Annotated in this window: 49 protein-coding genes (2 of these 49 running past the window's edge); 38 read left to right on the forward strand and 11 right to left on the reverse strand. The window is 41.0% G+C overall.

Annotation, left to right across the window (positions count from 1 at the left end; translation table 11 throughout):
- From H9647_RS26205 to H9647_RS18155, 3 genes are all read left to right on the forward strand, one after another.
- On the forward strand, nt 1-2,208 hold the final stretch of the coding sequence (locus H9647_RS26205; protein WP_318245334.1) for a rhamnogalacturonan lyase family protein. The gene continues 2,922 nt to the left of window position 1, outside the view; the window shows 2,208 of its 5,130 coding nt (coding positions 2,923-5,130); the start codon falls outside the window, past its left edge; the stop codon is at nt 2,206-2,208.
- 253 nt (nt 2,209-2,461) lie between these two features.
- Nucleotides 2,462-4,540: a catalase gene (locus H9647_RS18150; RefSeq protein WP_191802579.1), complete on the forward strand. Its 2,079-nt coding sequence runs from the start codon at nt 2,462-2,464 to the stop codon at nt 4,538-4,540.
- Between the two features lie 184 nt (nt 4,541-4,724).
- A complete protein-coding gene (locus H9647_RS18155) occupies nt 4,725-5,813 on the forward strand; it encodes a mechanosensitive ion channel family protein (RefSeq protein WP_225229390.1) in 1,089 nt (362 codons plus the stop codon).
- A 108-nt stretch (nt 5,814-5,921) separates the two neighbouring features.
- On the opposite strand, the gene pepT is transcribed toward H9647_RS18155, so the two are convergent.
- Complete coding sequence (gene pepT / locus H9647_RS18160) at nt 5,922-7,157, reverse strand: peptidase T (protein WP_191802581.1); 1,236 nt, start codon at nt 7,155-7,157, stop codon at nt 5,922-5,924.
- A 195-nt stretch (nt 7,158-7,352) separates the two neighbouring features.
- Here pepT and H9647_RS18165 point away from each other — a divergent pair, with 195 nt between their 5' ends.
- Nucleotides 7,353-7,766: an SRPBCC family protein gene (locus tag H9647_RS18165; protein ID WP_191802583.1), complete on the forward strand. Its 414-nt coding sequence runs from the start codon at nt 7,353-7,355 to the stop codon at nt 7,764-7,766.
- A 68-nt stretch (nt 7,767-7,834) separates the two neighbouring features.
- Here the strand turns inward: H9647_RS18165 and H9647_RS18170 are convergent, their stop codons facing one another.
- From H9647_RS18170 to H9647_RS18180, 3 genes are read right to left on the reverse strand one after another with little or no spacing between them, the layout of a single operon-like run.
- Complete coding sequence (locus H9647_RS18170) at nt 7,835-8,818, reverse strand: DNA-3-methyladenine glycosylase 2 (protein ID WP_191802585.1); 984 nt, start codon at nt 8,816-8,818, stop codon at nt 7,835-7,837.
- Nucleotides 8,778-9,326, reverse strand: coding sequence for a methylated-DNA--[protein]-cysteine S-methyltransferase (locus tag H9647_RS18175; protein ID WP_191802587.1), 549 nt, complete (start codon nt 9,324-9,326; stop codon nt 8,778-8,780). Before H9647_RS18175 ends, H9647_RS18170 begins: the two co-directional genes overlap by 41 nt.
- Nucleotides 9,323-9,901 carry a bifunctional transcriptional activator/DNA repair enzyme AdaA gene (locus H9647_RS18180; RefSeq protein WP_191802589.1) on the reverse strand — a complete coding sequence of 193 codons (579 nt, stop codon included), beginning with the start codon at nt 9,899-9,901 and terminating at the stop codon, nt 9,323-9,325. Before H9647_RS18180 ends, H9647_RS18175 begins: the two co-directional genes overlap by 4 nt.
- A 256-nt stretch (nt 9,902-10,157) precedes the next feature.
- On the opposite strand from H9647_RS18180, the gene H9647_RS18185 reads away from it, so the two are divergent.
- Nucleotides 10,158-11,210, forward strand: coding sequence for an LCP family protein (locus tag H9647_RS18185; protein ID WP_191802591.1), 1,053 nt, complete (start codon nt 10,158-10,160; stop codon nt 11,208-11,210).
- Between the two features lie 54 nt (nt 11,211-11,264).
- Here the strand turns inward: H9647_RS18185 and H9647_RS18190 are convergent, their stop codons facing one another.
- The gene (locus tag H9647_RS18190) at nt 11,265-12,761 is read right to left on the reverse strand and encodes an alpha-amylase (RefSeq protein ID WP_191802720.1); all 1,497 of its coding nucleotides are present in this window, start codon (nt 12,759-12,761) and stop codon (nt 11,265-11,267) included.
- A 327-nt stretch (nt 12,762-13,088) separates the two neighbouring features.
- Between H9647_RS18190 and H9647_RS18195 the strand changes: the two genes are divergently transcribed.
- Nucleotides 13,089-14,492, forward strand: coding sequence for an MATE family efflux transporter (locus tag H9647_RS18195; protein ID WP_191802594.1), 1,404 nt, complete (start codon nt 13,089-13,091; stop codon nt 14,490-14,492).
- Nucleotides 14,493-14,823: 331 nt separating this feature from the next.
- The gene (locus H9647_RS18200) at nt 14,824-16,002 is read left to right on the forward strand and encodes an acyltransferase (RefSeq protein ID WP_191802596.1); all 1,179 of its coding nucleotides are present in this window, start codon (nt 14,824-14,826) and stop codon (nt 16,000-16,002) included.
- Nucleotides 16,003-16,091: 89 nt separating this feature from the next.
- On the opposite strand, the gene H9647_RS18205 is transcribed toward H9647_RS18200, so the two are convergent.
- Genes H9647_RS18205 through H9647_RS18215 form a run of 3 tightly spaced genes read right to left on the reverse strand, consistent with a single transcriptional unit; the run spans nt 16,092 to nt 18,026 of the window.
- Nucleotides 16,092-16,766 (reverse strand): hypothetical protein, encoded by a 675-nt coding sequence (locus H9647_RS18205; RefSeq protein WP_191802598.1) that lies wholly within the window; start codon nt 16,764-16,766, stop codon nt 16,092-16,094.
- A 2-nt stretch (nt 16,767-16,768) separates the two neighbouring features.
- Nucleotides 16,769-17,659 carry an ABC transporter ATP-binding protein gene (locus tag H9647_RS18210; RefSeq protein ID WP_191802600.1) on the reverse strand — a complete coding sequence of 297 codons (891 nt, stop codon included), beginning with the start codon at nt 17,657-17,659 and terminating at the stop codon, nt 16,769-16,771.
- Nucleotide 17,660: 1 nt separating this feature from the next.
- A complete protein-coding gene (locus tag H9647_RS18215) occupies nt 17,661-18,026 on the reverse strand; it encodes a GntR family transcriptional regulator (RefSeq protein WP_191802602.1) in 366 nt (121 codons plus the stop codon).
- A 367-nt stretch (nt 18,027-18,393) separates the two neighbouring features.
- Between H9647_RS18215 and H9647_RS18220 the strand changes: the two genes are divergently transcribed.
- Nucleotides 18,394-18,555, forward strand: coding sequence for a hypothetical protein (locus H9647_RS18220; RefSeq protein ID WP_191802604.1), 162 nt, complete (start codon nt 18,394-18,396; stop codon nt 18,553-18,555).
- A gap of 156 nt (nt 18,556-18,711) precedes the next feature.
- On the forward strand, nt 18,712-19,323 hold the full coding sequence (locus H9647_RS18225) for a TVP38/TMEM64 family protein (protein WP_191802606.1): 612 nt from the start codon (nt 18,712-18,714) through the stop codon (nt 19,321-19,323).
- A 16-nt stretch (nt 19,324-19,339) separates the two neighbouring features.
- Here the strand turns inward: H9647_RS18225 and H9647_RS18230 are convergent, their stop codons facing one another.
- Entirely contained in the window at nt 19,340-19,864 is a 525-nt protein-coding gene (locus H9647_RS18230; RefSeq protein WP_191802608.1) for a cupin domain-containing protein, read from the reverse strand.
- Nucleotides 19,865-20,091: 227 nt separating this feature from the next.
- Here H9647_RS18230 and H9647_RS18235 point away from each other — a divergent pair, with 227 nt between their 5' ends.
- From H9647_RS18235 to H9647_RS18330, 20 genes are all read left to right on the forward strand, one after another.
- Nucleotides 20,092-20,556 carry a DIP1984 family protein gene (locus H9647_RS18235; RefSeq protein ID WP_191802610.1) on the forward strand — a complete coding sequence of 155 codons (465 nt, stop codon included), beginning with the start codon at nt 20,092-20,094 and terminating at the stop codon, nt 20,554-20,556.
- A 770-nt stretch (nt 20,557-21,326) separates the two neighbouring features.
- Nucleotides 21,327-21,764 (forward strand): DUF1641 domain-containing protein, encoded by a 438-nt coding sequence (locus H9647_RS18240; protein ID WP_191802611.1) that lies wholly within the window; start codon nt 21,327-21,329, stop codon nt 21,762-21,764.
- 37 nt (nt 21,765-21,801) lie between these two features.
- Nucleotides 21,802-22,983 carry an NAD(P)/FAD-dependent oxidoreductase gene (locus H9647_RS18245; protein WP_191802613.1) on the forward strand — a complete coding sequence of 394 codons (1,182 nt, stop codon included), beginning with the start codon at nt 21,802-21,804 and terminating at the stop codon, nt 22,981-22,983.
- A 186-nt stretch (nt 22,984-23,169) separates the two neighbouring features.
- Complete coding sequence (locus H9647_RS18250; RefSeq protein ID WP_191802616.1) at nt 23,170-23,814, forward strand: SDR family oxidoreductase; 645 nt, start codon at nt 23,170-23,172, stop codon at nt 23,812-23,814.
- A 30-nt stretch (nt 23,815-23,844) separates the two neighbouring features.
- Entirely contained in the window at nt 23,845-24,564 is a 720-nt protein-coding gene (locus H9647_RS18255) for a response regulator transcription factor (RefSeq protein WP_191802617.1), read from the forward strand.
- Nucleotides 24,561-25,925 (forward strand): sensor histidine kinase, encoded by a 1,365-nt coding sequence (locus H9647_RS18260; RefSeq protein ID WP_191802619.1) that lies wholly within the window; start codon nt 24,561-24,563, stop codon nt 25,923-25,925. The genes H9647_RS18255 and H9647_RS18260 overlap by 4 nt, the downstream gene beginning before the upstream one ends.
- A 99-nt stretch (nt 25,926-26,024) precedes the next feature.
- On the forward strand, nt 26,025-26,750 hold the full coding sequence (locus H9647_RS18265) for a PepSY domain-containing protein (protein ID WP_191802621.1): 726 nt from the start codon (nt 26,025-26,027) through the stop codon (nt 26,748-26,750).
- A 135-nt stretch (nt 26,751-26,885) separates the two neighbouring features.
- Nucleotides 26,886-27,461 carry a PepSY domain-containing protein gene (locus tag H9647_RS18270; protein WP_191802623.1) on the forward strand — a complete coding sequence of 192 codons (576 nt, stop codon included), beginning with the start codon at nt 26,886-26,888 and terminating at the stop codon, nt 27,459-27,461.
- A 260-nt stretch (nt 27,462-27,721) separates the two neighbouring features.
- Nucleotides 27,722-28,237 carry a DUF2179 domain-containing protein gene (locus H9647_RS18275; RefSeq protein WP_191802625.1) on the forward strand — a complete coding sequence of 172 codons (516 nt, stop codon included), beginning with the start codon at nt 27,722-27,724 and terminating at the stop codon, nt 28,235-28,237.
- Between the two features lie 384 nt (nt 28,238-28,621).
- Nucleotides 28,622-28,825, forward strand: a complete 204-nt coding sequence (locus H9647_RS18280; protein WP_191802627.1) for a cold-shock protein — start codon at nt 28,622-28,624, stop codon at nt 28,823-28,825.
- Nucleotides 28,826-28,945: 120 nt separating this feature from the next.
- The gene (locus H9647_RS18285) at nt 28,946-29,161 is read left to right on the forward strand and encodes a cold-shock protein (RefSeq protein WP_160032569.1); all 216 of its coding nucleotides are present in this window, start codon (nt 28,946-28,948) and stop codon (nt 29,159-29,161) included.
- A gap of 137 nt (nt 29,162-29,298) precedes the next feature.
- Nucleotides 29,299-30,297 (forward strand): glycosyltransferase, encoded by a 999-nt coding sequence (locus H9647_RS18290; RefSeq protein WP_191802629.1) that lies wholly within the window; start codon nt 29,299-29,301, stop codon nt 30,295-30,297.
- A gap of 97 nt (nt 30,298-30,394) precedes the next feature.
- On the forward strand, nt 30,395-30,556 hold the full coding sequence (locus H9647_RS18295) for a hypothetical protein (RefSeq protein ID WP_191802631.1): 162 nt from the start codon (nt 30,395-30,397) through the stop codon (nt 30,554-30,556).
- 91 nt (nt 30,557-30,647) lie between these two features.
- Nucleotides 30,648-32,282, forward strand: a complete 1,635-nt coding sequence (gene abc-f / locus H9647_RS18300; RefSeq protein ID WP_191802633.1) for a ribosomal protection-like ABC-F family protein — start codon at nt 30,648-30,650, stop codon at nt 32,280-32,282.
- Nucleotides 32,283-32,758: 476 nt separating this feature from the next.
- Nucleotides 32,759-34,393 carry a hypothetical protein gene (locus H9647_RS18305; protein WP_191802635.1) on the forward strand — a complete coding sequence of 545 codons (1,635 nt, stop codon included), beginning with the start codon at nt 32,759-32,761 and terminating at the stop codon, nt 34,391-34,393.
- Nucleotides 34,390-36,351, forward strand: coding sequence for a hypothetical protein (locus H9647_RS18310; protein ID WP_191802637.1), 1,962 nt, complete (start codon nt 34,390-34,392; stop codon nt 36,349-36,351). Before H9647_RS18305 ends, H9647_RS18310 begins: the two co-directional genes overlap by 4 nt.
- Nucleotides 36,348-37,415 (forward strand): hypothetical protein, encoded by a 1,068-nt coding sequence (locus tag H9647_RS18315; protein ID WP_191802639.1) that lies wholly within the window; start codon nt 36,348-36,350, stop codon nt 37,413-37,415. Before H9647_RS18310 ends, H9647_RS18315 begins: the two co-directional genes overlap by 4 nt.
- The gene (locus tag H9647_RS18320) at nt 37,402-42,672 is read left to right on the forward strand and encodes a DEAD/DEAH box helicase (RefSeq protein ID WP_191802641.1); all 5,271 of its coding nucleotides are present in this window, start codon (nt 37,402-37,404) and stop codon (nt 42,670-42,672) included. Before H9647_RS18315 ends, H9647_RS18320 begins: the two co-directional genes overlap by 14 nt.
- A 196-nt stretch (nt 42,673-42,868) precedes the next feature.
- A complete protein-coding gene (locus H9647_RS18325; protein WP_191802643.1) occupies nt 42,869-45,073 on the forward strand; it encodes an MrcB family domain-containing protein in 2,205 nt (734 codons plus the stop codon).
- A complete protein-coding gene (locus tag H9647_RS18330; protein ID WP_191802645.1) occupies nt 45,045-47,462 on the forward strand; it encodes a restriction endonuclease-like protein in 2,418 nt (805 codons plus the stop codon). The genes H9647_RS18325 and H9647_RS18330 overlap by 29 nt, the downstream gene beginning before the upstream one ends.
- 139 nt (nt 47,463-47,601) lie before the next feature.
- On the opposite strand, the gene H9647_RS18335 is transcribed toward H9647_RS18330, so the two are convergent.
- Nucleotides 47,602-48,522 carry a DUF6612 family protein gene (locus H9647_RS18335; protein WP_191802647.1) on the reverse strand — a complete coding sequence of 307 codons (921 nt, stop codon included), beginning with the start codon at nt 48,520-48,522 and terminating at the stop codon, nt 47,602-47,604.
- A gap of 159 nt (nt 48,523-48,681) precedes the next feature.
- Nucleotides 48,682-49,131 (reverse strand): DinB family protein, encoded by a 450-nt coding sequence (locus H9647_RS18340; RefSeq protein WP_191802649.1) that lies wholly within the window; start codon nt 49,129-49,131, stop codon nt 48,682-48,684.
- Between the two features lie 221 nt (nt 49,132-49,352).
- Between H9647_RS18340 and H9647_RS18345 the strand changes: the two genes are divergently transcribed.
- From H9647_RS18345 to H9647_RS18385, 9 genes are all read left to right on the forward strand, one after another.
- The gene (locus H9647_RS18345; RefSeq protein ID WP_191802651.1) at nt 49,353-50,300 is read left to right on the forward strand and encodes a nucleoside hydrolase; all 948 of its coding nucleotides are present in this window, start codon (nt 49,353-49,355) and stop codon (nt 50,298-50,300) included.
- A gap of 148 nt (nt 50,301-50,448) precedes the next feature.
- Nucleotides 50,449-50,916, forward strand: coding sequence for a signal peptidase II (gene lspA, locus H9647_RS18350; protein WP_191802653.1), 468 nt, complete (start codon nt 50,449-50,451; stop codon nt 50,914-50,916).
- Nucleotides 50,917-51,050: 134 nt separating this feature from the next.
- Nucleotides 51,051-51,974, forward strand: coding sequence for a prenyltransferase (locus H9647_RS18355; protein ID WP_191802655.1), 924 nt, complete (start codon nt 51,051-51,053; stop codon nt 51,972-51,974).
- Nucleotides 51,975-52,231: 257 nt separating this feature from the next.
- Nucleotides 52,232-53,467, forward strand: a complete 1,236-nt coding sequence (locus H9647_RS18360) for an ABC transporter substrate-binding protein (RefSeq protein ID WP_404822639.1) — start codon at nt 52,232-52,234, stop codon at nt 53,465-53,467.
- 79 nt (nt 53,468-53,546) lie between these two features.
- Nucleotides 53,547-54,413 (forward strand): carbohydrate ABC transporter permease, encoded by an 867-nt coding sequence (locus tag H9647_RS18365; RefSeq protein ID WP_191802657.1) that lies wholly within the window; start codon nt 53,547-53,549, stop codon nt 54,411-54,413.
- On the forward strand, nt 54,413-55,243 hold the full coding sequence (locus tag H9647_RS18370) for a carbohydrate ABC transporter permease (RefSeq protein ID WP_191802659.1): 831 nt from the start codon (nt 54,413-54,415) through the stop codon (nt 55,241-55,243). Before H9647_RS18365 ends, H9647_RS18370 begins: the two co-directional genes overlap by 1 nt.
- Before the next feature lie 336 nt (nt 55,244-55,579).
- On the forward strand, nt 55,580-56,479 hold the full coding sequence (gene trhO, locus H9647_RS18375) for an oxygen-dependent tRNA uridine(34) hydroxylase TrhO (RefSeq protein WP_191802661.1): 900 nt from the start codon (nt 55,580-55,582) through the stop codon (nt 56,477-56,479).
- A 21-nt stretch (nt 56,480-56,500) separates the two neighbouring features.
- Nucleotides 56,501-57,127 carry a helix-turn-helix transcriptional regulator gene (locus tag H9647_RS18380; protein ID WP_191802662.1) on the forward strand — a complete coding sequence of 209 codons (627 nt, stop codon included), beginning with the start codon at nt 56,501-56,503 and terminating at the stop codon, nt 57,125-57,127.
- Nucleotides 57,128-57,439: 312 nt separating this feature from the next.
- Nucleotides 57,440-57,671 carry the 5' portion of an ABC transporter substrate-binding protein gene (locus H9647_RS18385; protein WP_191802665.1) on the forward strand. The gene runs 818 nt beyond the window's last position, so the window shows 232 of its 1,050 coding nt (coding positions 1-232); the start codon lies at nt 57,440-57,442; the stop codon falls past the right edge of the window.

The following is a 57,671-nucleotide window of genomic DNA, read 5'->3' on the forward strand; positions in this document are numbered from 1 at the left end:
ACAGGGGGTACGGACAAATCGAAATACGTGATTGAACCGATTGTAGGTGGAGTAAAACAAGAAGCTACGGAGACATTCTCCGTATGGCAACAACAATATAAATCCATTCCTCTAGATAAACCAGCAGATGGTTATACCAAGGATGGCCAGCCTTATTCTTATTATGCGGGAGATGCGAGTACAGGTGATCTCGACGGGGATGGCCAGTATGAAATCGTTATGATGTGGTCGCCAACCAACAGCAAAGATAATTCACAATCAGGTTATACAGGCGAAGTGTATTTGGATGCTTATAAAATGGACGGAACAAAACTATGGCGTATCAAAATGGGTCCTAACATTCGTGCAGGGGCACATTACACTCAGTTTTTAGTCTACGATTTTGATGGAGATGGAAAAGCGGAAGTTGCTATGAAGACAGCAGACGGTACCAAAGACGGAGCTGGTGTAGTTATCGGAGATGGCACACTGGATCATCGCAATAGCTCTGGATACGTTTTGCTTGGGAATGAATTCCTCACTGTATTCGAAGGACCAACGGGTAAGGCACTGAGTACCGTTCCTTATGACCCACCTCGCGGTGATGTAAGTTCGTGGGGAGATGGATACGGCAACCGTGTTGATCGGTTCCTTGCGACCGTTGCTTATCTGGATGGAGAACATCCAAGCCTTGTTTTCTCAAGAGGTTATTATACAAGAACAGTACTTGCTGCTTATGATTTCAGAGGCGGGGAACTGACCAAACGCTGGCGTTTTGACACGAATGATGAGGGTCTTAGCAGCTATGCAGGACAGGGAAATCATAATCTATCCGTCGGTGACGTAGATAACGATGGCAAAGATGAAATCCTGTTTGGTGCAATCGCAATTGATGATGACGGTACTCCGCTTCACAATACAAGACTCGGTCACGGTGATGCTATGCATTTTGGTGATCTCGATCCTAAGCGTGAAGGTCTTGAAATATTTAGTGTTCATGAAGACAGAAATGCGAAATACGGCATGGAAGTACGCGACGCAAATACAGGTGATATTCTATGGGGAGTACCTATGGGAATTGACGTAGGCAGAGGGATGTCAGCTGATATTGACCCGAATTATCCGGGAGAAGAAGTATGGTCTGCTACAATCACCAATGCAGAGCATATTCCGCTAAGCGGATTGTATTCTATTAAAGGAGAAAAAATAACATCTAAAATCCCTTCATCCACAAACTTTGGTATCTGGTGGGATGGCGATCTGCTCAGAGAGCTGCAAGATGATATCAGGATCGATAAGTGGGATTACAAAAACCAAAAAACGATCAATTTACTCACAGCCACTGGCGCTGCGTCGAACAACTCCACGAAAGCCAATCCAAGTTTACAAGCGGATCTGCTGGGAGACTGGCGTGAAGAAGTTATCTGGCGTTCTCAGGACAGCACAGAGCTTCGGATTTATACAACAACGGATGAATCGAACTATCGTATTCGTACGTTAATGCATGATCCAATCTACCGCTTAGGTGTTGCATGGCAGAATGTTGCCTATAATCAGCCTCCACATACGGGCTTCTATTTAGGAGCAGGAATGGAGATGCCTGCGGCTCCAAACATTCGTTATACAGGCGCTGAAGATAATGGATCAGCAAAAGGAAAGCCAGGACTTCCTGTACTATCCGATAATAACGGACACAATAATGGTCTTTTGGACGGAGAATACACGCTTTCTATGAATATGTGGTGGGGTGAGAATGGAACAAGATATAAACTGTATGAGAACGGGAAACTGATTTATACAGAGCTTTTATCTGACCATACACCTCAGGCACAAAGTGTTCATGTTCCACTAGCAGGAAGAGATAATGGTACGTATGTGTACACGGTAGAACTGATAAACGCACATGGAACAACACAAAGTGCTCCTCACACCGTAACGGTAAAAGATGCTGCTCCGAATAAGCCTAGTATATCAAGCGATAACTGGGATCAAGACGGCGAATACCGGATCACGATGAATATGTGGTGGGGAACCAATGGTACCCTCTATAAGCTGTATGAGAATGGTGAACTAGTAGATACGCAGGAATTAGCAGCAACGACACCTGATGCACAGACAGCCTACACTGAGATAACAGGCAAGGCAGCAGGCGTATACGAATATGAGATTGAACTGTCTAACCCTCATGGGCAGGTAAGAAGTGAAGTCATCCGTGTTGAAGTGAAATAAAATAGTACTAGAGTAAGAGAAGCCGGGCGAAGGATTGTTATTCAATCCACGACCGGCTTCTTTATTTATTTTGTGAAAATAATAGGGCAAAATGTGCTTTTCTTGCGAGGTAGGGATCAGATTTGATTCTGAGGAAGCGTTTAACCCATTGTGCTGAAGGGTACTTACACTAAGATGCTAAATTACTGTTTTTTTTCGGTAGATTCGTTGTTAGTTACTGATAAGAAGATGAATCCAAGAGGAGTGATAAAGAATGAGTGAGAAAGATATGAACTTGAAAAAAGACGCGAAAGACGAGCAACTCGATTCTTTCCGAGTGGATAATGACGGTCAAAAACTAACGACCAACCAAGGACTTAAGGTGTCCGAAGATGAGTTTTCTCTGAAAGCGGGAGAGCGTGGACCCACGTTAATGGAAGATTTTCATTTCCGTGAAAAAATGACGCATTTTGACCATGAGCGTATTCCAGAACGTGTCGTGCATGCTCGTGGATTCGGTGCCCATGGATACTTTGAGGTCTATGAACCGCTTACTGAACTCACCAAAGCAGGTTTTCTACAAGACCCGAATGTAAAGACTCCTGTCTTTGTGCGTTTCTCAACGGTAGCAGGTTCTCGCGGATCGGCAGATACGGTTCGAGATGTGCGCGGCTTCTCTACGAAATTTTATACCGAAGAGGGTATCGTTGATATTGTGGGTAACAACATGCCTGTATTTTTCATTCAAGATGCGATTAAATTCCCGGACTTTATCCATGCGGTAAAACCAGAACCTCATAATGAAATTCCGCAGGCTGCTTCTGCTCATGATACGTTTTGGGATTTCATAGCGAATAACCCAGAGACAGCTCATATGATGATGTGGCATCTGTCTGATCGTGCTTTGCCGCGTAGTTTTCGGATGATGGAGGGTTTTGGTGTACATACATTTAGACTTGTTAATGCAGAAGGAAAAGCGCATTTTGTGAAGTTTCACTGGAAACCAGTGCTTGGCGTTCACTCCCTTGTCTGGGATGAGACTCAGAAGATTGCCGGAAAAGACCCTGACTTCCATCGCCGCGATCTATGGGATGCGATTGAAACCGGCAATTATCCAGAATTCGAGTTCGGACTTCAAGTCATTAAAGAAGAGGACGAGTTTAATTTCGATTTTGATATCCTTGATCCAACTAAATTATGGCCGGAAGAACTCGTTCCTGTTCGTAAAGTAGGTAAAATGACGCTGAATCGCAATACTGATAATTTCTTCAGTGAGACGGAGCAGGTGGCATTCCATCCTGGGCATGTCGTGCCAGGTATCGATTTTTCTAATGATCCATTGCTTCAAGGACGTTTATTCTCATATACAGATACGCAGCTTACGAGACTTGGCGGTCCGAACTTTGCTGAGATTCCGATTAACCGTCCCATTGCTCCCGTACACAATAACCAACGTGACGGTATGCATCGCATGACAATCAACCGCGGTCCGGTCAGTTATCACCGTAATGGAATGGCCGGCAATAGTCCTTCTACCTCTACACCTAGCGAAGGCGGTTATGAGCATTACACAGAGAGAGTCGATGGCCGAAAAGTACAGGCAAGAAGCGAAAGCTTCAAAGACTTCTACAGCCAGGCAAAATTGTTCTGGAATAGCATGTCAGACGTAGAGAAGAAACATATTACAAGTGCGTTCCAATTTGAGCTTGGAAAAGTTCAGCGCAAGGAAGTGCGTCAATCCGTAGTAAATCTATTGATGAATATCGACACCACCCTTGCAGCGAGTGTTGCGCTGAAGATCGGCGTACAACTTCCGGAAGCAGGAGAGGAAACGAAGAATCCTACTCCATCTGATTCTCCGGCACTCAGTATGATGAATACCATTTTCTCTGCGAAGACTCGGAAAATTGCCATCATTGCAGGAGAAGGTTTCGATCAGGCAACAACCGAGGTTATAAAAGCGCTGAAGAAAGCAGGAGCGATGCCAGAGGTGGTTAGTGACCGACTCGGCCCAATCAGCGGACAAGGTGGACAAAGCATCGAGGCACTGCACACATTCCTCACCAGCGATTCTTTACTATTTGACGCCATTTATATTGCAGGTGGAAAAGAGGGTGTTAATCTGATTGCCTCTGAACCTGATGCAAAAGACTTTGTGCGCGAAGCATACAAGCACTTCAAACCAATTGGCGCAGTGAACGAAGGGGCAGCTTTCCTTCAGCAGTCGCTAGCGATAGAAGACCTGCGTGTACCAGGAATTGTGACCGCTCGGTCTACGGAAGAGCTTTCCGGTTTTGATAACAAATTTGTGGAAGCTGTAGCTGCGCATCGTTTCTGGGATCGCAAAATGTAAGTTGAATGTGACCAATATACATCTATTCTAGACAAGCGGAATAGCTGCTTCTGCAGCGACCCTGCTTGTCTTTTTATTTATATGTAAATATAGCTATATAGATGTGATGGGGGATGTCTTTTGTTACAATAGGTCCAGTATTCTCTTATGACAACGATGAACAAGCAGCAAAGGTGGGAATGTTTTGGACTTTTTTAGTGGGATCAATGAGTTGTTCGGTGAGATTAAATGGATTAGACTTGCGATATCTCTGCTCTTTTTATTCGTATTTACGATATTTAATAAGTGGACTTCGACGAAGTTATTTCATCTATTAAAACGAATATTCAGTCAAAAATGGGATAGTATTTATCAATTACTTCATGGACCAGCCAGAGCTTTAATGACGCTGGTTGGGATTTCAGGAGCAGTCCGTTTTTATTTTGCCGATGGTGGAGCAAGTTGGCCGCTATTTCAGGGACTTGTCCGTACTGGATTTATTATCATTATTGGGTGGGCCTTTTATAATTTATCAGGACGCTCTTCCCGCTTTTTTGCAGGAATGACCAGTAAACTTGGTGTCGAGGAATCAGATATGATTATTCCTTTCTTGTCCAAGGTTTTACGGTTTATGGTAATCGCTCTGACGATTACGATCATCATGGGAGAGTGGGGTTACAGTGTGAACGGCTTGGTTGCCGGGCTGGGTCTCGGAAGTCTTGCGGTTGCCTTGGCAGCTCAGGATACGCTAAGCAATCTCATTGCCGGTATTATTATCGTCACGGAAAAGCCTTTCTCCAAGGGAGATTGGATACGTACAGATGCGGTAGAAGGCATGGTTGAAGATATTTCTTTTCGCAGTTCTAAAATAAGAACGTTCGCGGATTCCATTGTCATTATCCCGAACAATATTTTGGCTAAAGCGGCCATTACGAACTGGAGTCGGATGGGAAAAAGACGGGTTACTTTTGATCTAGGCGTCGCTATTGATACAGATCGCGTCCAGTTGGCGAACGCAGTGAACCGGCTGCGGGAATACATCGAGAACCATGAAGGTATCGATCATGATTTGTACATGGTTCGGCTTAAAGAGATGACCAAAGACCAAATCACGATTCTATTTTACTTTTTTACGTATACAACCATATGGGTGGAACACATGAAAGTGCTTGAATCTATCAACTTTGAAATCTTGCGCATCCTGGAAGAAGAAGGCGTTAAACTTGCGGTACCAGCGCAGCGTCTTTTCTTAGAGAATCATGCGATTTTTGAGAAAGAGGCAGCAGATATCTAAGAATGCATACAGGAAATACTTCCTTTGATGAAGCAAAAAACATAAAAGGACGATGAATTACCTTAATCAGGTAATCCACTGCCCTTTTTTTAAATCCATCAATTCCGTTTATTCTCCGCGCTGCTCAAACAGCTGAACAATACCAATAATGACCTGAGTGGCCTTCTCCATATGATCTACGGATACATATTCATAACGTCCATGAAAGTTCTCTCCGCCTGTAAAAATATTCGGTGTCGGCAGTCCCATATAGGATAACTGAGAACCGTCGGTTCCCCCGCGAATCGGTACAATATGAGGTTCAATATCGAGCTGTTTCATGGCTTCCCCAGCAATATCTACAATAAATTTCACCGGTTCGATTTTTTCGCGCATATTGAAATACTGGTCACGGATCTGGAGCTGAATTCGCTCCTCGCCATAGGCAGCCTGAAGGATTCTAGCGATTTGCTCCAGATTTGCTTTCCGTGCTTCAAATTGGTCTCGATCGAAATCACGAATAATATAATTCAGTTCGGTTTCTTCCACATCTCCTTTAACAGAAGACAAGTGGTAGAATCCTTCATAGCCGTCCGTAAACTCCGGTGCTTCTTGAATAGGGAGTCTTGCGTGAAACTCCATTGCGATTTTGGCGGAGTTCACCATTTTATTTTTCGCAGTACCTGGATGGACGTTTTTACCTTTGAAAATAATCTTGGCAGCTGCGGCATTAAAGCTCTCATACTCCAGTTCACCAAGCGGCCCTCCATCAACGGTGTAGGCATATTTTGCACCAAATGCCCCTACATCAAAACGCTCCGGCCCACGACCGATCTCTTCATCGGGTGTAAAGGCAACCCGGATCTTCCCGTGTTTAATCTCTGGGTGAGTTATTAGGTATTCCATGGCAGTCATGATTTCAGCAATCCCTGCTTTGTTATCTGCTCCGAGAAGAGTTGTTCCATCGGTTGTGATTAGCGTATGACCTTTATAGCTCGCGAGCTCAGGAAAATCTTCTAGAGACATAACAATCTGTTGTTCTTCGTTCAGCGTAATATCTCCGCCATCATACTGCTCTATAATTTGAGGATTTACGTTCTTTCCTGTAAAGTCAGTGGCCGTATCCAGATGAGCAAGAAACCCGATTACAGGAACATCATGGTCGGTGTTGGAAGGAAGTGTTGCCATCACATAACCGTTATCATCCATATGGATCTCTTGCATGCCGATGGAGTGCAGCTCTTCTACTAGTTTGCGTCCGAGTTCGAGCTGTCCTGGAGTCGTGGGGCAAGTCTCGCTGTTCTCATCCGACTGGGTGTCCACACGTACATAGCCCGTTAGTCTTTTAATTAAGTCCTCTTTCACGTTTCATCAGCTCCTATGTCGTTCTTTTATAGATGTAGTTTATCACGAACCCTACCCTCATGCATAAATCTGGAAAAGGGGTTGCACAATATTAGAAAACCACCTGAGATCCCATAGACGTGTAACCAAAAGGTGCTATAATTGCCGCATTCTTTACTAGTAAACGATGAAACCTACTTATAGAAGGAGCGACTTATGACAACATCATTGCCCGAAATTAAAAAAACCATTCTACTGAATGCACCTGTGGAGAAGGTGTGGAAACAGATCTCTACAGCAGAGGGAATTGCACAGTGGTTTATGCCAAGTACCTTTGAACCTGTGCTTGGACATGAATTTATTCTTGAAGCAGGACCTTTTGGTAAATCCCAATGTAAAGTAACAGAGTTAGATCCGCCGAATACGCTGAGTTTTACTTGGGATAAAGATTGGTTACTCACTTTCAAGTTAGAAGAAAAAGAAGGGCAGACCGAGTTTACTTTAATCCATGACGGCTGGAAATCCGGGGAGAAAACTTCATTCGGAGAAGATCACAGTCTGGTTCGTGATCGTATGGATCAAGGCTGGAGCGGCATTGTGAACAAGCTTGCTTCCATAGTCCAAGCATAAGAATGTAAACCAAGCCACAGATAACAAGAAGAGCGCAGCAGGTAAATCTCGCTGCGCTCTTCTTGTATTTACGATAACGTAAGGCTTCGCCATAAATAGAATACAGCATAGGCTTCATAACCTTTCCAGGCTTCGAAAATGTCTCTAATCTCAGCAGGAGAGGGCTTAGCGGACAGGCCGAGTTGTTTTTTTAGAGCTGCATGCAGTCCAGCGTCTCCTATGGGAAATGCAGCTGGATTACGCAAGCAGCGCATCATAACATAATGTGCACTCCATGGACCAATCCCTCTAATGCGAAGCAGGGTCTCTTCCGCTGCCTCATATCCGGAAGCCAGCAGCGTTTCTTTTTGTAATTCTCCACGTACGACCCGCCCGGCGATATCCACCATATATTCTGCCTTCTTGGTAGTGAATTGCAGTTCTCTAAGAGTAGCTAGGGTGTTACTACCTAGTAATGCCGACGGCGAAGGGAAACGGTAATAGGTTCTTCCATTACACTCATAAGTCTCTCCAAAATTCTCAACGAGCCGTTTCTTTAGCGTATAGGCAAAAGTAAGGTTAATCTGCTGTCCAATGACAGCCCAGCACAGAGCTTCAAAAAGATCAGGAACCCCGATAATTCGGAGTCCATTCAAAGATTGAACCAGTGGACCGAGCAGGGGGTCGTCCTCAGCCAGTTGATAGAAAGGAACAAGATCTCTCCGAAGATCAAACCATTCCTTTATATAAAGAAAGATGAGATTCCAATCTTCTGCAGAGACAGGTTCTGCACATAGGCAGCGGATACATAGAGCATGGGATAATGCCTCATAACGAATTTCTACAGGAATATGCCTACCCTGTATATCTAGTGATTTGTAGATTCGTTCCTCTTCCACTTCATGCAGGCATTCGAGTGTAGAACGGTTTAGGTAATAGAGAACTTCCGAGTAATTAAAAGGTTCAGGCAACATAAGTTTTCTTTCTGTTTCTATGTGATTTGCTGATATCCCCGCCACTATATGGGGATCGTTAGAATTCAAAACGGGCATGTCCTTTTCGGGTGTAGTCATGATATCCCTCCAGTGTAAGAAGTGCTTCCTTGAAATGGAGTCCTCCGCGGAACCCCGTGAGGTTCTTGTTCTTACCGATAACCCGGTGGCAAGGAACTAGCATGGGAACGGGATTTGCTCCATTCGCTGTGCCGACAGCACGTACCGCCTGCGCTCTCCCAACATGATTTGCTATATCGGAATAGCTGCGTGTTTCTCCATATGGAATCTGCTGTAGTGCATTCCATACTTCCATTTGAAAAGCAGTGCCGCGAAGATCAAGGGGTACAGAGAACTGAAACCTTTCTCCACTCAAATACTCTGTAAGCTGTTTTGTATAAGGTTTAAGCTGCTGTTCATCCTGCATCAGGGAAGCGCCTAGGATGTGGCGATAAACCCAGGACTCGAATACCTCCCAGTTCTCTGAGGGCCAGGTGATTTTACAGATTCCTTGTTCGGTTGCAGCTAGATACAAAAATTTGTTTTGTAACAAAGCATGCTGAACCTTCGTCCTATAGACAAGGGTCACGGTGTATCCCTTCTTTCGCTCGATTGTCGATAATGCTGTGGTGTATGACCGATTTCTTTTTGAAAGACAGCAATGAAGTGAGAGGTGCTTTTATACCCGATAAGGCCAGCAATTTCTCGAATTTCCATGTCGCTTCTTAGGAGTTCTTCTTTTGCTTTTTCCATTCGTACTTTCTGTAAATATGCTGCGGGGGTGAGCCCGGTTACTCTTTTACATACTCTTTGTAGATGATAGGGGCTAACTTTGATCGCATCTGCCAAGCGGTTTAAGCTCACAGACTCTGAGTAATGGTGATCGATATAGGATGTGACGCGCTCCGAGATCTCTTTATCCGGATTGTGCAGTTCTTTGATGTCTGGCTGACATCGTTTGCAGGCACGATAACCGTCTCGCTCTGCTGCTTTTGCAGCCGAGTAAATTGTTACATTTTCCGGTTTTGGCGTCCTAGAGCGGCAAGAAGGGCGGCAATAGATGCCCGTTGTCCGAATCGCTGTATAGTAAATTCCGTCGTATCGATCACTGCGCTCTAATACAGCCTGATACACCTTTTCAAAAAGTTCACTTTGTCCCCGCATCTACTCTCCGCCTCCGTTTCATTTTTTATTATAGGCTTCCTTGGCTGATAGAGCAGTATTTTGGAATAGGAAAGCAAGATTTCGACATTGTTACCAAAATGAGATACCTTATTATGGAAACTTGTAGTATAGTAATTGCGTTATCCCTTTGTAAGCAGAATTGTACATATCCTTATTTGTATAAATGTAATGAAAGCCTGAAATTATAGTTCGCATTTGTCGAAAAAAAGAAAAAGAGAGCAGAGAGGAGAAACGCATGAGTGACCAGGAAGAATACCCGCTGACGCGGAGTAAACGACATCAGACCAAAAAAAAGAAAAAACCGAAATCAAAGAAGCCGCTTATTATTATAGCGATTATTCTCTTGCTTATAGGAACGATGGGGTTTGCATTTCGTAAAGAACTCGTTCCCATTGCGTTTAAGCTATTTTTAGAAGATAGGGTAAAAGACCGAATCGATAGTGCTTACGAACCGATTAAGGTGACGGGGCCGGCTGGAAATGAAGAAAATCAGGACAAGCTGACAAAACCATTCAGCATGTTGCTGCTTGGTGTAGATGAAAGGGAAGGGGATGTCGGAAGATCAGATACAATGATCTATGCGGTATTCCGCCCGGAAGAGCACCGAATGTTATTAATGTCGATCCCTCGCGATTCGTATGTTCCGATTGTAGGAAGAGACAAGAGAAATAAAATCAATGCAGCTTATGCCTTCGGGGGAACGAAGATGAGCGTAGAGACCGTAGAACAACTGTTGCAAACGGATGTTGATTATTATGCAAAAGTGAATTTTCAAGCGCTAGTGGAAGTAGTCGATGCACTTGGCGGAGTGGAACTGCCGATTACCGAAGTTATTGAGAACAAACAAAAGATCCACATAAAGCTCAGAATTGAGCCGAACAAACCAATCTATGACGGTGCAGATGCCTTGAATTATGTACGATATCGTGAGGATTCGGATTATAAGCGAACAGAGCGCCAGCGGATCTTTATTAAGCAAGCGACAGAGCGTGCTTTATCGCTAGGTAATATTACAAAAATCCCGCAGTTAATGGAAATTGCGAGTTCGAATATGAAGACAGACATGACCTCCGATTTTATTATCGATCTGGCAGAATCCTTGTATGATAAAGGATCCGTACCTCAGATGAGCAGTTACATGCTGAAGGGTGAGGGTGAGAATAACCAGTATGGCTGGTATTACATGCTAAGTGATCAAGGATTAGCAGAGGCGCAAGAAATCGTAGATAATTGGATGGATGAAAATACAGCAGCGACAGATCTGATTGATCCTGAGCTCAAAGAATAATAAAAGAAAGAGGCAGGCCTGCAAATACAGGTCTGCCTCTTTCTCTGCATCATTTTAAACTTCTGATGCTTGTTTCTGCTCATCTTCTTCCTGATCTTGAACCTGTTCCACCCAGACAGAGACACTTCCGCCCTTGACGATAAAGTTGGCACAGCCATCTTCTTCAATCGTAAGCTTCTGCTCTTGGTTTCCTGTAATGTCATACCAAGTTTGTCCGGCGCGTTCTTTACCGACACACATCCGTTTTTCTCCATTTTCTCCGTTACCGATAATTACGGCACAACCGGAGTGAGGGATTTCATCTACACCGCATCTCACCCAGCCAATGGTATTCGGATGGTCGAAGTAATCGACCTGATCACCGTAGGCATGATGGTATCTTGCAGCTAGCAGAGGGTCAATAGCTGCTTGCTTCGGAGGAATTGGATTGTCTCCACCAATGCCATAGTAATCTCCGTAAAATACACATGGATATCCGCCCTGACGGAGCAAGATCAGCGCATATGCACTTGGCTTAAACCAGTCGTCGATCCAGGATTCGAGCGCTTCTCCCGGCTGAGAATCATGATTATCAACAAAAGTAACCGCATGGGTAGGGTGGGTTTGAACAAGCGTATCATTGAAGATCGTTGTTAGATCAAATGCTTTTCCCGCAAGAGAAGCTTCATGAAGCTTGTAATGGAGTGACACATCAAACAGATCAATTTGATAATCGACAGTGTCGAGGAAATTTTGGCAGGAAGCAAGATCCGGCTTCCAGAATTCACCGACAATATAAAAATCTTGTCCACGTTTTTTAATCATTTCTTTGGCAAACTGTTTGATAAAATCATGATTAATGTGTTTGATCGCATCTAGACGGAATCCATTACACTGGAGGGTATCAATCATCCATTTTCCCCAGTTAATCATCTCTTCGCGAACTTCTGGTTTCCTATAGTCGATATTAGTGAACATCAGGTAATCGTAATTACCAAATTCATTATCTACGTTATCATCCCAGCCTTCTTTATTTGAGGCCATTCGGAAAATGCCGGTTCGTCCTTCCGATGCGTCGTAGTCCGTTCCATTAAAGTGGGTATGATTCCATTTAAATGAGGAATAAGTATTTCCACGGCCAGGGAAATCAAATTTCGTCCATCCCTCAATTTCAAACGGTTTCGAGATGTCCTTTGTACGATTGTTTGGATCGACTTCAATGACCTGGAACCGTTCGGTCTCATCTGCACCTGCTTTATGGTTCATAACAAGGTCTACGTATACGGCAATTCCATTTTGAGTACAGATACCCATGGCTTCTAGAAGTTCCTCTTTAGATCCGTATTTCGTTTTTACCGTGCCTTTTTGGTCAAATTCCCCTAAATCATAGAGATCATATATCCCGTAGCCTGTATCCTCGGGGGAACTGCCTTTGGTAACAGGAGGGATCCAAACGGAATCAATTCCTTTTTTCTTTAACTCAGGAGCTCTTTCAGATAAACGTTTCCAGTGTGCTCCATCTGCATTTACATGCCATTCAAAGAATTGCATCATGGTATGATTGCGTTTCATCATACGGCCGCCCCCTCTCATTAGTTATCATTTTCTTACTACAGTACACCGTAAAGTAAGTGGTCTGTTTGATGTCAGACTGCCGCAATCTATAAGTGCTTTTATTCAGAAATAACCACCCCGGGGCAGAACTAAACCAAAACTAGAAAATATATATGGCAGGAGACAAGGTGAGAGGACTAGTTATCTTCTTTCACGAGGGTTTAAAAAAGATGGTAAATTATCGTGCATATATGAAAATTTTATGCTAAGATACGGTTTGTTTCAGAAAACTTTACGTAATTTTATGAAAATATAAACATTTACTACTTAGCTGAAGGTGAATCTATGACAACAGTAGCCGACGGGCGTGTTCTTAAGACAGAAAATCTTAATCTTTTTTCATTAACTTGGCCCATCTTTTTAGAAATTATGTTATTTATGCTGATGGGTACTGTGGATACCTTTATGATTAGTGCCGTATCCGATGAGGCTGTATCTGCGGTAGGGACATCCAATCAAATTGTATCCATCGCTATCCTTATTCTTGAAGTGATTGGGAATGGAGCCGCCATTGTAGTAGCTCAGTATATCGGTTCGAGAAAATTGGCGGAAGCATCTCGCGTATCTGCTGTAGCCATTACACTTAACCTATGTGTCGGGCTCATCATTAGTGTTATTTTTGTATTTAGCGGCCGTCATATTTTACAACTCATGAATCTTCATGGCGAAATCCTAGAACTCGGGAATACGTACATAACGATTGTCGGCGGGGGCATTTTCTTACAAGCTTTGATTAATATTATGTCCGCGATTATTCGTACTTATGGTTTTACCAAGCAGACCATGCTTGTCTCCCTTGTAATGAATCTCATTCATTTAGTTGGTAACTATGCACTCATTTTTGGTCATTTTGGATTCAGTCCGATGGGTGTAAAAGGAGCAGCTATCTCGACCGTAGTCAGCAGACTGGTCTGTGTTGCGATCTTTGTTTGGTTACTTTATAAAGTAATGGCCGTAAGGATTGAATGGAGACATTACTTCACAATCTCCAAGGAGTATGTAAATAAAATACTGAATATCGGTATTCCCTCCGCCTTTGAACAAATTACGTATCAAATGTGTCAGCTCGTTTTTCTGTATTATGTGACTTATCTCGGAACAGAATCACTTGCTACACGGCAGTATGCAGCCCAGATTTCTAATTATATCTACCTATTTAGTATGGCTGTATCGCTGGGAACATCGATTCTGACAGGTCGATTCGTCGGCGCAGGAAAGCAAGATGAAGCCTACGCGAGAGTGAAGAAAAGTGTGAAAATTGGGCTTATATCTACGATAACAGTGGATATTATTATTATTCTGCTTCGGGAGCCGCTGATCGGGATCTTTACGGATAATGCAGAAATCATCAGATTAGGATCTCAAGTACTCTTGTTCAGTATCGTGCTGGAAACGGCAAGAACGTGTAATATGATTATGATTAACTCCTTGCGTGCAGCAGGGGATGCTCGTTTTCCAGTGTATATGGGGCTGATCTCAATGGTAGGCGTAAGCCTTCCGCTCGGCTATTGGTTTGTCTTCCATCTAAATATGGGACTGCTGGGTGTATGGGTAGCGAATGCAGTCGATGAATGGATTCGTGCCTTCATTATGCATTACCGCTGGAAAAATGGTGCTTGGCGCCGTTACGCACTCGTGGAGCAGCCAGCTTCAAAAGATTCAGAACCTGCTGTGCCAGCTGCATTATAAACTTCGTCATCTCTAGTTAGCTTCCACCAGGATCGTCCGTATTATACAGCTGCTCAGCGTATGTTTTTGCCGCCGTAAAGGCGGCTTTTTCATGTCAAAATACACTGAGTTACGGAATTAAAAACTCCATTATTATTCATTTATAGGTTATATTTGGAATAAATGTTATCGTAATTTGTCCAATTCCTTAAATATTTCTGTTATTATTATTAAGTTAAGGGATTTTTAATGTAAATTGTTTTCAGAAGTTTTACTATAGATAAAGTGATTTTGAGCCGATCGAATGGAACGACTCTATTGATCAATAAACTAAACCCAAGGAGTTAATATAATGAGTCAAACGATGACAGCTGAAAAAAGGGAACGTCTGCCCGAGCTAAATCTTGTACGATGCATAGCGATTCTTGGCGTACTAAGTGTGCACTCGACTTCGTTTGCTACCGTAGATATGGTGAATTCGGGGATGTACTGGCTATATAACTTTTTCAACATTTTCATGAAGTTTGGTACACCGACGTTTATTTTCTTAAGTAGTTTTGTGTTGTTTTATAATTACTATACTAGACCGCTAGATAAGAAACTGGTTCTTGGTTTTTATAAGAAGAGATTGCTTTACATTTTAATTCCTTACTTTATGTTCTCATTGTTTTATTTTCTGATTTTACATGTAGTGTACTACCCGGATCGTTCGCTGATCGATACCATCGTAAGTTTTACAACCAAGTTGTTTACAGGTAAAGCGTACACTCATTTATATTTTGTATTTATTAATATGCAGTTTTATATTATGTTCCCGCTGGTACTCGCTTTCTTCAAAAAAGTACCTTCTCTCGTCAAATGGGCAGTTCCGATCGGACTTGCCATTCAGTGGGGATTTATTCTTATGAATAAATACGGTGTAATCAGCGTAGAGAATAAAGGTAGCTGGTCTTTATCGTATTTTGCCTATTTCATGCTCGGCGCATGTCTGGGTGTGTACTTCCCTAAGATTAAAGAGTGGATTGTAATCAAGAGAAGATACGCTACACCAGGAAAGATTACAGCATGGGCACTATTATGGATTGTATGGATCTGTGCAGGCCTGGCACATGTGTATATCTGGTACTTGAACCGTAAAGGAATTGCTGTCTATGATTCGCTTTGGTATGAATTCCTGTGGAATCTGCATACCTTCTCTGCAGCGCTGGTGTTATTCCAGATTGCCTTCCTGCTATACGGCAACGGTAAGAGTGCTCTGGTACGTACGATGTCTAAAATCGGTGGATTGTCCTTCGGGATCTATCTAATTCACCCATTCTTCTTGCTTGTTTATCGTGAATTCCCGCCGCAAACCGGAATTTCGATCCTTCATCACTTATGGTATGTTGGTGGATTCCTGCTTGCGTTGATCGGATCATATATTGTGGTTGGTTTGGCATCTCACTTCTCTAAATCTTGGATTCTGTTCGGTAACCTGCCTAAACCGCAGCGAGGAGCCGGGGAACCCAAAAAACCAAATCTACCTGCGTAAGTGAAATCATACGTTATCTTTATCTGATGATATGACTAGACAAAAGAAGCATTCCCGTTTATGCCGGGGATGCTTCTTTTTTGTGTAGGTTAGATCGTGGATTTTCGCAGCCACATATAACATAGGAAAGCATACAGCAAAGTAAGAGGAGCGAGGAACCAAAGAATATCGGTCTGGTAGGTTATGACCCATCTGCCGAATTCGCCCCAATATTTCCAGTACGTCATTAGAACACTGCCTGTTCCAAGAAGGATGACGGCGAGCAGGAGGAGGCTTGTTAAGACCAGTTTGCCGTATCTTCTCGCTATACTCGATAGCAAAAAACCGAATAGAAACAGATGGGATATGACAACAAAGTTCAGCAGGGCGAGATGCAGGAAGGAGAGACTGCTCAGAAAAGGGATATCAAAGAAGTGCAGCCCTGTACCCCAGCCTGAAGTAAGCTGTTCTAATTCTCTAAGGAGGGTAAGTGCAATGGAATCGATCAGGCTGAAGAGAAGAAACAAACTGATTGTACCTAAGAAGTAATCTTTACGTCGAATACCGAAACTGAGTGAAAATGAAAAATTCATGGGAATTACGGCAATTCCAACACTCATCACGAACCCATAAATGGACATCAGACCGCCGGTCGTAAATGATCCAATCGATATACTGACGATCAAATTAACTACAAAACTGCTCATAAGCACAATGAGGGGAACAATAAGCCATAACCAATAATCTACAAGATGGGTACGTATTACTGTTTTGATCGCTGGCATCCTTATTTCACCTCTTCTCGGTTCGTTTGTTTGGTCAAGTACACCATGAGCTGTTGTAAAGAGACGGGAGCAAGTTTGAGGTTGTTTAATTCTGCTTGTTTGTGGAAGTCTTTTTGGTTGGGGGTTCGAACGACAGCACTACACATGGAGCCCAGCACTTCTTGATGAAGCACTTCTTTTCCTGTAATGAAGTGATCTACATCAGACTGCTTGCCGCTAATATGAAAAGCAGATCCTCGAAATTGTTCCGCTTCTTCATTTAGCAGAAGCTTACCCTCATGAAGTACAATCACCTGTTCGAGCATGGCACTAATCTCATCAATAAGATGTGTCGATAAAACAATGGTGCGCGGATATTCCATATAATCTTGAATTAACTGGTCATAGAATAATTGTCTGGCCACGGCATCAAGCCCAAGATAAGGTTCATCAAAGATCGTAAGCGGAGCTCGGCTGGCAAGACCGATAATGATGCCGACAGAAGAAAGCATGCCTCTTGATAGTTTTTTGACTCTTCGATTTGCGGGCAGGTTGAACTGTAAGACTAGGGAGTCAGCAAGTAGAGCATTCCAGTTAGGATAAAGAGAAGAGGCTAACGAGAGTACATCACGTACTCGAAACGTATCCGGATACTTTTGACTTTCCTTAATAAAACAAATCTGCCGAAGGACCTCCTTATTCTCATATGGTGCTTCGCCGAACACTTTAAGTTCTCCTGACGTGGGGAAGAGCTGGGCCGATATAAGATGAAGCAGTGTTGTTTTGCCTGCTCCATTACGCCCAAGCAGTCCGTAAATTTTGTTCTCCTGAATGGTGAGGTTAAGATCCTGTAGGGCATGAAATGTTTTTCCATAGCTTTTGGTCAAGCCATTTAACTCAATTACATCTGCCATTCTACTTCTCCTCCCTGTGTATCATTTCAGATAGTTCGGCTTTGCTGATCCCTAGCTTCTGCGCTTCTTGCACCATCCGGATAATGAACTGTTCATAGAACTGCTCACGGCGCTTCTGGGTAAGAACAGCCGGTGCTCCTTCTGCTACAAACATGCCAATCCCTCTCTTCTTATACAGAATTCCTTGATCGACCAGGAGATTCACACCTTTGGCCGCTGTTGCCGGATTAATCTGATAAAAGGATGCAAATTGATTCGTGGAAGGGACCTGGGATTCTTCGGGCAGCCTTCCTTCGAGGATGTCATCTTCAATTCGTTCTGCAATCTGTAAAAAGATTGGGCGGTCATCATCCATCTGCATACCCATACATTATCACCACCAAGTTGGTTAGTTACTTATGTAATTAACCATACAACCAAACAAAGGATTAGTCAACAATATATGGTAAAAATAGACGAATGCACGAAACCTTTTTTCATTTGAAGCGTTTATTATTTTAGTGGGGAAAAGGGTGTCATATTTCGGTAACGAGCTGAATATAATAGAAGTCCGGACCAAGGAGAGGTTTATTTCCGTTTCGTGAGACTCGCAGGAGGTTAATAGGAAGAGGGCAAGGTAAGAAGCCAAATATTCGAGCAGTACCTCACATCCATGTTTAGCATAACAGGGACATGGACTACATTAGAATGATCTCATTCTTGGTTAATAATATATGATTAAAGGTGATTTTATAATGAAGTGTCAAGCTTGTGGAAAAGCAGTAAAAGACGTTTTGGAACATGTGGAACATATTCTCCATGAATGTGGAAAAGTTGCAGGATCTTCTCCCAATCTGTCGTCTGTACCGCCAGATGCGCTGCACCAGTCAATGAAGTTTTCAGAATCAATATCATAGAATAATCTAAAGAACCTGCCTCGTGATCATGGATGGCAGGTTCTTCTTATAGTCTCACCTAATATCAATGAACTCTTCATACAATGATGAAGTTGGTCAGATATACTGTGAGTAGGTAAAGGCAATACAATTCAAATGCAAGGAATGAGGCGCTGCATGGAAGGGTTCACTGTATCCGAATTCATCTCCTTTTTTACCGAAGACAATATAGTTAGACTGCTAGAAAAATTTCGGGCACTGGGTCCCTTACCCGGGATTTTTCTAGCGTTTATGAAATCATTTATTCCGCCTCTGCCTACGCTGCTCATTGTGGGGGCGAATGGACTTGTGTATGGATGGGCAGGATTCTTATACTCCTGGATCGGACTTGTAGGAGGAAGTTTCGTTACCTTTATGGTCATACGGAAGCTCGCAGGGACAAGATGGGCAAGTCACTGGGCAGAGAGACCAAAAGTTCAGAAAAGTCTGATCTGGATCCGGCGTAATGCATTCAGTTATGTTTTTTTACTCGGCATGTTTCCGGTAGGGCCATTTGTCCTTGTGAATATGGCAGCGGGTATTTCTCAGATGCGCCCGCGCTCTTTTTTACTTGCTGCCACACTCGGCAAAGGGATTATGGTGTTTTATGTGACCTTTATCGGTACGAATCTAGTCACTATTATGGAACAGCCCCTAATTTTAGTCGGTATTCTTATGTTCATAGGATGCACGATTTGGATCAGCAGAAAGATCGAACGATATTATACAGGGCCTTCCAAAATACAGTGAGTTGTAGAAGCTCATGTTAATTCGGTTTTTCTTCCTTTTTCCAGTGGACGAGCAGCGGACCCTCGGCACCTAGCAGGGGATCTTGATCTGGGAGGGGAACACGAGCGATTTCATGGAGTACCTCTGGTCGCTCCCCTTTGCCTCCCTTGTGGGTATTGTAGGACATTCCATCTGGATAGGCGCCTACCAACCGAAAATCGAGACTTGACTCCAGCTTTTTATGACCTGTTCCCGCAGGAAGGACCAGAATATCGCCGGCAGATGCAGTTAGAATAATCCCCTTTTCTCCACCAATGTGGAGTTTGACCGATCCTTTGATGACGCCGAGTACTTCATGGGAGTTGCTATGATAGTGATGGTACGGGAATACACTGCCTGTCCAGCTGTTTCGCCAGTTATGCTTGTTGAAAATCTCCTCCGTATTCTGCTCTTCACCGCGTAATGCTCCTGGATAGAGAATGACAGGCAGATCAGGGTTGTTGGGAATCATCCCGTCATCTTTAAAGTAATATACACTGGTCTCTAAATGGGTCGTTTTCATAATAAACCCCCTCCTTTGGTAGAAATAAAGCCATGAAATAAGGCCATCTGTGCCTCTTATCATGGCTTGCATTTTTAATATTCCAAAAATTACTATTAATTGTTATGTACCACACCTGAAGAAGTGTTAAACAGGAGATAACCCGAGTAAATGTAAGAGATTGGATATCGGTAAACCAATGAGTTACAATAAGAATACCTTTAATATGTGGAGGCTTAACTACGATTATGAAACTTGCCGAAGCACTCATTCTACGTTCCGATCTACAAAAGAAAATCCAGGAACTTCGATTTCGTTTGCGTAATGTGATTAAGATTCAGGAAGGCGAAGAGGCAGCCGAGAATCCGTCTGATCTTTTTCGTGAAGTGAATGGAGTACTTGAGCAGTTCGAATCCCTTGTTCAGAAAATTAACAGAACCAATTCACAAACGGAATACGGAGAGGGAATGACGATTACCGATGCGCTTGCACGCCGGGAGAAGCTCCAATTGAAACGAAGTGTTCTCAGTGATGTCATGGATACGGCGTCTATTCGTTATGACCGGTCCAGCAGGACAGAGATTAAATTTATAACAACCGTTGATATCAGCGCACTGCAGAAACAAGTAGATGAACTTGCTAAAGAACATCGCACACTTGATACGCGTATTCAAGAACTCAACTGGACAACCGAACTTATAGAATCGTCATAAAATACGATCAGAACAAATTGCAGCAGAGAAGTCCTAGTGTTGGTAGTCAGAATGAAAAAAAGCGAGCATAAGCCTCCCAGCGGGTCAAGTCTGGATCTCATAAAATGGTGAAGGGAACCGGGCGCCCTATAATTACAATTTAGCCCACGCACCATTTACAACCGTACGAGTTAATGTTATTACTTACTACCATATGCTGATTTTTTCAACTGGCGAGGGCTGGGTGTGGGGACTATAGGACTTCCCACTGCTATTCTGTAAGTTAAAAAAGGAAAGTCATTTCAAAAAAACGGGAATGGTAAAATTATACTTTTATAATAAGTAGATGTAGTTAGCTATGGTATTAACTAGTACTGTATATAGTAGAAAAGGGGAGAATAAGTGCCTTTTTCAAGCCTAAAAGCAAAAATTCATTGTATTGACAAAAATAGAGGTTTTGTTACAATGTTCACAAGGTATTCACAAGTATAATTAGATTTAACTCGTGTTTATGTGTAATAAGTGTAATATTAGGGTATAGGTTCGTAATTGGCCTGTTCGGATAAATTTGTGATTGCGATGGAATAAACAACTATTCATCTTTGCAAAAGATCCATGAAGTACATCACATGTGTAGGGTAAAGCTGCCTGTGCCGCTTGAAAGGCCGCGGCTTTTTCTAATGTGTGAAATTTGTTACATTACAATGTACACTCACGGATCGTTCATTTGATTATCAGGTAGGGTCAAGCAAGCGGGCTTTTTAACCCAAAGTAAAGGAGGACGTTCTCTTATGTCACAACCGACTCAACAAGAGGTACCAGTAAACGGTGCAGCTCCTGCACAAAATCAGGATGTACTTGATCAATTGATGAAGCCGGAGGTTCAAGAGTCTCTTACTGTTCTTGTGGAGAATCTACCTAAACTGGCTGAAATGGTAACTGCTATGACAAAAGCTTATGACTTCGCTCAAGGCTTGGCAACAGATAAAGTCTTCGTTAACGACATGAAAGTCGCTCTTGGAGAATTTACAACGCCTGTTGTAGAAAAAGCAAAAGGGGTAGCATCCGCGGCTATTGAAGCTGGAGACCGTGCTCATGCGGAACAGTCTTCTGTTGGTCTTTTCGGTATGCTCAAAATGTTGAAAGATCCTAACGTACAACAATCTCTTCGTTTTGCTCAAGCATTTCTTAATGTGCTCAACGAACGTCAAGGGCAAAAACAAGACTAAAAAGTTATTGATACGAAAGTAAGAACGGAGGATGGATATGTCGAAGCAAATTTTGATCCTGGGCGGCGGCTACGGCGGCTTGCTTAGCGCGCTATCAGCACGTCAATACTTGTCCGCTGAAGAAGCAACCATTACGGTTGTAAACCGCTTCCCAACTCACCAAATTATTACTGAATTACATCGTCTTGCTGCAGGTTCCATCGAAGAAAAAGCAGTTGCACTTCCACTGGAGAAACTTCTTCGTGGTAAAGACGTAAATCTTAAAATTGACACGGTATCTGAGATTAAACCAGATGAGAACAAAGTTGTTATGAAGAGCGGAACAATCTACAGCTATGACTTCCTTGTCGTTGCTCTAGGTAGTGAAACTGCATTCTTCGGTATCCCAGGACTTCAAGAGTACAGCTTTACTCTGAAATCCGTAAGTGATGCTAACAAAATCCGTGCACACGTGGAAGCTTGCCTGGATAATTACAAAAAAACCGGAAACAAAGCAGACGCAACAATCGTTGTCGGCGGCGGCGGTTTGACAGGTATCGAGCTTGTTGGCGAATATGCTGACATTCTGGATCATGTATGTAAACAAAAAGGAATCAAACGTGAAGAAGTACAACTCTACAATGTAGAAGCAGGTCCTTCTATTCTTGCAGGATTCCCGCCAGAGCTTGTTGAGCGTGCTCAAACAAGTCTTGAAAAACGCGGTGTGAAATTCATCGTTGGTGTGGCAATCACAGAAATGCAGCAACACACAGTAATGTTGAAAGATGGAAGTTCCATCGAAACCAGCACACTGATCTGGACAGGCGGAGTACAAGGTAACGCAGTGGTAGCTAACTGTGGTATCGAAGTAAACCGTGGCCGTGCAACCGTAAAAGAAACACTACACTCTACTTCCCACGAGAATGTATTCATCGCGGGTGATAGTGCAGTCGTGATTCCTAGCGAAGGTGCTCGTCCTTATCCTCCAACAGCTCAGCTTGCTTGGCAAATGGGTGAAACCATTGGACATAACCTTGCTGCTACCATCAAAGGCGGCGATTTTGAAGTCTTTACTCCAGTCTTCTCCGGTACGCTGGGAAGCTTGGGACGTAAAGATGCGATTGCTATGCTGGGCGGAAGCCAGACTCGACTGAAAGGCTTGCCTGCAACGCTTATGAAAGAAGCAAGTAACATCCGTTATCTAAAACATATCGATGGTTTGTTCGCTCTTGCGTACTAATCTATTTCGATAGAAGAATAGGAAGGCAGACGCCCATCATGGGTTGTCTGCCTTCTTTTTTCATCTTATAAGGAGGGATCACCCTGCACTTCATCATGAGCAGACTTGTTATATATCTTGCCTGAAGGGTAAATGAAGGGAGAGAATGGATGTTATGAATTTCACTTTTGAAAGGAGAAATGAAAGATGAATATTTTAGTAATTGGGGCAAACGGACAGATCGGGAAACAGGTTATCTCCAAGCTCAAGGATGACAAAGAGCATACGGTTAGAGCGATGGTTCGTAAAAAGGAGCAGGCTGACGCCTTTGATAAGGCGGGTGTAGAGCCTGTACTTGCAAATCTGGAAGGAACCGTGGATGAGCTTGCACACGCGATGAAAGGCAGTGATGCAATCGTGTTTACGGCAGGATCCGGCGGAGACACTGGTTTAGATAAGACCCTGCTTATCGATCTTGATGGAGCTGTTAAAACGATGGAGGCTGCAGAGCAGGCAGGAATCTCAAGATATATTATGGTAAGTGCTCTGCATGCAGAAGATCGGACGCGTTGGTCAGATCAAATTAAACCATACTACGCAGCCAAACATTATGCAGATAAGCTATTGGAAGAGTCATCATTGCAATATACGATTTTGCGCCCAGGCGGGCTGTTGAATGAACCGGGTCGTGGTAAAATAACAACAGATACGGAACATGGAGAGAAAAGCATTCCGCGTGAAGATGTGGCATCCGTAATTGTAGCTGTATTAAATGCAGAGAATACTTATAGAAAAGCGATTCCTCTTGTGTCTGGAGAGCATTCGATTCAAGAAGTTGTGCAAAATATATAATGTTGCTTTGAGTAAAGCGGAGGAGGAGCTATGAAACCATCCATTCTCATAGTGGAAGACGAAGAGAAGATTGCTAGGGTGTTAGAAATTGAATTGGAGTATGAAGATTATGAGGTCTCCAAGGCAATGAGTGGTACGGAAGGGCTGGAAGCTTTTCAAAATGGTGATTTTGATCTTGTATTACTTGATATCATGTTACCGGGTCTTAGCGGGATCGAAGTCTTGCGGCGGATACGCAGTCATGACGAACACATCCCTGTCATTCTGCTGACAGCTAAGGGTTCCGTAGAAGATAAGGTCTCCGGCCTTGATCTTGGGGCGACAGATTATGTCACAAAACCTTTTCAGATTGAAGAGCTGCTTGCCCGGATCCGTGCCGCCCTCCGTTTACATAGTAAAGTTCAGAAATCAAGCATGACGGGAACAGAAGAACCAAATCAGAACCAGGAAGTATGGCTATCCGCCGGTGACCTGAAGATTAATGAAAAAACTAGAGAGGTACTGCGAGCCGAAGATGGAATAGAGCTTACTCCGCGGGAGTTTGATCTGCTGGTTTATTTACTTCGTAATCAGCGGCAAGTCCTGAACCGGGAGCAGATTCTCGAGGCAGTATGGGGGTATGATTACATGGGTGACACCAATGTGGTAGATGTTTATATCCGATATCTTCGTAAGAAAATAGATCATGGACGTTCCCCGCTGATCCATACGGTTCGCGGTGTAGGTTACGTTCTCAGGACCGAGACATGAAGCTGCGTACAACCATCTATGTATATACTTCGGTACTTTTTATTGTCTTGCTGCTGCTAATTAATGGATTTATCTATTTCATGTTTGACCGAATGTCGACAGATACCCAGATGAAAAGAGCAGAAGCAGAAGCGAACTCGATCTCAACGGGTGTGCGTAATGCAGCTGATATCGTAGCTCCGGATGATTTGCTGCGTTCCTTTGTTCCAGCAGAAGGGATGCTTAGGATGGTGAGAATGACAGGCGATAACCCGCCTGCGGTTACTTCGCTCTCGGAACAGCGCCTGGCTCAGACCACCCCTACTTTTTATCCTAATAAACATACCGAAGTATTAAAAATAGACAATGTACGTTATGTCTTTGTATCCATGCCCGTCATATGGGCCGATGGAGAAGTGGTAAACCTTCAAGTGACAGAAAGCCTCGCAAGTGTAGATAACAATCTGAAGGTGCTCCAGGTTGTACTGATTTCAGTCAGCCTGGTTGCCCTACTAGCTGTACTTGTTTCAAGCAGGCTGCTTGGAAGCATTATTATACGGCCGATATCGAGTATGACGCAGACGATGAAGATCATTGAGGATGGCGGCGGATTCAAAACCCTTGATCTGCAGAACCAGTCCAAAGACGAGCTATATGAAATGGGTGAGACTTTTAACCGGATGATGGGCAGACTTGAGCGAAATTATGAGAAACAAGAACAATTTGTTTCGAATGCTTCTCATGAACTCAAGACACCGCTGACGGTGATTGAGAGCTATGCCAGCCTACTAAAAAGGAGAGGCATGTCGCGCCCAGACCTCTTTGAAGAATCTGTCGAAGCGATTCATTCGGAAGCAATTCGGATGCGAGAGATGACAGAACAATTGCTGATGATGGCTAGACAAACAGAGTCCGGAAGCATCAACTTAGAGAAGCACGATCTAACCAGCATGGTAACCGATATGGCCCGTTCATATGGGACAGCGTATCAGAGGGAAATAAAGGTCGAAACTGCGTCATCTGAACCTTGCATTGCTTCTACCGATATCAACAAGGCGAAGCAATTGCTCGTTATTTTACTGGATAATGCCAGAAAATATAGCGAGGACTCCATCCTTATCCGTGTTCAGCCTGACGCGAGTTACATTACTATAAGTGTAACGGATTATGGGCCAGGGATTCCTGCCGATGAACTTCCCAAAGTATTTGACCGTTTTTATCGGGTAGATCAGGCAAGGTCCCGCAAACAGGGCGGAACGGGTCTTGGTTTGTCACTAGCGAGTGAGATTGCCGCACAGATTAAGGCAGAAATTCGTTTAGAAAGTACCTACGGTAAAGGCACCACTGCTTATATCCAATTTCCAACAAGTCATCTTGCCTAAATAGAAGGGTAAGATGATTTGTTTTTCTCAGAGAATTCTCATAGTTAAGCGCTATACTGAAACCAAGTGTGAAGTGTAAACAGGAAGGAGCTTTTTACAATGGATATCAAGAAAAAGCTTGGATATGCGGGGGGCGGAGCCGCCGTTTTAATCGGACTGATTCTTTTATTTGTTCAGCCATGGAATCATGCGGATTCGGTTCTGTCAGCCGAGGCAGTGGAAGAGACGGTGATAAGCCAATATCCAGGTACAGTGGAGAAGAGTTCACTTGAGAATGGGGAATACCATTTACGAATAAGTACGGATACAGGAACGTATGAGTTTACCGTGGATAGCAGCAATGGAAGCATATTATCTATTCAGCAAATTAGTAAATCAGGGGAGAAAGAACGTGCCATTCTTAGCCGGGATACAGTGAAAGAGAAGTTGCTGAGTGAAACCGGAGGCAAACTGCTCTTTTTAGAGCTGATTACGAAGGAAGACCAAGATATCTACAAAGCGAAAGTAAAGACGGATACAGAGCGTACTCTATTTGAGATTGATCCTTATACAGGAGAAGTGCTGTCGAGACAAACGGTTACCATCGATCAAGAGGATGACGAAGAAGTTGACGAAGAAGAGAAACAAAAATTTCTAGCGGAAGAAGAAGTAGAGAAGATTGCTATGGCAGAAGTGGCAGGCGAAGTAGATGATACCGAACTTCGAGGCGAAGACACAAGCCATCCCTATTATTTAGTGGAAATTGAGACGGACGATGATAAAGAAGCCGTTATTCAAATTCATGCGATCACTGGAAAAGTTCAATCGGTGACCTGGGATGACTAATTCTTAAGAAGCTCTTCTTCTTTTCTCATCGAATTCTAATCTAACTCTTTCTTTACTCTCATTTGGCAGAGGTAAGATGTATTTGTAAGCAGCAAGTGAGACGAAAGAACAAATAAGAAGAGGAGTCGATGAGATATGAAGAAATATAAACGTATTTTAGCGGGTGGAGTTCTGAGTGCGGCGCTCGTAATTGGTGGAGCAGCAGCGTATACAGGTGGAGAATCAACGGTAGAGGCTAGTCAACTATCCTCTGCACCAACATCCACATCAACTTCAACAACAAGCAAGATGATCACGGTTCAACAGGCAAAAGAAGCAGCACTTAAAGAGGTACAAGGTACCATTGATGATATTGATTTAGAGAAAGAGAACGGAAAAGTATACTACGAGGTAGAGATCGAGTCAGCTAAGGCCGATGCTACCGTTCTGATTGATGCTTATACAGGAAAAGTGCTTACTGTAAATCAAGATCTGGATTTCGAAGTGACGGCTTCAGATGCAGATGTTAAGATTTCACTTGAAAAAGCAACCCAAATTGCCTTAAAAGAACTGGATAACAGCAAAGTAATCAGCACGGAGCTTGATCTTGATGATGGACGTTATGAGTATGAAATTGAACTCGTAAATAATAAATATGAAACGGATGTTACCATTGATGCTAATACAGGAGACGTATTGTCTGTTGACACCGATATCCGTGATAACGACTAATTTAATATAGCTTCCTGCAGAAAAAAATAGGAAGAGCACTTGTCAGTAATGACAGGTGCTCTTTTGCTTTGCCGATGAACTTTGAAGTAACTTTTCCGCTGGCTAATATATGAAATTTAATAAAAAGGGGTTTCATGACAACAAAGATGTGGTATTTTGGATGGTATGGTTTATGATTTATTAGAAGCCCTATTTATTTTTCGTTCTATAAGATAGAAAGTTCGTTTTGCGGAAAGTTCGGCAGTTAGGAGAGTGTAGCCATGGCTCAAACACTACTTTTTATTTTTGCAATCCAAATTGTTTATGTCTCGGCGTATACCCTGCGCATGATTCTGACACTAAAGGGTCAAAAGTACATCGCAGCCTTGATCAGTATGGTTGAAATTGTGATTTATGTACTCGGACTGAATTTAGTGCTTAATTATTTAGACCAGATTTCGGCTCTCGTTGTATATGCACTTGGTTATGGATTAGGTATTCTGATCGGTGCTTGGATTGAAGAAAAAATCGCACTTGGTTATATAACCGTCAAGGTAATATGCGATCAGACCCGTGGTACGATTGTGACGACGCTTCGGGAAAAAGGGTATGGCGTAACTTCTTGGCTTGGGAATGGGCGAGATGGAGATCGGCTGGTAATGGAAATACTGGCGAAACGAAAAAACCAGAAAAAACTGTATGAGACGATCTTGGAACTCGATTCAAAAGCTTTTATTATTACCGTAGAACCCAAACAATTCCATGGTGGATTTTGGACGCGTTCTATCAAAAGATAGCGCTAAAAAGCAGGAGCATGCCGGTTGGCATGCTTCTTATGTTTACACATATAATAACAAACTAATTTGAAAATTAGGTTATCCATGGCAATTAATCGATGATATTATATACGTAAATGGTATGAAGCCCCTATTTTTGTGGTAATAATGGGGAAGCGAAGTTATACAATCAAGACGGTTTTTTGCCCATACATTCATGTCAAATTAAACCATTTTTTGCTCCGATCTCTTGCGTTGATTTGGTAAATATGCTATTATTAGTTCTGTCAGTTGTAATTCACATTTTGGAAAGAGACTCATTCCGAAAATGACACTTTTTCCAATATGTGAATTTTTTTCAAAGAAAATAACCATATTAATATAAGTGTAAAGGAGAATGACCAAATGCAAACAGGTACAGTTAAATGGTTTAACGCAGAAAAAGGCTTCGGTTTTATCGAAGTTGAAGGCGGAAGCGACGTTTTCGTACATTTCAGCGCAATCACAGGCGAAGGTTTCAAAACCCTCGACGAAGGACAACGCGTTGAATTCAACGTGGTACAAGGTAACCGCGGACCACAAGCAGAGAACGTAGTAAAAGTATACTAATCCGACCTGCAAGCTGCCTTTGACTGACAAGTTGAAGGCAGCTCTTGTTTTCATTCCAAAAAAGCGATACGGAGTATGCGATCGAGATTCGTTTATTCTGTAGATAGGGGGGAAGTATTCATGTACAGACGTCAAGTATCAGAGGAAATCCCCGAGGAGAACACGAAGGTCTGGTCTTGTACCAATGACGACTGCAAGGGTTGGATGCGTGATGATTTCGCGTTTGAGAGCGAGCCGCAATGCAGTTTATGTTCCTCACCGATGGATCGGGAAATGAGAATGTTGCCCGTGTTATCCAACGCAGCAAATGATTTGAAAGCAATGAAAAAAGGGTAACGAGTTAGTACCATAATCGTTTTTGCATAAGTAAGTCTTTGTAAAAATAGCAAAACTCTGTAAGTGTACCGCGATACGGCGAGGATTCTCCTTCCCATATGGCGGTTTTTTTGTGCTTTGGAAAAGGAGGATATGTGATGGATAAAGTAGGACTTGTGATGCGTAAAATTCAGTTTACGGAGGCGCAGGGACCCCGGGTTTTTGCAGACCGGTTGAAAGCAATTGGGGAAGAGCTCGGTGTAGAGATTGTATTCATCTCACCAGAGCGTCATGTGAGCGGTTATGACTGGGTTCCGGGATATGAGCATGAAAAGGGCGACCTAGTCAACTATGATATCGTTCTCGATCAGATCTATTCACAGAATATCGATCATGTCATCTATACGGTTTCCGGATTTACCTATCTGAAAATGTTTCTGAAGAACAGCGTATTATTTCCGCACAGCTTCCCTGATCCTGCTCTGACAGGGTATGAAATGATGAAGCCTTTCTACCAGATCGTGGACAAAGCGATTGTGCAGACTGATTTCCTGAAAAGGGAGATGGCCGCTCAGTATGGAGTTCATGATGTGACGGTGATTCCAATTGGTTTTGATGAAGGACTAGCCCATAAACATTATGATCCTTCTGCTGTCGTCGACAACCGGATTATGTGGATCGGACGGGATGAAGCAAACCGCCGCCCTGATCTGGTTATTGAATATGCGCATCAGAATCCGGATAAAGAAGTCTACATGGTATTTGGCGGCGAGCGCTATAAAGAAAGTATGAAGAAGTACGATATCCCAAATAACGTGAAGCTGAAGTTTGCGCTTAGCCAGGATGAAGTGTTCCAGTTGATGAATTCTTCTAAGGTATATTGGAGTTCTTCGCGTTTTGATACGTTTGCGATGCCGCTGACCGAAGCGATGGCGATGGGGAAAATGGTCGTAAAGCCAGAGCATCCTTGTTATGGACATATCAGTTCGACCCATACGTTTGGCGGAAATGAACGCAACTTCTTTGAACTGATCAATATGGCATCCGCCGCACCTCGCAAAGTATCGGAAGATAACAGGGAGTATGCGTTTGGTGCTTTTTCGAGAACGGTGATGAAGGAAGGGTATCGGGCCTTTTTTGAATCATGGCTTCGGTAATAAACGGTTATAGTTATTTTCTTGGCGCATGCCAGGTGTTATAGCGTAGCCAAATGTGATATATTAACCATAACTTTTAGAAAAGGAGGTGAGGTAGGTGAATATTGAAATGGTGAACAGCCGCTTGAGCCAGCTGCCGATGGTACTGTCTGGCATTTTCTTCAGAGGTTTCTTATCACGGGAGAAGTCTGTCCATTTTGCACTAGATAAGATTAACCATTTCGAGAAGATGCCTACCTTAACCTCAAGCGGATTGTAGTACCTATTTCCGAGTGAAGGGTCGCGGGCTTGTTCCCGCGGCTCTTTTTTGTGTGGTGAGATGCATCTTCCTACTCAGGAGGATACAAATCATGATCATCGTAAACGGACAACAATTAAAAAAATATCACGGGGCAAACCTCGTGCTAGATAATGTAACTTTTGAAGTAAAAGAAGGAGAAAAAGTAGGACTTATTGGCGTGAACGGGAGCGGAAAGTCTACTTTACTGTCCTTGATCTCCAAGATAGATAAACCGGACGCAGGTATGCTTGCGGTGAAGAAAGAGGTAAGAGTGGGATACTTGCCGCAGATTCCGGCGGAATTTGAATACCAAACAGTATATGAGGTGCTCGCCCACGGGTTCGAAGATCTATTAGAGCAAAGACAGAAAATGACTCAGTTAGAACAGCAAATGGGGAGTTCGGAAGCGGCTGCAGATGATAAGTTTCTAGCGAAGTTGCTACATCGTTATGCGGTTCTCCAGGAAGAGTATGAGCGAGAAGGTGGCTATGAGATGGATGCCAGCATCGATATGGTGGCAACCGGTCTGCAGATAGATAAAGCGATGTATGTTAGAAACTTCAACACCCTGTCAGGCGGGGAGAAGACAAGGATTGTCCTTGCTTCACAGCTGATCCGAAAGCCAGAACTGCTGCTATTAGATGAACCAACGAATCACCTGGATCTCTCTGGGGTAGAATGGCTGGAGCAGTTTTTACGAAACTATCCCGGTGCGTGTATTCTCGCATCACATGACCGTTATTTTCTGGACCGAGTGGTAAGTCAGATCATTGAGTTAGAAGATGGGGAAGCATTCTCCTATCCGGGAACGTATTCCCGTTATGTCATAGCAAAAGAAGAACGGCTCATGCAGCAGTTTGCCGAGTACCAAGAGCAGCAGAAGAGAATCAAGAAGATGAAAGAGACCATTCGTCAGCTCGAAGAGTGGGGACGAGTTGGTGGGAACGAAAAGTTCTTCCGGCGTGCCGCCTCTATTCGTAAAGCGCTTGCTCGAATAGAGCAGATGAAGAAACCAAAGCTTGTACAGAAACAAGCTGAATTTGCACTCAGACCCGATCAGCGTTCTGGACAGATCGTTCTCCTATTTGAAGCATTGACCAAGCATTATGGAGATAAGACCATCTTAGATGGAGTAGAAGGAATGATGGCTTATCAGGATAAGATTGCGCTGCTTGGCGCAAATGGATCTGGCAAGACTACTTTTCTCAAGTTGCTGTTAGGTCAAGAGATTGCGGATGCAGGATATATGGAATGGGGCGCGGGAGTTAGTGTAGGCTATCTCGCACAGCAGGAAGAGATCAAGACGCCGAAACAAACCGTACTCGCCTATTTCCGGGAGCATGCACCCATGGAAGAAGGAGAGGCGAGATCGGTGCTCGCGAGGTATATGTTCTATGGCCCGCAGGTATTCCGGGAGATCGGCAAGTTATCCGGCGGTGAGTGGTCAAGGCTCCGTCTAGCTGTTCTTGTGAACAAGAAACCAAATGTACTTCTGCTCGATGAGCCGACTAATCATCTGGACATCACCTCCCGTGAAGCACTGGAAGAAGCGCTGGACGAATACAAAGGCACCATACTTGCGATCTCTCACGATCGGTATTTTATTAATCGTATTGTGGGGAAAGTATGGTCTTTGGATTCGGGGAAGCTGAGTGCTTATCTGGGGAACTATGATGATTATGCGGTGAAGCGAAGTGAGCGGTAGTGAGAGTTTGAGGGTGTAGGTTAGAAATAAATAGAGTAGAATGCTCCCGCCCGTAAAGGGCGGGTTTTCTTGTAACTCGAACTGAGGGAGAAGGTTGCCATAAGATTCGTTGTTAGAAGACTAAGTCAGTTCAAGCTAAATGCGTTTGATCAAAACGATTGTTTGCTGACAAGGTGTTACCTGTGTCCTGTAATTTTGCAACTGATTTTCTAAGGAGTACGTAAATACGAAGAGTACAGATGAGCTATTCAAGATGTAAATTAAATTTCATTCTTAACCCTCACTTTTTGCAAATTCATGTATTATATAGCTATTTAGTTCTATATAATGGTAATTGAGAAGTTTAGATTATGTATAGAATGAATCCTTTGGATCATATTTAGTGAGACTTCTTAATTTATAACTAGGATAAAAGGTCTAATTATAGAAATGTCTATTTATAAAAATCATAATCTTGAGATAACGGAAGTGGTTTAATGGATTCTGCTATAGAATACTATCAACTGGGTAAAATCCGAACAGTTGCAGCTACTGATGCAAAGAGTTTGTACACACATTCAATTGGAGTAGCTGCAAAACAATTTGTTTGTCCAGAGTGTGGAGAGTATGTAGGCTTTGTACTCCCGACAAATAGAACCCCTCATTTTAAACATGCTAGGCAAAATGAAGTGACGAAAGAGTGTGAACGGAGGGTTAGTTCACAAAATTATAATAATTCTATCTACGAGAGATTAGGTCTTCCGTTATACCTTCGAAAATTCAGCGAAGAACAGTATGAATTGTGTATAGGCTTTTATGGACTGGATGAATCACTGATTACAGATGTTGAGATGGATAATTTAAAAGTTACTATTAAGTCTTATGATGCCAGCCGATCAGAAGTGGGAACTAACTATTTAATTAACCATACAAATTTTAAAAGTGAATCTTCTAATCTCATGAAAGTTGATTTTATATCAAGTAGATATATAGTTCACTATTCACCATCTTCAAAAGTAGTAAAAATAAAAGAAAAGTGGGGGGATTTTATAGAAGGTATACCGGATGGGGGGGCTTTATTCACATTTAACGAATATGGTGGTAGAAAAATTAGAATTAATGATGAAATAACAACACAAACAGAGTACTTATATTTATGTAGAAATGAGTTGTTAACTCAGAATTATAGTTCTATTGAAATCTCGAACAGTGGCTCTATTATATTAAGAAGAGATGAAAAGATTGAAAGTTACAAAATTTATAAAATATGCTTCAAACCTCAAAATGATCGACAGTTCTTGAAATTGATTGAATTTTGTAGAGAGCATTTTAAAGTTAGTTTACTTTTAAGTTCAGCTTCCTTAATTCCAGTTTGGCCTCCTACAGTACAAAGTGATAATCAGATTAACTGTATAAGAAGCTATAATAATTTCTTTTTATTAAAAAATTTTGATAAAGAGTTTACTGCAGTATACTCACATTATGAAAATAACCATAATCGAATAACGGGAAAATTTGTAGGAGAAGATACTAAGTTGATAGAGATTCATATCCCTACCATTGAGCTAGCATTAACTATTAGGGGGAAAAACAGTTCGATTTATGCTGTATTACGAAAAAAAGAAATGAATATAAAATGCTATAAAAATTCAATTCTTATACAAGATCTTAATGGAAATAGGCTTGAGTCTGCCCAACTATCAAATCTTCCTTATCGTAATGCAATTAATATCTACTCTGATAGCAGAAGTAGTATATTACATTTTCATAATGAGAAAGTGACGAAATATAAAATAAAAAGCGCCAAACAGCATGTAATTGAAGATTTAACCTATGGTGACAAAATAGTAGAAGTTAGTGCAGGACAATTTTACGGATTGCTAAAATTCATCGAAGAGGAAAGTATAATTAATCAGGTTAATAATGGCGACGATATCTTTAACAGATTGATTAGACTTAAAGGACCGTTTGTAAAACCTCCTTATTTTGTTAAATCTATAATAAGTCAGATTGAAGAAAGTTCACAACTTAAAATGTTACTAAAATCCTACTTGTCATTAAATAAAATTCCTATAGAAGGACTGAAAATACTAAGAAGTATTCAGAAAAACGAAGGAGGGAAATATAAATGACTTTATCAGCTAGTACTCAGTTAGCAGTTGTAGATCATTTTATTGAAAACTACTCTAGAACCGAATTTGAATTTATAATATCTTTGTTTCCTGTCTCAAAGCTGTCTGAAGAAATAAAAAGTAATGAAAGAAAATTTCGAACTTATTTAAAAGGTTTTAGACCTGATAAGTTGCCTATAAAAAGATTTCAGGAGATCTTTTATAAAAGCATATATTCGGGAAAAAATATAACATTAGCTCTTCAACTTAATAACTTGGTTAAAGGCTATACTTTGAAAATGGATAAGTTAATTTCAGACAGAATTGAACCTGCTAAAACAGTAAAAGAAAAAATCAAAAGTAATAATATAGATACTTTTACGAAATTATTAGATCTTTTAATAGAAAATAATTATGATCAATCAGATAAAATAATAGTCTACTTTAAAATGTTGAATATTGAGCTAACAGATGACCAACTTCAATATCTACATAAAAATTTTGAACAACTTTTAGTGAATAGGTCCGTTAGATTGCTAGTGGAAAAGGAAGTATCTGAAAAATACAAACAAGAGATTAAGGACTTAACATATAATCTCAAGGATGAGCTAAAAGATAAGGAGAATCAGATTAAACAGCAACAAGAAATTTTGGAACAAGTAAGGAAAGAGTATCAATCAATTATATTTACTAAAGATCGTGAATTTAAGAATAGAGAAGCAGAGTATAATCTTGATATAGAAAAAAAGGTACAGGGAAATATCAAAAGTAAGAAACGTATAAACGAACTAGAATCAAGGGAACAGAGTATGATTAACAAAATCAAGGAACAGGAAAATAAAATATCGAATATAACTTCTTTATTGGATAAAAAAGAAAGAGAAATGATACCCCAAATTGAATCGAAATGGAATACTTTAAATACTGAATTGTTAAATCAACAGGCAAATTTGAAACATACAATCAGAATATTAGAGGGGCACAAGAATAACCTTACTTTGGTAGTTGAAAAGTTAGATTATAAAAAATCGGAATTAGAAAAAGTTATATTATCGTATGAAGAAAACGGAGGAAAAGTAATATCAAATATAAAGGACTTAATGAGTAAATTTGGGTTTGAATCAACAAATATGAGAAGTCAAAATAGGGTTCATTTTATAGCTGGTAATAAATCAGAAGTAGATATAGAAACGGTGGATAGGTTCGATTTTATTGAAGATTTATCGGACAATCTGAATATAAGTGGAGTACAAGATTTTTATATTAATGATATGGCCAGGTATTTATATGCCATTTTTGTGTCAGGAATGAGCCCATTATTGATAGGATACAATACTAGGAAAATGGCTAATGCTTTATCAAATTTGTTTAATGGTTCAAATGCGGATATTATATCACTTCCTCCAGGATTCGATGATATGAACGAATTAAATCGAGTTGTGAATTCATCTATGAGCAAAGTATTACTTATTGAGAATGCTGTAGATAATATTTCTGATTTTATATACCTACCTCTATTAAAACAAAATAACGATAAATTTATTCTATTCTCTATGGAATCATCAGAACACTTAAATTTAATATCACAAAGTATTTTTAACTATATGGTACCAATAGATGTTGACTCAATTTTACAATATGTGAAAAATCCTGGTGATCTGATTAAAACTAAGACTGATATAACTGTTTTCAACTATACTATTGATGAAAATTTAGTAAGAACTAATCTAAGACATTTAAAAAAAATAGCACCTATATATTTTCTCTCCCCATCAACAAAAATTAGGTGGGCAGAAGTAATGGCAGTAATAGATTCACTTGATATAAACAAAGCCTTCTATTGCATAATAGTATTCTCACTCACAATGTTATGTAGACAAACAAAAAAGACAGAGGAGTTAAGCAAATATATCCAACAACAGAACTTAGAACCTGAAATGTTTAAATTTCTAAACTCCTTTATAGTGGATAGTATATGATTAGTAATCCTATAATTCATCATATAGCAAAAGATTTGAAAATAGTAAAAATCCCTCTTGAAACTGAAGAACAGTATTTTTCTAGAATAATTTATTCTGCTTTAGCGATGTGGATTAGATATTCAACATTAGATGAGGATATTCTTTTTCCTGAAAAGAGTAAGATAGGAGTTAGTAAAACTCACATTAGAAATCGATGCCAACCTTTCATTGATGAGATGATAAAGATGTATCCTTCAACCCGACAATGGTTTTATCCGCCTGATAAAGAATCTGATCCAGTTGGAACAGTTATGGAACGATTATGTAATGCCGGGGAATTGGTTGAAGTAGGATACAGCACCGATCTTGCACTTCCACACTATGCTTGGTGTCTAGCCAATGAAAATATGAGTATCATCAGAGGAATCAAGAATTTTGACTTGTTAGGTGTAACTGGAATATCACAGTTGGATGAATTAACTGATAATTTAGTTCTGAACCCAAGAGCAGATTTATTTAGTTTTTACAGTTTGAGCAAAAATACCGAAGATGTACTCTTAAATGAAATATTAGAAAAAATGGAATGGGTAGCTTGGAGTAATGATTTACCATACCAATTATTCAATAAATTCAGTCAAAAAAACTTTTCATATAGTTGGGACTACGAATTCAAGGAGAATGATACAGAAATAACGTTGTATCGTCATCCGTTATATTTAAAAGGTAATAAGGACTTTGGATTCGTAAAGAAGATGGACGGAAAAATATACACAAGTCAACTCAGTGAATATTTTGTTGAAACATTTGAAGTACGGAGGTACATGTATGCATTAAGACACTCTGCAGGTAATTCAGCAAAAGCTAAATATATTCAACATTCAGATGTAGATTTAGTAGAATTACATTTATATAATGGTCTACCGTCAAATGAAACAAAAATATTAGGTATTCTCGGGTGGCCTGTTCATAATATTTATGATATGCGTAAATTAGTATTTCATATTTCTGTGTGGGATTTTGTAAAGCAATTATTAAGCAATTTGAATATCAGTCTGGAGGGTTCCGCCAATGGAAAACTATAGTGTGCATGGGACACATAATGCATTGAAGCAAAAACTTATTGATTATATTCGAGCCCAGTATTTAGGTGAGAACAAATTCTTGTTAGAGGCTTGTAATGAAATGATTGAACAAGAGGGTACATTGTTTCAAAAACCTTACATTGAGGCGAATCCAGCATATCAAGTCATTACTAATGGGATACAACAAAGTAACGAAATCCCTAATAAAATAAAAAATATACTAACCGAGATGTCTGATAAAAATCTAGGTGTGTTTCCGCATCCTTTTAAACATCAAATAAAAGCTTTGGAAAGTTTTTATCGTGGTCAAGACCTATTTGTTACAACAGGAACCGGTTCAGGTAAAACGGAATGTTTCATGTGGCCAATGATCAGTAATATTGTAAATGAAGCTGCAACAAAACCAAAAACATGGCAGCATAGAGGTGTAAGAGCGTTAATGTTATATCCAATGAATGCATTGGTATCCGATCAAATTGGCCGCCTCCGTCGAATGATTGGTGATCAAAACGGCGATTTTCGAGAGGTGTTTAATAGGCTTACAGGTAATGATCAGTTACGAGTACCTCAGTTTGGCATGTACACAGGTCGAACCCCTTATCCGGGTAAATTGAATCATGATGAAGATAAGCAGCTAGCAAGAACACTAAGTGATAGTTTATTAAATAAAGAAGAAACCACAAAGCAAAAACTTCGAAAGATTGGAAAGTATCCAGCAAAATATAATCTTGAGGAATATATTAGTGGACTCACACAAGGAAAACACATCACTCATGATCATGATGCCGAATTGATAACACGACAAGAAATGCAACAATTATGCCCTGATATTCTTATTACTAATTACTCAATGCTTGAATATATGATTATACGACCTGCTGAGCAAACAATTTGGGATAGTACAAAGGATTGGCTTAATCAAGATGAAGATAATAAATTGCTTATCGTAATCGATGAAGCACATATGTATCGGGGTGCATCTGGTGGTGAAGTAGCCCTATTAATTAGGAGATTACTTCATAAGCTAGGTATTACAAGGAATAAAGTTAGGTTTATATTAACCAGTGCGAGTGTACCTTCTGAAGGGGAAAAATACATAACTGAGTTTGCCAATAATTTGACTGCTCAGGATGCCCAACAATCTACATTCGATATTATTTATGGAGAACAACAGGAATTGAATTTAGTGGATTCTATAGATTTGTCTGCGGAGATTCTTACTCAATGTGATATATCGACTTTTCTTGGAGATGAGAATAGCAAGCTTTTGGCTATAGAACGATTCGCTAAAGTAGTTTATACATCAGAAAATATTAAATTCCATAATTATCAAGATTCCCAACAATGGCTATATGAATATTTAATTAATTGTAAGCCTATGAATTTAATCTTGAAGGCTTGCAGAGGAAAAGCGATATCTTATGCTGAATTATCTAGATCTACATTTCCAGAGAGCGAGGTAGAAAAGGCTAGTAGAGCAACTGAGGTTCTACTAGCATTAGCTCCGCTAGCCAAGAACAAAGATGGACAAATATTATTTCCAGCCAGACTTCATATGATGTTTAGAGGGCTTCAAGGGATTTACGTATGTAGTAATCCCGATTGTTGTGCTGCTCATTCTGATGATGACTACAGACTTGGGAAATTATATTTTGGTAATGTCCGTGATACGTGTGACTGTTGCGGTAGCAGGGTTTATGAGTTATTAAATGATCGTCGATGTGGTGCTCTATTCTTAAAGGGATATATGTATCAAAAATCATCTAATACCAAAGATTTTGTGTGGAATTCAATAGGAGAAATCTATGATGAGAGTTATAAAGAAGTCCACTTCTACATAATACCTGGACAGAATTATAAAAAGACGACTAATGAAACAAAAGTTGGGTGGTTGCATGCAGCGACTGGATTGCTTTTTACCGATGATACTCATGCCAATAAGAAAGGATTCCTTCACGTAGCATATAATGCAAAAGAATTAAAAGGTAAACCAGGGCAGTTAACCTATGATACTTGTCCTAAATGTAGCAAATCAAAGTTAAAACCTTCGGATTTTATAACAAAAGGAAATGAATCTTTTTATAATTTGGTTTCTGAACAACTGATTATTCAACCACCTACGATTTTTGATCAAAAGCTAATTGAAAAATTACCTAATGCTGGACGGAAAGTTCTTTTGTTTTCTGATAGCAGACAAAGAGCTGCTGGACTCGCTAAAGACCTTACAAGGGCGGCAGATGATGAAGCGGTTAGAAAAGCTATGGTGATTGCTGTACAGAAACTTGAAAAATGGGCAGTTGAAAGGAACAAACAGCCTACTATAAATTTATTATATGTAGCCTTTTTAGAGGTTGCAGTTACTCACAACCTTCATTTGTTCTATGGGGATCAGAAGACAAGTCTTGTGGGTGATATGAAAAAAGTAAAACAAAAAATAGAGCGAAACAAACGACATAACAGAGAATTAAATTATGAGTCACTTAAAATAGATTTTAATACAACTCCGGGTCTATATGACGAACAATTATTAAAGTTAATGTGTAGTAGTTATCGTTCGTTAAGTGATATCGGTCTGTGTTACATAAAACCATGTAGCGAAGATAAATTGATTGAAGTAGAAGATGAGCTAGGTGATTATAATATTAATCTCTCTACTGAAGAGTTTGAGAAATTGTTTTCTTCTTGGGCGAATTATGTTATGAAAGATAGTTATGCATTAGGAGATACTATTAGTGATGAAGTCAGAGAAAACGCCCGTCCGACGAGCTACGGAAGGTTTGGAATCTCTAGTGATGCTAAACTTCCTAGTGGGATAAGAAAAATACTCACCGAGCAAGGATTTACAAATGAAGAAGTAAGCATTATTCATAAGTGCATGCTTAAATATACTGCCACACCGCAAGGTAACCAAAATAGTTATTTGAATTTAAACACCATGATGCTGACTTATAACAATAAGCAACAATGGTATCATTGCGAAAAATGTGCTGGTGTTTTTGCTCTAACGTTATGGGGGAAATGTGCGCATTGTGGTGATTCCCATGTAACTCTTATGACAGAAAGGGACTTCCAGCGCTTTGATTTTTGGCGGAAACCTGTATTAGAAGTTATAGACTCGTCGAGTCTTAAATCTATAACAAGTATTAACACAGAGGAGCATACAGCTCAGTTATCTCATAAGGATCAACGTCAGAAGATGTGGTCGACTACAGAAGATTATGAGATGAGATTTCAGGATGTTCAGATTAATGATGATACGCCTGTAGATATACTGAGCTGTACTACAACAATGGAAGTGGGTATCGACATTGGCTCTTTAACAGCTGTCGGATTAAGAAATATTCCTCCTATGCGCGAGAATTATCAGCAACGTGCAGGACGAGCGGGTAGACGAAGTTCGGCAATATCTACCATTGTTACTTATACTGATAATGGCCCACATGACAGTTATTATTTTAGCCATCCACAAGAAATAATAGCTGGTAAAGTAAGAAAGCCATGGATTGACGTAAAAAATCCAAAACTGATAGCTCGACATATGAATATGATTATTCTAACTGATTTCATGATGGAAATTCATGAAGGTATGGATAAAGTCGGAATCGAGACTTTCTATAATCAATATTACTCCGGTTTTTGCACTTTCTTGGAAGAGTATAACAAAAAGGAAGACGAATTGAAGGTGATATTGCCAGACCTTAAGCTAGTTCATTTGACTAATGTTAAGTATTCATTGAAATTTCTATTGGATGGAATTCAGTTAAAGGTTAAGGAAAAGGCAATTGACTATATTAATGAAAGAGATGAACAAAAGTCTCTTCTTGATGTGATGTATGAAGAAAGCGTCCTACCAACATATTCCTTCCCTAAAAATGTAGTTGGATTTTATATTGAAGATAAAGATGGGAAGATTGATCAAAAACCTGAACGGGCTCTGGATATGGCTATTAGTGAGTATGCACCAGGCCGAACCCTTGTTGTAAATAAGAAAACGTACAAGTCTGGTGGCATTTATAATTTCCATTCTAAATTTCGGGTTGGTCAGTATGAGAAACCCGCTAAGAGTTATTTTGAAAATGCCGAATATGTTAAACAGTTATATTATTGTAGAAACGAATCTTGTGGATGGTTTGGAATAGATAAACCAGAAGAGAACGAATGTCCTTTTTGTAAACAACATAACATAGATGTTCAGCATATGTTAAAACCATGGGGATTCGCTCCAGTTAGTGCAAAGAGTATTCCAGAGTCGGAAGCAGAGAATGAAATATCTTATGCGGAAGCTCCTTGTTATTCTGCTACTCCTACTCAGGATGACATGTGCAGAACAGATTATAAATATATAAAAGTAGCAGAACGTTCAGATCAAACACTCATTATTTTAAACAAGGGACCGAATGGAAAGGGATTTAAAGTTTGTAAAGATTGTGGAGCAGCTGTAACTGGTGACGAAGATATGAAGGGAATTGGAAGGCCTTATAACCATCCCCGTTCAAAAAAGAAGTGTTATCATAATGACGTAGAGCACGTAGTACTCGGACACAATCTCAACACAGATATGGTTATACTTGAGTTTACTTTAGACAATAAGCAGGTGAACACAAACATCAGTGATTTGTGGATTAAAACAGCGGCCATGACTTTATCTGAAGCTATAGTACTAGCAGCAGGAAGATTACTAGATGTTGAATTTAATGAAATAAAAAGCGGTTACCGTTTAAGGTACTCTCCTGAGAATACCTACGTAGATATCTATCTGTTTGACAGCTTGTCTAGTGGTGCAGGCTATAGTTCAGAAATTGCTAATCATATTAATGAACTTTTGGATTACACAGAGCGAGTATTGGAAGAGTGTACGTGTACTTCGTCATGTCATCAATGTCTAAATCATTTTTGGAATCAACGAAATCAAAATGGCATGGATCGCCATACTGCACTACAGCTTCTTAGATACGGACAATTTGGTAAGGTTGAGAGAGAATATGAGTTAAACGAGCAATTAGAAATATTTAAACCTATAAAAGATTTGATAGAACTGAATGGAATTCATGTTGAAAGTACTAATAATAAACTGGTTGTAAGAAATGACTATGATTTAAGGGAAGTTTACATTTACCCTTCAATGTGGAATAAAAATAATAGAAACATTCCTAAAAATACAGTGGGAATATCTGATCGGTTGATTTATCGAGCATTACCTGAAGCCTATTTTCAACTGATGAGTAGTGACAAATCTTCTTCTAAACTTCATAGTTAGAAATAAACTCTCAACATTATTTTTTTAAAGTGCTTAAATCAATTGAATAGAGAATCCAATTCTGATAATGAGTGCAGAACAATATTTGTCAAATAGTCAGTGAGATATTTTATCTAAAATATTTCACTGACTATTTCGTTGTAAGAATTAGTTTTCACAAAAGGCATATTTTAACTGAATAGACTTGGAGGTCATCATGCTACCAGAAGCACTTTCTAATATTTTTCGAGCCAAACAAAAATCATATAAAATGGTCCTTATCTTATCCATTATTGAATTTTATGAGAAAACTCACTCGTATCGGGCTTTAATAGATCAAATAGCTCAGAATTTCTTGGCGCACTATCAAAAAGAGAGCGAAGCAGGAAATACGGTAGATACTCCACCAGAACAGAAAGCTTCTGGGTGGAATGATTTCACGTTATCCCAAACAAAGGGACTGCTAAAAACACCAATTGAGGCCCTATCAGCCGTACTCAATTTCGATCAGGCTAATCAGACTCTCACCTTGGCCAATCCAGAATGGTTCAACGAAGAGACACTTAAGGAGCTAAAAGAATACGCCATGGAAGAGCTGAATAATTACAATAAGAAACTTGAATTAAGTAGAAATCTTCCTTCTTTTTCTTTACAAGCTGCCTTATCTCAAGTAATGAACACGTATCTCCAAGCCAAAACAGAACCTTTTGCTCAGCACCCTTTAGGCACACTAGTAAGGAACACGATTCCAAATCAGTTGGTGGATCTGCTCTCTTTAGATGAACATTACAAAATTCAAGGTTCCATTGGACAAGGTAACTGGGCAAGTATCCCTTGGATTGTACTCATGGACAAACGAATTACACAGACGACACAAAAGGGAGAATACATCGTGTATTTGTTCTCCGATGATATGCAGTCAGTGTATCTTACTCTGGCTCAAGGAGTTACAGAACCATTAAAAGAGGGAAGAACTAAAGGATACGAATATCTCAAAAAGAAAACGGAAGAAATCCGTAGCTTGATCCCATTAGAAGGACTACATAAAGATGAGAATATCTTTCTCACAGATAGAAGTGGTCTAGGCCGAGATTACCAAGTTTCTACGGTAGCTTATATCAAATACGAAAGGGATGCTTTACCGGAGGATGACGAGCTTATACAGGACCTTCAGAACTTAGTTTCTAACTATAATCAATATGTAGATATCGTACTTCATAGTAGAGAAGAACTTACTTCAGATAAGGAGCCAAATCCGGTGACATTAACAGTCAAAGAACAACTGGAACAAGCAAAAAGGTATATTCACCATAAGGGGTTCCTTTATCCAGATGGTCTCATGGAGAACTTCTACTTGTCTCTCAAGTCGAAGCCTTTTGTTATCCTAGCGGGTGTATCGGGTACAGGGAAAACGAAGCTGGTAAAGCTTTTTGCTGAAGCATTAGGTGCTACGATGGATAACGGACAATTTACTTTGATTCCCGTAAGACCGGACTGGAGTGATCCATCTGATCTCTTAGGTTACAAAGACCTTGCGGGCGTATTTAGACCCGGAAGATTAACAGAAGTGCTGGTAGAAGCATTGAAGCCGGAGAATAAGGACAAGCCTTATTTTATATGCCTAGATGAGATGAACTTGGCACGAGTAGAGTATTATTTTAGTGATATTCTAAGTGTCATGGAAACCCAAGAATGGAACGGTGACCGTATTATTACTTCTCCCCTAATTGGGTCCGAGTCATTAAGAGAGGAAGACCGGCCATTGTATGGCGGTGTATCTCTACCAGATAACGTGTACGTTATTGGAACGGTTAATATGGATGAAACGACACATCCGTTCAGCAAAAAGGTGTTGGATCGCGCCAACACGATTGAGTTCAATTACATTAATCTTCAGCAATATCCTGATTATGATGAGGAAGAAGTATTTTCATCTTCTGGGGCAAATAATCTGTTTCTGAGAAGTGATTATTTACAGTTATCTGATGTGTACAGTACATACCAAGAACTGGTGCATTCAACAACGGAAAAGCTTGTTCGAATCAACGATATTCTCGAAGAAATTCATTCCCATGTCGGCTTCCGTATTCGTGACTCCATTTGTTTTTATATGGTGTATAATCAGCGATTTGATCTGATGCCACATGATAAGGCTTTTGACGGACAACTTCTTCAAAAGATATTACCAAGAATTCAGGGAAGCAGCTTATCTGTAAAAAGAGTGTTGTTGCAGCTGATGCAGGAAGCTCTAGGTAAGTCTATCCCAATTAAGGATCTGCTAGATGATGCTTCCGAATTGTATGGGAAATACGGCAGAAAGCAGCAGGATGTAGACGTGAAATATCCGCAATCTGCACGAAAGATTGCCTTTATGTTACGGAGGTTAGAAGAAGATGGATTCACCTCATACTGGCTTTCTTAATCAAAGTGTAGAGCTCGTTCGAATAGAGACCAATCTTTTTAACCTATATATCCAGGGAAAGCCGTATCATCCTACTGTAGAATCTCTACAACTCCATCGTAAGGATACAGGAGCATGGATAGATTCGAACACCCTGCAGATAGAGATCCTATCGGATGAGCTTGTACTAGAGAATATGTATGTTTTTTCACCTGAACAGGGGCAGCTGATTCTTTGGAAGACAGGGGAAAAAAGCTACCCTTTATTCTATGAAACGCAGTCATATGAACTTGTCATAGAGAAAAAGCAAACAGCAGAACTTACTTTTCATCATAACAATGTTTATATTCGTCAGGCCATAAAGCCACTAGGCCGTTCGATTCTTTCTGGAATTCTGAATTTTCAGAATGAGGTAGGACTTACAGAGCTAGAACTTCAATACCGAGGACGACCGTTATTCCAGCTGCAACTCGAAATCTATCCCTCTAAGATGGATTACAAAAGAGATTACCAGATGATCTTAAGTGATATTAATCGGCAGATATATAATTTGTCTTTTGATTTTTTAAGGAAAACCTATCATCTAACGGGGTTAAAAGAGACACATAATCAGAGTCTTACAGAATTTTTCACAATCTTACAGTATGTTTTTGATCAGCTTAAACAAGCAGTGGAACGGATTCATATTAATCCTCATTATAGGCTGGAAAGAGAACCAAGAGTGGTCGATGCGTCAAAAGTAAAGAAAGCCGGCAAAGAGAATATAGCCTACATAACAAAACGTCCACATCTCCTTACACATCATGAGCAGCATGGTTTTATTCCGCATCAAGGGAGGCGGTTATACCCAACACATGCCCTCGAAACGAAACGTCATGCTGAGTATGATACGATGGAGAATCGTTTTGTTAGATGGGTATTAATGCGAGTATCTAAGAAGCTGAAACAGATGAAGATGAAACTCGCCGTATCAGGGAAACTCCAGGACCCTTTGTTGGATAAGAAAATGACATCCATGCAGAATCAGTTACAACGGATTTTACAACTGGATTTTCTGAAGAATGTGGGGGAAATGAAACAACTCTCCGTTACGCTAGTGCTGCAGATGGCACCAGGATATAGAGAGGTATATCGAAGTTACTTGATGCTCATGAAAGGGCTCACGGTACACAGTGATCTATTCCGATTGTCTATGAAGGACTTAGCGCAACTGTATGAATATTGGTGCTTCCTGAAGATTAACGAGCTTCTAGCTCGCAAATATGAATTGTTAAAACAAGATATCATCAAGGTTAATCGTACAGGTATGTTTTTTACGCTGGATAAATCGCAAGCAGCCAAAATGGTGTACCGTAATCAGAAAACGGGAGAAGTTTTTACGCTGTACTATAATGCTTTACCGCGTGGTGATCGCAGTGCAACCCTTGGTCAAAAGCCAGATAATGTGTTAACCCTGAAAAAGAATGAGTCTGCTATGGAGTACAAATATATCTTTGATGCAAAGTATCGGATTAACCCTGCCTATGAAGGATCTTATTACTATCAGAAGTACAAGCAGCCTGGGCCTGAAGAGGATGATATTAATACAATGCATAGGTATAGAGATGCGATTGTGTATGCTGATGGGGGACAAGAACTAGAGCGAAGTATGTTTGGAGCTTACGTGCTATTTCCATATCATGACGAAAAAACGTATCGTGAACATAAATTTTATAAAAGCATTGAGCTAGTTAACGTTGGTGCGTTTCCCTTTTTACCAAACTCTACGGAGTTAATGGATGCATTTTTGGATGAAATTATTATGGATAGTCCAGAAAAAGCATATGAGCGATCAACGCGTCCTCGCGGGACGGAAAGTTATTATCAGAATAAGTTATCCGGTAAAAATGTTCTGGTAGGATCGTTAAGAGAGGTTGCTCAATTAGAAAGTGCATTACAGTATCATTACTATCATCTACCCCTTGAAAATATATCCGACCATAAGATTCTTACACAAATTGAGTACGTTGCTCTTTATCAGTCGAAAGGGAAATTCGCAGGCACGGGTGAAACGGGAATTCATTGGTATGGCAAGGTAAAGGACTGGAAAGTCGTACGGAGAGGTGAGTTGAAGGAACGACCTGCAAGAAGGGGAACGGAAGATAAGCTTTATGTGAAGTTATCCATCGAAAAATGGATGAAACGAGAAGAACCAATTATCTCGGGTGGTCTAGGTATCTATCGATTGCTTTACACATCCAAATACATTTTCGATCGTGCAAAGGAAATTGCTGAACTCAAGCTAGAGACGGAAGAGCAACTGAGTGAATGGCGGGAATTGCGGCGTAAAGGCAAGGTTAAAGTAGATTTGGATCACTCTCAGGTCGATTTGGCACATCAAGTCAAAGAAATTCGAAATGATATTGATTAAAAGTGATTTCCGTTCAAATTTCGAATTCTCATTAATAGAAAATCAATAACGAAGCGAACGTCTAGTTAGGTTCTTTATAGTTAAAAACAAAAATAGCGACCTTCCCACAAGGGATCAGTCGCTATTTCTTTTATGTCTTTTATGGAGTTGTTGTCTCCGCTGGCATTTGCTGTTCAACTGCGTTATCTAGTACATCCTGCGGAATTTTAATGCTTTCTGTCTTGTTGTAATCGGTGAGTGAGCTGTCCATCTTCATTATAATCGAGAGTGCCTGACCATCCATGTCCATATCCATAGTCATGGAATAGACGAGATCTTTTGGATAGTAGGTCTCTTTATCTACACTATAGGAAATGTCCATGGTTTTAATGCTCATTTGCTGCATCATGGCCGCCATTTGCGGATCGGTAGCACCGCTTTGGGACAACATGGTTGTAGCAAGTTCTTTGACTTTGTCACCGGAAAGTTTAGCTTTCAGCCAGTAGACATCTCCTTCTTCTTCAACTTTCAGATCGCTTGCGATACTATTCAGTTGTTCGAATTGGGAACCTGTATTGGATTGAGTCTTCATCTGTTCCAGCAAGGGAGCGGTTGCTTCCTCTGGCAGAGTGACCCAAGTATCTTCCACCTGTGTGTAAACTCCGTCTTCCGTAATATACTGCTTCATCTCCTGTGTTCCCTCTTGCCCCGGCAGGGAGGTTTTGATTTCTTGATAAGCAGCAATCGGGTTTAACACCAAATCTGTTTTCATCTCCATATTCACATCTTGCTTTTGTTCTTCTCCCTCCATGGTAACCGTGAGGTTTTGCTCAATTTTGCTATCCATAGAGTAACTCTTAATCTCTTTGCTTGCTTCGGTAATCCGTGTGAGTAATTCTTCTGCTGTAGGGGTTTGTTGTTCCGCATTATTTACGTCTTCGTTGTTACCTGAAGTCTGTTCGTTTGCTGTTGGAGCTCCTTCTGTTGTACCTCCTGTGCTCAGCTCGGCATCGTTATTACCACAAGCTGCAAGTACGAGGACAAGAACGATCCCCATCATAAATACATTCCATTTTTTCAAAAGAAAATACCTCCCAGTTAAAGTTATTACTCATTACCCAAATTTCATGGAAATGAATTAAAAATCAGGAAATAAATAAATAATATAGGTAAATAACAGAAAAACCAGCCCATTACAAGCTTTGTATAGGACTGGCTAAAAGATGATAAATCTATGTTTTTACATAAAGAACGGCAGTTCATTAACGCCCGCCACACGAGCAAATGTGAACAGTTGACCCTTATGATGGATTTCATGGTCAAGAGCTCTAGTCAGGATAGCAAAGCCGGGTGCTGTTTGTCCGAACAAAGCAATTTCTTGTTGCAGCTGCTCTTCGGAAATAGAAGCGAGCAGGGAGGATGTAGATTCCGTATAACGATGAACGAGGTTACGTACATCTTCCATCGTATCCCACTCATTTTTCGTTTGTGGAGGAGTGAATTCGCCGCGAATCACGGTGTTTGCAAACATCTCCATCGCTCCAGCAATATGAAGTGCGAGTTCTCCATAACTCATGCTGCCATCCCATGGTTTATACTCAGCAAGTCCTTCTTGATTAAGATCAACGAGTTTATGTAGTACTTCACGGTGTGTGTTCCACCGACTGATAAAGCTTTGCATTTCTAACATATAAATAATCCTCCTGTATAATCGTAATGAGTTCTTTAAAATGGTAACGAAAAGAAAGAAGGAATGCAAATAAAGGGGATACTGTACCCGTATTAGAGACCATCCTAATAGGAATGAGAGACGAGATAAATACTTGCAAGAATGATGAGGTAAATGGTTCAATAATGAGAGATGTGCATGCTTTTTTGGTTAAAGAACAAGACAACAGGGAGTGTATACAGATGAAACGAGTAATTATTGATACGGATACGGCAGGAGACGATACGATAGCGATCCTGACAGCACTTCATTATTTTCAGGTGGAAGGAATCACAATCACTGGGGGAAATGTAGAGTTCAATCAGGAAGTGGAGAATGCATTATATACCGTACAAGTAGCTGGAAAAGGGGGACAAGTTCCCGTATATAAAGGGATCGAGCGCCCCATGCTTACCCTTGGAACAGCTCAGCACCGTTATGTAGATGATGTACACGGTGATGATGGCATGGGCGGAGCTCATTTTCCAAAAGCAGCTCAGCGTCCGGAAACAAAACATGCGGTAGATTATATCATTGAGACGGTACATGCTAATCCTGGAGAAATTCACATTCTGGCGATTGCACCGCTTACGAACATTGCAATGGCAATTCAAAAAGATCCTACCATTATTCCGCTTATCCCTCATATCTATATTATGGGCGGGGCGAATAATGCGCTTGGTAATATCACGCCTGCAGCAGAATATAACTTCTATACCGATCCGGAAGCAGCGCGAATTGTGCTCCACTCCGGCATCCCCATGACGATGGTTGGCTGGGAGATGTGTACTCGTTACTCGGTAATGGATGATGCGGACCATGAAGAAATTGCAGCACTGGGTACAAAAGGATCCCAATTCTTCATCGATATTAATAAGGTAGTTATGCAGTTTAATAAAGAGGTACATAAACTTCCGGGTACAACACATCCCGATACGCTTCTCATGGCGGTTGCTGCGGATGAATCGATTATGACGAAGTCTGGCACGTATTTCGTCGATGTAGAAGCAACAGGGCAATATACTAGAGGATACAGCGTGGTTGATATCAATGGTCGTCTGGGGCAAACACCAAATGTACGTGTATGTGAAGATGTGAACCGTGAGGCATTTAAACAGATGTTGATCGACGTGTTATCGGCTATCAACTAATAGATAAGTAACTAAGAGGCACTCCCATTCGTAGGGGGGCCTCTTTTGTATGCATTGACCTATAATCTCACTTGGATGTACAGGCTGCGGCTATGGTACATTAGTAAGGTACATACGGATGAAATATTGCGTGAATAAGGAGGAAGCGATGGTATTTTACTTTACGGCATTTCTTGTTATTCTGCTTGATCAGCTTAGTAAATGGTGGGTACGTGACAATATAGCGATATCTGAAGTCATTCCTGTAAGAGGGATCATCTATGAACTCCAACATTACGAGAATTCTGGTATGGCGTTCAGTTTATTTCAGGGTTATGCTCGTTTATTTGGCGTAGTTGCTGTCATCTTTATCTGTCTTATTCTTTATTATAGGTACACAGGGGAAATTCAGGGCCGCATTTCGAATGCAGGAGCGGGATTTCTAGTTGGCGGTGCAGCGGGGAATATGATCGACAGGTTCTGGCATGGTACGGTAACGGATTTTTTGGTCTTCTCCGAAGGCGGAGGTATTATGAATATTGCGGATCTGGCTCTAAATGTAGGAATCATTCTCTACATTATAGGAATCATTTTGAATTATTTTTCTTCTCAGCAAAAGAAAAGGAATTTTCCGTAACGTTTTTTTGAAAAGCATATAATTTTCCTATGACAAAATTGACAGATTGGGTGTATAATTTAACATTGTGTGAACATTGTCACAAAGTATCTATACAATGGTCATGAATTTTCGTAGGAGGATTTTATTACATCATGAAGAAATGGGAATTTTTTAAACAACTTACCCGGATATTTTCGATAACGGTTATGATTGTTCCCGTGATTCTCGGAACGGTAGCTGCTTATGCAGTGACGAAAGAGTTTCATTGGTTTTTATTTTTAGTTACACTGGTGGGGGCCGTATCGGCTCATATTTTCTCTAATCTCATTAATGATCTATGGGATTACCGCAATGGGGCGGATACCAAAGCAGTTGAGCTAGAAGGTGACATTGCTACGCATTCCGCGATCCTTACATCAGGTAAAATATCGGAAAAACGTCTTGCAAGTATTACGTGGGGATTCTTGCTGCTTGCAGCTGTGTGCGGTCTTGTGCTCACAATGATCTGCGGCTGGCCTATTCTGGTTTTGGCTATAGTAGGCGCTTTGCTTGCGTATTTCTATGTAGCACCACCGCTTAAGTTGGGTTACCGAGGAAAAGGGTATGGTGAGATGGCGATCTTTATCTCCTTCGGCGTTCTGCCTGTGCTCGGAGCTTACTATGTACAGACGGGCGAATTCCATCTTACACCACTGCTATTGTCATTCCCGATCGGGATGCTCACTACGATGCTGCTATATAATCACCATTTCTTACACAGACATGCGGATGCGGCAGCTGGTAAGAATACCTTGGTTGTGGTGTGGGGAGAAGAGAAGGGGCTGCGCGCATCAAAATTCATGACTGCCCTTGCTTATGTATTTGTGATTATCGCCGTTGCATTTGATGCACTGCCGTTATACGGACTTATTGCTATCATTTCTGTCATCCCACTTTATAAAGTTTATAAAACACTGAGTGATAAAGAAAATCCTACCGAAGCGTATTTACCTCTATTTGGAGCTTCACAGCAGTCTTCTGTGTTATGTGGACTGATGATGGTGATCGCGATATTCATTCAGATTTGGACAAAGTAATAGCCAGGTTATAATTGTAAAGAAGGTTATCTCCAAGGGTTCATCTCCTTGCTGAGATAGCCTTTTTTTATTTTATCTCAAGCATTTTCGCATAAAAAAATACAATAAAATGTTTAATTTTGTGTGATTGGTGTTAATAAGAATCAATACTATGTTTAAGTGCCATGTGAAACGTTTTCGCTAAACAGGCGCAGAAACACTTTTTTTTACATAAGAAATGTAAGCGGTTTTATACACATCATGAGGAGGGGGCTACCATGGGATTGAGTATGTTCAAACGTTGTAAGCTGCTTTTACTGATCGGAGGAGCCGTGCTGACACTGAGCGCATGCAGTACCAGTGGAGCATCGGACAAGATTCAGCTGGAGTTTTTTCAGAATAAACCAGAGGCGAAGGAATCCTTCGATAAACTGGTTCAAAAATTCAACAGTGAACAATCCAAGATTGAGGTAACACAAGTGAATCCGCCAGATGCGGAGACGGTACTCAAGACGAGACTTGTCAAAAATGATATCCCTGACATCATAGCGCTTGGAGCGACGGATACATTCTCAGTCCTCTCCCAAAGCCATATTTTTATGGAACAAACCGATCAGGAGATGATCGATCTCATTAATCCGAGTTATCTAAAAATGGTAACGGATACAAGCGGTATGGATCAGCTTACCGGTATCCCATATGCAACCAATGCGAACGGCATTATGTATAACAAAACGCTTTTCAAAAAAATGGGACTAGACGTTCCGAAGACATGGGACGAGCTGCTCGAAACTGCGAAAAAGATTAAGGATGCAGGCGAAATTCCATTTTACCTAACCTATAAAGATGATTGGCAATCCAGTCTTTCCTTCAATGCGTTAGCTCTGAATCTAGAAGGTATTGATTTTTATATCGATCGTAGAGAAGACAAAACAACTTTCCAGGAAAGATATAGAGAAATCGCTGAGAAACAGCTGGCCATTCTAGATTATGGACATAGTGATAACTTTGGTAAAACGTATGCGGATGGCAATCGTGCTTTTGCGAATGGCGAAGCCTATATGTACATACAAGGAACATGGGCAATACCGGAGATCAGGAAAGCGAATCCGGATATTGAAATTGGATTTTTTGCTTTTCCGACAAGTAATAACCCAGAAGAAATCAATCTTGTTAACGGAATTGATACACTCCTGACCGTATCCAATGATACGGAATATAAAGAGGAATCGGAGGCGTTTATTAAGTTCCTGCTTCGCGAAGACAACATTAAACAGTACATTACGGAACAGAATCTATTTGCTGCTGTAGAGGGTATTGAGCAGAATGACCCAAGTGTGGCTGGTCTCATTCCTTACATAGAACAGGGGCGAGTTACAGACTTTGCCGATCATTATATTCCTTCAGCAGTACAGCTGAACTCCATCGTACAGGAGTTTTTGCAAAATGGAGATATTGACGCGTATCTAGCCAAACTCGATAAGGACTGGGATAAGGTAGCGAATCGGAGATAACACATCAAGAGAATGACGAGAGGACGGGCTTTTTAAGTAAGGAGCAAAAAGGCCCTCTCTCCACTAAGGAGGATGGAAGATGAAGAACCGGCTCACTCCGTATTACTGGATGACACTGCCTGCTGTGGTACTTTTCTTTATATTCATGACTTTGCCTGCATTGCAGGGCCTATACTACTCGTTTACCAATTGGAACGGTTTCGGAAATACATACGATTTTATTGGTTTCAAAAACTACGTTAACCTGTTCCAGGACAGCAATATTGGGAATGCTTACTGGTTTACCATCCGGTTTGCTGTGGTTGCTACGATTTTTATTAATGTCATCAGTTTACTTATTGCGCTTGGCCTTAATGCCAAGATTAAATTTCGTAACTTTTTTCGTGCAGTCTACTTCTTACCGAATATTCTGAGCATTCTAATTGTCGGATATATTTTCAACTATCTTTTCTCTAACGTGTTTCCATTATGGGGAGAAAGCCTGGGGCTTACGGCGCTGACAACGAACATTCTGGGCAGCCAGGACCTAGCTTGGGTCGGAGTCGTTACCGTTGCCATTTGGCAGGGGATTGCTTTTAATACCATTCTTTATCTAGCGGGTCTACAGACCATCCCAACAGATTTATATGAAGCTTCACAACTAGATGGAGCTGGAAAATGGCGCGAATTCTGGAGCATTACTTTTCCGCTGATCGCCCCGTTTTTTACGATTAATATGGTGCTTGCGATGAAGAATTCGCTTATGGTCTTTGACCTTGTTGTTGCCATGACCAATGGCGGTCCTGGTCGAGCAACGCAGTCAATTGCTCACCTGATCTATACAGGTGGATTTGAAGGTGGGGAATTTGCTTATCAATCAGCCAATGCCATCATTTACTTTATTCTGATTGCCTTTATCTCGATCATACAACTACGATTCCTGCAGAGAAGGGAGAGTGACGTGTAATGAAGAAACCTCGTAATCGTACCAACTGGATCGTCATGACCCTGATCGTACTCGGGACCATCGTTGTGCTGTTTCCACTTTATATGACTGTTACCATCGCACTCAAAAATCCAGAACAGATGCGTCAGTCCATCTTCGCTTTTCCTACGGATATTCAGTGGGGGAACTTCTCGAAAGCGATCGAGATGACAGGATTCTTTCGAGCACTTGGTAACAGTGCCGTGGTTACAACAGCAACCGTCATTCTAACTTTGCTGACCAACTCACTGGTCGCTTATGCGATTGCAAGAAATATGAATCATAAATTTTTTAAAGGATTATACTTTTACTTTGTCAGTGCGATGTTTATTCCCTTCCAAATCATTATGCTGCCTGTCGTTAAATTGGCGTCCGGTCTGCATATGACGAATTTGGTGGGTCTCATCTTTCTGCATACCGTATATGGACTTGCCTTTAATATCTTTATCTATGTGGCCTATATTCGTTCGATCCCCATGGCACTGGAAGAAGCAGCAAAAGTGGATGGAGCAACGACTTGGGGAACATTCTGGCGGATCATCTTCCCGTTGCTTGCTCCTATGAGTGCTACCGTCGGGATTCTAACGTGCTTGTCGACGTATAATGACTTCCTGTTGCCGCTGATTATGATTAGTGATCAGACACAGTATACACTGCCGCTTGTGCAGTATATTTTCCAAGGACAGTTTAACACCGACTTTAATCTGGCCTTCGCTTCTTATCTCATGGCGATGCTGCCAATGATCATCATCTACATTTTTGCTCAGAAGTGGATTATTAACGGCGTGACTCAGGGGTCTATCAAAGCGTAATACGCTATAAAAATAAGAACGTCTTGTATTTCCTAATAGAGGGAGTACAGGGCGTTTTTTTGTTGAAAAAGGGAAGATCCATGCTAGTAGGTTATTCAACTTTTTATACCTTTATATTGACTAAGTGGGGGCACTTCGTTAGACTAGGAATATCATTTCGACCATGAATTTACATGTAGCGGCAGAGGGATCATTTCATCCTTCTTGTGGCTGCTTCTTGTTGTTTAAGGGTCTGTAATGAACTAAGAAGTGAACGCCCGCAAGGTCTTTACTTCCTCGTTGTTGTCGTCTAATTCATAGCTGGGAACTATAAATAATGACAGGTGGAAACAGAAAATGAGTCAATCTAATTACCGTGTATTGCTGTACTATAAATTTATCAAAATTGATGATCCAGAGACGTTTACTCAGGAACATTTACAATATTGCAAGGATCTTGGACTAAAAGGCCGGATACTCATTGCGGAAGAAGGAATTAACGGAACGGTATCTGGAACTTACGAGCAAACAGAGCAGTATATGCAGGATATGAAAGCGAACCCGCTGTTTAGCGATATGTGGTTTAAGATTGACGAAGTTGAAGATCACGCGTTCAAAAAAATGTTTGTGCGTCACAAAAAAGAACTAGTGACTTTCCGCTATGAAAAAGAGCTGGACCCAAACGTCTTGTTCGGCAAACGCCTCTCTCCAAAAGAATTTTATGAAGAGCTGCAAAGCGATGATGTTGTGGTGATTGACGGCCGTAACGATTATGAATATGAAATTGGACATTTCCGCGGAGCGATCCGCCCTGATGTAGAGTCTTTCCGTGAATTCCCGCAGTGGATTCGTGAGAACTTGGGTGACGTAAAAGACAAGAAAGTCATTACGTATTGTACGGGTGGTATTCGCTGTGAGAAGCTTACAGGTTTCTTGCTAAAAGAAGGATTCCAGGATGTCGCTCAGCTTGAAGGCGGGATCGTTACTTATGGTAAAGATCCTGAGGTTCAGGGCAGACTGTTTGACGGTAAATGTTATGTATTTGACGAACGTATTTCTGTACCGATTAATCGTACAGACGAAGATATCGTGATTGCTTCTTGCTATCACTGTGGAACCATAGAAGACCAATATGTGAATTGCCCGACATGTAATTTACAGTATGTGTCTTGTGATTCTTGTGCGGAAGAGCATGACTTCTTCTGTTCGGATGCTTGCCGGGAAAAAGCAAACGTAGCGGCTGTTTCGATCTCATAAACACGAAAGCAGGTGATTCTTATGAGTGCACCAAGAGATATGTCGACACGTCAGCAAGTGCTGCATATGTTAAAGCTTCAAGGTCCGCTGAGTGCCCGTGAGATCACTGCCGAACTGAATATTACGGAGATGGCGGTACGCAGGCATCTTGCTACACTCGAGAAGGACGGGTATATTGCCCCTCATTTAGTCCGGCAGACTGCTGGTCGTCCTTCTGCCGTGTATGGACTTACGGATACAGGCGAGACACTGTTCCCCAAAACCTATCCAAAGGTTACGCTGGATTTGCTTGAGGAACTGCAAGACGAAGCCGGTGAGGAAATGATTGATCTATTGTTTGAGAGGCGCAGAAATAAGCTTCGAGAACGATATAAAAAAGAGATGGAAGATAAAGATCTAGAGAGCCGTGTTCATTCCTTGGCAAGGATTCAAAATGATGGCGGTTATATGACGGAACTTACAGAAGACGGAGAAGGCTATATTCTTCGCGAATACAACTGTCCCATTTCGGAAGTTGCCGATGTCTATCAACAGGCATGCCGCTGTGAATTAGAATTATTTGAATCTCTGCTGCAAGCTTCGGTAACCCGCACAGAATGCCTTGCCAAAGGCGGACGCTGCTGTACGTATAAGATAAAACCATCTTAAACAGGAAACGTCATAATGGAACTTAGGTTCTATTGTGGCGTTTTCTTTTTATTTTTCATAAGTTCCAGTAAAAGTAGTAATTGACGAATAGTACAAGCACCCGTAATATTAGGGAAAAGTTGTTTCTGACCATGCGTTAATAAATGCCTGGGCGACCTATTTTTAGATTCCTACAAACGGTTTCATACTGGAGGGATTTTGCTTTTTCAGCTCCAATCGCTTTAATGCAGTAATGCTATTATGTGACACCGCATGTTAGAGGTATTAATTGGAAGTGAGGTAAGCATGAAGAAAAAGAGAGGGGTATTATATATGAAGAGAAAAATGTGGATGTCTTTGATTCTTGGTGCTTCAATTACTTTGGTAGCAGGTTGTGGAAACGATGCAGGGAGTACAGGTACGAACGGTACATCGGGCGGGGAAGGCGGAGATTCGGCAGGTGAGAAGAAGACGTACACCATTGCGATCTCGCAGTACGTTGAACATCCTTCGCTCGATGCGACAAGAGATGGGTTTATTGCTGCTTTGAAGGACGGCGGTCTAG

The sequence above is a fragment of the Paenibacillus gallinarum genome (genome assembly GCF_014836635.1).
Lineage (GTDB): Bacteria > Bacillota > Bacilli > Paenibacillales > Paenibacillaceae > Paenibacillus > Paenibacillus gallinarum.

What these genes read in the sequence shown, in the direction of transcription:
- H9647_RS18185 (WP_191802591.1), top strand. Translation starts at nt 10,158, where the DNA reads ATGAGTGACCAGGAAGAATACCCGCTGACGCGGAGTAAACGACATCAG.
- H9647_RS18345 (WP_191802651.1), top strand. Translation starts at nt 49,353, where the DNA reads ATGAAACGAGTAATTATTGATACGGATACGGCAGGAGACGATACGATA.
- H9647_RS18200 (WP_191802596.1), top strand. Translation starts at nt 14,824, where the DNA reads ATGAGTCAAACGATGACAGCTGAAAAAAGGGAACGTCTGCCCGAGCTA.
- H9647_RS18280 (WP_191802627.1), top strand. Translation starts at nt 28,622, where the DNA reads ATGCAAACAGGTACAGTTAAATGGTTTAACGCAGAAAAAGGCTTCGGT.
- H9647_RS18310 (WP_191802637.1), top strand. Translation starts at nt 34,390, where the DNA reads ATGACTTTATCAGCTAGTACTCAGTTAGCAGTTGTAGATCATTTTATT.
- H9647_RS18230 (WP_191802608.1), bottom strand. Translation starts at nt 19,864, where the DNA reads ATGAAAACGACCCATTTAGAGACCAGTGTATATTACTTTAAAGATGAC.
- H9647_RS18240 (WP_191802611.1), top strand. Translation starts at nt 21,327, where the DNA reads ATGTCACAACCGACTCAACAAGAGGTACCAGTAAACGGTGCAGCTCCT.
- H9647_RS18150 (WP_191802579.1), top strand. Translation starts at nt 2,462, where the DNA reads ATGAGTGAGAAAGATATGAACTTGAAAAAAGACGCGAAAGACGAGCAA.
- H9647_RS18265 (WP_191802621.1), top strand. Translation starts at nt 26,025, where the DNA reads ATGGATATCAAGAAAAAGCTTGGATATGCGGGGGGCGGAGCCGCCGTT.
- H9647_RS18220 (WP_191802604.1), top strand. Translation starts at nt 18,394, where the DNA reads ATGAAGTGTCAAGCTTGTGGAAAAGCAGTAAAAGACGTTTTGGAACAT.
- H9647_RS18305 (WP_191802635.1), top strand. Translation starts at nt 32,759, where the DNA reads ATGGATTCTGCTATAGAATACTATCAACTGGGTAAAATCCGAACAGTT.
- H9647_RS18205 (WP_191802598.1), bottom strand. Translation starts at nt 16,766, where the DNA reads ATGCCAGCGATCAAAACAGTAATACGTACCCATCTTGTAGATTATTGG.
- H9647_RS18225 (WP_191802606.1), top strand. Translation starts at nt 18,712, where the DNA reads ATGGAAGGGTTCACTGTATCCGAATTCATCTCCTTTTTTACCGAAGAC.
- H9647_RS18320 (WP_191802641.1), top strand. Translation starts at nt 37,402, where the DNA reads ATGGAAAACTATAGTGTGCATGGGACACATAATGCATTGAAGCAAAAA.
- H9647_RS18210 (WP_191802600.1), bottom strand. Translation starts at nt 17,659, where the DNA reads ATGGCAGATGTAATTGAGTTAAATGGCTTGACCAAAAGCTATGGAAAA.
- H9647_RS18250 (WP_191802616.1), top strand. Translation starts at nt 23,170, where the DNA reads ATGAATATTTTAGTAATTGGGGCAAACGGACAGATCGGGAAACAGGTT.
- abc-f (WP_191802633.1), top strand. Translation starts at nt 30,648, where the DNA reads ATGATCATCGTAAACGGACAACAATTAAAAAAATATCACGGGGCAAAC.
- trhO (WP_191802661.1), top strand. Translation starts at nt 55,580, where the DNA reads ATGAGTCAATCTAATTACCGTGTATTGCTGTACTATAAATTTATCAAA.
- H9647_RS18360 (WP_404822639.1), top strand. Translation starts at nt 52,232, where the DNA reads ATGGGATTGAGTATGTTCAAACGTTGTAAGCTGCTTTTACTGATCGGA.
- H9647_RS18255 (WP_191802617.1), top strand. Translation starts at nt 23,845, where the DNA reads ATGAAACCATCCATTCTCATAGTGGAAGACGAAGAGAAGATTGCTAGG.
- H9647_RS18325 (WP_191802643.1), top strand. Translation starts at nt 42,869, where the DNA reads ATGCTACCAGAAGCACTTTCTAATATTTTTCGAGCCAAACAAAAATCA.
- H9647_RS18165 (WP_191802583.1), top strand. Translation starts at nt 7,353, where the DNA reads ATGACAACATCATTGCCCGAAATTAAAAAAACCATTCTACTGAATGCA.
- H9647_RS18275 (WP_191802625.1), top strand. Translation starts at nt 27,722, where the DNA reads ATGGCTCAAACACTACTTTTTATTTTTGCAATCCAAATTGTTTATGTC.
- H9647_RS18340 (WP_191802649.1), bottom strand. Translation starts at nt 49,131, where the DNA reads ATGTTAGAAATGCAAAGCTTTATCAGTCGGTGGAACACACACCGTGAA.
- H9647_RS18355 (WP_191802655.1), top strand. Translation starts at nt 51,051, where the DNA reads ATGAAGAAATGGGAATTTTTTAAACAACTTACCCGGATATTTTCGATA.
- H9647_RS18180 (WP_191802589.1), bottom strand. Translation starts at nt 9,901, where the DNA reads ATGCGGGGACAAAGTGAACTTTTTGAAAAGGTGTATCAGGCTGTATTA.
- H9647_RS18170 (WP_191802585.1), bottom strand. Translation starts at nt 8,818, where the DNA reads ATGACTACACCCGAAAAGGACATGCCCGTTTTGAATTCTAACGATCCC.
- H9647_RS18195 (WP_191802594.1), top strand. Translation starts at nt 13,089, where the DNA reads ATGACAACAGTAGCCGACGGGCGTGTTCTTAAGACAGAAAATCTTAAT.
- H9647_RS18245 (WP_191802613.1), top strand. Translation starts at nt 21,802, where the DNA reads ATGTCGAAGCAAATTTTGATCCTGGGCGGCGGCTACGGCGGCTTGCTT.
- H9647_RS18215 (WP_191802602.1), bottom strand. Translation starts at nt 18,026, where the DNA reads ATGGGTATGCAGATGGATGATGACCGCCCAATCTTTTTACAGATTGCA.
- H9647_RS18365 (WP_191802657.1), top strand. Translation starts at nt 53,547, where the DNA reads ATGAAGAACCGGCTCACTCCGTATTACTGGATGACACTGCCTGCTGTG.
- H9647_RS18290 (WP_191802629.1), top strand. Translation starts at nt 29,299, where the DNA reads ATGGATAAAGTAGGACTTGTGATGCGTAAAATTCAGTTTACGGAGGCG.
- H9647_RS18330 (WP_191802645.1), top strand. Translation starts at nt 45,045, where the DNA reads ATGGATTCACCTCATACTGGCTTTCTTAATCAAAGTGTAGAGCTCGTT.
- H9647_RS18380 (WP_191802662.1), top strand. Translation starts at nt 56,501, where the DNA reads ATGAGTGCACCAAGAGATATGTCGACACGTCAGCAAGTGCTGCATATG.
- lspA (WP_191802653.1), top strand. Translation starts at nt 50,449, where the DNA reads ATGGTATTTTACTTTACGGCATTTCTTGTTATTCTGCTTGATCAGCTT.
- H9647_RS18285 (WP_160032569.1), top strand. Translation starts at nt 28,946, where the DNA reads ATGTACAGACGTCAAGTATCAGAGGAAATCCCCGAGGAGAACACGAAG.
- H9647_RS18260 (WP_191802619.1), top strand. Translation starts at nt 24,561, where the DNA reads ATGAAGCTGCGTACAACCATCTATGTATATACTTCGGTACTTTTTATT.
- H9647_RS18190 (WP_191802720.1), bottom strand. Translation starts at nt 12,761, where the DNA reads ATGAAACGCAATCATACCATGATGCAATTCTTTGAATGGCATGTAAAT.
- H9647_RS18235 (WP_191802610.1), top strand. Translation starts at nt 20,092, where the DNA reads ATGAAACTTGCCGAAGCACTCATTCTACGTTCCGATCTACAAAAGAAA.
- H9647_RS18315 (WP_191802639.1), top strand. Translation starts at nt 36,348, where the DNA reads ATGATTAGTAATCCTATAATTCATCATATAGCAAAAGATTTGAAAATA.
- H9647_RS18370 (WP_191802659.1), top strand. Translation starts at nt 54,413, where the DNA reads ATGAAGAAACCTCGTAATCGTACCAACTGGATCGTCATGACCCTGATC.
- H9647_RS18270 (WP_191802623.1), top strand. Translation starts at nt 26,886, where the DNA reads ATGAAGAAATATAAACGTATTTTAGCGGGTGGAGTTCTGAGTGCGGCG.